57 protein-coding genes, 3 tRNA genes and 1 pseudogene (1 of these 61 running past the window's edge) are annotated in these 57671 nt (G+C 41.4%); 50 read left to right on the plus strand and 11 right to left on the minus strand.

Going from position 1 to position 57671, the window contains the following annotated elements; all coding sequences use genetic code 11:
* From istB to DEAC_RS16810, 3 genes are all read left to right on the plus strand, one after another.
* The coding region (gene istB / locus DEAC_RS16800) for an IS21-like element helper ATPase IstB (RefSeq protein WP_047811244.1) at window positions 1–682 on the plus strand (682 nt) is incomplete at its 5' end.
* Between the two features lie 129 nt (window positions 683–811).
* Window positions 812–1726 (plus strand): TIGR01777 family oxidoreductase, encoded by a 915-nt coding sequence (locus DEAC_RS16805; RefSeq protein WP_047811353.1) that lies wholly within the window; start codon window positions 812–814, stop codon window positions 1724–1726.
* A 164-nt stretch (window positions 1727–1890) separates the two neighbouring features.
* On the plus strand, window positions 1891–2115 hold the full coding sequence (locus DEAC_RS16810; RefSeq protein WP_345788180.1) for a hypothetical protein: 225 nt from the start codon (window positions 1891–1893) through the stop codon (window positions 2113–2115).
* A gap of 22 nt (window positions 2116–2137) precedes the next feature.
* Here the strand turns inward: DEAC_RS16810 and DEAC_RS23345 are convergent.
* Window positions 2138–2277 (minus strand): annotated as a pseudogene (locus tag DEAC_RS23345) (transposase); the annotation flags it as partial.
* Window positions 2278–2895: 618 nt separating this feature from the next.
* Between DEAC_RS23345 and DEAC_RS16825 the strand changes: the two are divergent.
* The 13 genes from DEAC_RS16825 to gltX all read left to right on the plus strand — a co-directional run bounded on the left by DEAC_RS16825 (window position 2896) and on the right by gltX (window position 15430).
* The gene (locus DEAC_RS16825; protein ID WP_047811246.1) at window positions 2896–3483 is read left to right on the plus strand and encodes a hypothetical protein; all 588 of its coding nucleotides are present in this window, start codon (window positions 2896–2898) and stop codon (window positions 3481–3483) included.
* Between the two features lie 688 nt (window positions 3484–4171).
* The gene (locus tag DEAC_RS16835) at window positions 4172–4705 is read left to right on the plus strand and encodes a hypothetical protein (protein ID WP_053006479.1); all 534 of its coding nucleotides are present in this window, start codon (window positions 4172–4174) and stop codon (window positions 4703–4705) included.
* 210 nt (window positions 4706–4915) lie between these two features.
* Complete coding sequence (locus DEAC_RS16840) at window positions 4916–5389, plus strand: hypothetical protein (RefSeq protein ID WP_047811356.1); 474 nt, start codon at window positions 4916–4918, stop codon at window positions 5387–5389.
* Window positions 5386–5715, plus strand: coding sequence for a hypothetical protein (locus DEAC_RS16845; RefSeq protein ID WP_047811248.1), 330 nt, complete (start codon window positions 5386–5388; stop codon window positions 5713–5715). Before DEAC_RS16840 ends, DEAC_RS16845 begins: the two co-directional genes overlap by 4 nt.
* Window positions 5716–5914: 199 nt before the next feature.
* On the plus strand, window positions 5915–6733 hold the full coding sequence (locus tag DEAC_RS16850; RefSeq protein ID WP_047811357.1) for a VanW family protein: 819 nt from the start codon (window positions 5915–5917) through the stop codon (window positions 6731–6733).
* Between the two features lie 289 nt (window positions 6734–7022).
* Entirely contained in the window at window positions 7023–7757 is a 735-nt protein-coding gene (locus DEAC_RS16860) for an ABC transporter ATP-binding protein (protein ID WP_047811358.1), read from the plus strand.
* A complete protein-coding gene (locus DEAC_RS16865) occupies window positions 7750–8601 on the plus strand; it encodes an ABC transporter permease (protein ID WP_047811250.1) in 852 nt (283 codons plus the stop codon). The genes DEAC_RS16860 and DEAC_RS16865 overlap by 8 nt, the downstream gene beginning before the upstream one ends.
* Window positions 8602–8636: 35 nt before the next feature.
* Window positions 8637–9638, plus strand: a complete 1002-nt coding sequence (locus tag DEAC_RS16870; protein ID WP_047811251.1) for an ABC transporter substrate-binding protein — start codon at window positions 8637–8639, stop codon at window positions 9636–9638.
* 420 nt (window positions 9639–10058) lie between these two features.
* Complete coding sequence (locus DEAC_RS16875) at window positions 10059–11651, plus strand: methyl-accepting chemotaxis protein (protein WP_242847184.1); 1593 nt, start codon at window positions 10059–10061, stop codon at window positions 11649–11651.
* A 458-nt stretch (window positions 11652–12109) separates the two neighbouring features.
* Complete coding sequence (locus tag DEAC_RS16880) at window positions 12110–12694, plus strand: helix-turn-helix domain-containing protein (protein WP_047811253.1); 585 nt, start codon at window positions 12110–12112, stop codon at window positions 12692–12694.
* A gap of 13 nt (window positions 12695–12707) precedes the next feature.
* Window positions 12708–13379: a flavodoxin family protein gene (locus DEAC_RS16885; protein WP_047811254.1), complete on the plus strand. Its 672-nt coding sequence runs from the start codon at window positions 12708–12710 to the stop codon at window positions 13377–13379.
* Window positions 13380–13597: 218 nt separating this feature from the next.
* Window positions 13598–13891 (plus strand): hypothetical protein, encoded by a 294-nt coding sequence (locus tag DEAC_RS16890; RefSeq protein WP_242847185.1) that lies wholly within the window; start codon window positions 13598–13600, stop codon window positions 13889–13891.
* 66 nt (window positions 13892–13957) lie between these two features.
* Window positions 13958–15430, plus strand: coding sequence for a glutamate--tRNA ligase (gene gltX, locus DEAC_RS16895; protein WP_047811255.1), 1473 nt, complete (start codon window positions 13958–13960; stop codon window positions 15428–15430).
* 43 nt (window positions 15431–15473) lie between these two features.
* On the opposite strand, the gene DEAC_RS16900 is transcribed toward gltX, so the two are convergent.
* Entirely contained in the window at window positions 15474–16580 is a 1107-nt protein-coding gene (locus DEAC_RS16900) for an aminotransferase class V-fold PLP-dependent enzyme (RefSeq protein WP_047811256.1), read from the minus strand.
* A 76-nt stretch (window positions 16581–16656) separates the two neighbouring features.
* Between DEAC_RS16900 and selD the strand changes: the two genes are divergently transcribed.
* The 6 genes from selD to DEAC_RS16930 all read left to right on the plus strand — a co-directional run bounded on the left by selD (window position 16657) and on the right by DEAC_RS16930 (window position 19058).
* Window positions 16657–17679, plus strand: coding sequence for a selenide, water dikinase SelD (selD, locus tag DEAC_RS16905; RefSeq protein WP_047811257.1), 1023 nt, complete (start codon window positions 16657–16659; stop codon window positions 17677–17679).
* A gap of 12 nt (window positions 17680–17691) precedes the next feature.
* Window positions 17692–18285, plus strand: coding sequence for a sulfurtransferase-like selenium metabolism protein YedF (gene yedF, locus DEAC_RS16910; RefSeq protein WP_047811258.1), 594 nt, complete (start codon window positions 17692–17694; stop codon window positions 18283–18285).
* A 10-nt stretch (window positions 18286–18295) separates the two neighbouring features.
* The gene (locus DEAC_RS16915) at window positions 18296–18547 is read left to right on the plus strand and encodes a putative Se/S carrier protein (RefSeq protein WP_047811259.1); all 252 of its coding nucleotides are present in this window, start codon (window positions 18296–18298) and stop codon (window positions 18545–18547) included.
* Window positions 18548–18820: 273 nt separating this feature from the next.
* Window positions 18821–18894: transfer RNA gene (locus tag DEAC_RS16920), tRNA-Gln, on the plus strand.
* 6 nt (window positions 18895–18900) lie between these two features.
* Window positions 18901–18976, plus strand: a tRNA-Glu gene (locus tag DEAC_RS16925).
* A gap of 6 nt (window positions 18977–18982) precedes the next feature.
* Window positions 18983–19058 (plus strand) — tRNA-Lys (locus tag DEAC_RS16930).
* Between the two features lie 234 nt (window positions 19059–19292).
* On the opposite strand, the gene DEAC_RS16935 is transcribed toward DEAC_RS16930, so the two are convergent.
* Window positions 19293–19607 carry a putative Se/S carrier protein gene (locus DEAC_RS16935; protein ID WP_345788181.1) on the minus strand — a complete coding sequence of 105 codons (315 nt, stop codon included), beginning with the start codon at window positions 19605–19607 and terminating at the stop codon, window positions 19293–19295.
* A 356-nt stretch (window positions 19608–19963) separates the two neighbouring features.
* Between DEAC_RS16935 and fdhF the strand changes: the two genes are divergently transcribed.
* Together fdhF and DEAC_RS16945 are read left to right on the plus strand one after the other, a co-directional pair.
* Window positions 19964–22645, plus strand: a complete 2682-nt coding sequence (gene fdhF, locus DEAC_RS16940) for a formate dehydrogenase subunit alpha (protein WP_047811261.1) — start codon at window positions 19964–19966, stop codon at window positions 22643–22645.
* Between the two features lie 47 nt (window positions 22646–22692).
* Window positions 22693–23034, plus strand: coding sequence for a HesB/IscA family protein (locus DEAC_RS16945; protein WP_047811262.1), 342 nt, complete (start codon window positions 22693–22695; stop codon window positions 23032–23034).
* A gap of 61 nt (window positions 23035–23095) precedes the next feature.
* On the opposite strand, the gene DEAC_RS16950 is transcribed toward DEAC_RS16945, so the two are convergent.
* Window positions 23096–25465 carry a phospholipase C gene (locus DEAC_RS16950; protein ID WP_083996246.1) on the minus strand — a complete coding sequence of 790 codons (2370 nt, stop codon included), beginning with the start codon at window positions 25463–25465 and terminating at the stop codon, window positions 23096–23098.
* A gap of 484 nt (window positions 25466–25949) precedes the next feature.
* Entirely contained in the window at window positions 25950–26507 is a 558-nt protein-coding gene (locus DEAC_RS16955; RefSeq protein ID WP_047811263.1) for a flavodoxin family protein, read from the minus strand.
* Between the two features lie 259 nt (window positions 26508–26766).
* On the opposite strand from DEAC_RS16955, the gene DEAC_RS16960 reads away from it, so the two are divergent.
* From DEAC_RS16960 to DEAC_RS17030, 15 genes are all read left to right on the plus strand, one after another.
* A complete protein-coding gene (locus tag DEAC_RS16960; RefSeq protein ID WP_047811264.1) occupies window positions 26767–27606 on the plus strand; it encodes a sulfite exporter TauE/SafE family protein in 840 nt (279 codons plus the stop codon).
* Between the two features lie 5 nt (window positions 27607–27611).
* Window positions 27612–27983 carry a DUF1634 domain-containing protein gene (locus DEAC_RS16965; protein WP_047811265.1) on the plus strand — a complete coding sequence of 124 codons (372 nt, stop codon included), beginning with the start codon at window positions 27612–27614 and terminating at the stop codon, window positions 27981–27983.
* A 36-nt stretch (window positions 27984–28019) separates the two neighbouring features.
* The gene (locus DEAC_RS16970) at window positions 28020–29591 is read left to right on the plus strand and encodes a spore germination protein (RefSeq protein WP_200903157.1); all 1572 of its coding nucleotides are present in this window, start codon (window positions 28020–28022) and stop codon (window positions 29589–29591) included.
* A 531-nt stretch (window positions 29592–30122) separates the two neighbouring features.
* Window positions 30123–30629 (plus strand): hypothetical protein, encoded by a 507-nt coding sequence (locus DEAC_RS16975; protein WP_161796466.1) that lies wholly within the window; start codon window positions 30123–30125, stop codon window positions 30627–30629.
* Window positions 30630–30655: 26 nt separating this feature from the next.
* Window positions 30656–32161, plus strand: a complete 1506-nt coding sequence (locus DEAC_RS16980; RefSeq protein WP_047811267.1) for a flotillin family protein — start codon at window positions 30656–30658, stop codon at window positions 32159–32161.
* Window positions 32162–32208: 47 nt separating this feature from the next.
* Window positions 32209–32895, plus strand: coding sequence for a PspA/IM30 family protein (locus DEAC_RS16985; RefSeq protein WP_047811268.1), 687 nt, complete (start codon window positions 32209–32211; stop codon window positions 32893–32895).
* 230 nt (window positions 32896–33125) lie between these two features.
* Window positions 33126–33770, plus strand: a complete 645-nt coding sequence (locus DEAC_RS16990; protein ID WP_047811269.1) for an HAD family hydrolase — start codon at window positions 33126–33128, stop codon at window positions 33768–33770.
* 336 nt (window positions 33771–34106) lie between these two features.
* Entirely contained in the window at window positions 34107–34799 is a 693-nt protein-coding gene (locus DEAC_RS16995) for a GTP-binding protein (protein WP_047811270.1), read from the plus strand.
* A complete protein-coding gene (locus DEAC_RS17000; protein ID WP_047811271.1) occupies window positions 34796–35827 on the plus strand; it encodes an ATP-binding cassette domain-containing protein in 1032 nt (343 codons plus the stop codon). Before DEAC_RS16995 ends, DEAC_RS17000 begins: the two co-directional genes overlap by 4 nt.
* A 51-nt stretch (window positions 35828–35878) precedes the next feature.
* Window positions 35879–36658: a DUF364 domain-containing protein gene (locus tag DEAC_RS17005; protein WP_047811272.1), complete on the plus strand. Its 780-nt coding sequence runs from the start codon at window positions 35879–35881 to the stop codon at window positions 36656–36658.
* Window positions 36648–37346: a class I SAM-dependent methyltransferase gene (locus tag DEAC_RS17010; protein WP_047811273.1), complete on the plus strand. Its 699-nt coding sequence runs from the start codon at window positions 36648–36650 to the stop codon at window positions 37344–37346. The genes DEAC_RS17005 and DEAC_RS17010 overlap by 11 nt, the downstream gene beginning before the upstream one ends.
* Window positions 37347–37349: 3 nt before the next feature.
* A complete protein-coding gene (locus DEAC_RS17015; RefSeq protein ID WP_047811274.1) occupies window positions 37350–37874 on the plus strand; it encodes a nucleoside-triphosphatase in 525 nt (174 codons plus the stop codon).
* Between the two features lie 73 nt (window positions 37875–37947).
* Window positions 37948–39051, plus strand: a complete 1104-nt coding sequence (locus DEAC_RS17020; RefSeq protein WP_047811275.1) for an ABC transporter substrate-binding protein — start codon at window positions 37948–37950, stop codon at window positions 39049–39051.
* Window positions 39052–40110: a FecCD family ABC transporter permease gene (locus DEAC_RS17025; protein WP_047811276.1), complete on the plus strand. Its 1059-nt coding sequence runs from the start codon at window positions 39052–39054 to the stop codon at window positions 40108–40110. It abuts the gene before it with no gap.
* Complete coding sequence (locus tag DEAC_RS17030; protein ID WP_047811277.1) at window positions 40107–40880, plus strand: ABC transporter ATP-binding protein; 774 nt, start codon at window positions 40107–40109, stop codon at window positions 40878–40880. The genes DEAC_RS17025 and DEAC_RS17030 overlap by 4 nt, the downstream gene beginning before the upstream one ends.
* Here the strand turns inward: DEAC_RS17030 and DEAC_RS17035 are convergent.
* The 4 genes from DEAC_RS17035 to DEAC_RS17050 form a co-directional block, all read right to left on the minus strand.
* A complete protein-coding gene (locus tag DEAC_RS17035; RefSeq protein WP_200903158.1) occupies window positions 40851–41138 on the minus strand; it encodes a gamma-glutamyltransferase in 288 nt (95 codons plus the stop codon). The genes DEAC_RS17030 and DEAC_RS17035 overlap by 30 nt on opposite strands.
* Before the next feature lie 200 nt (window positions 41139–41338).
* A complete protein-coding gene (locus DEAC_RS17040) occupies window positions 41339–41725 on the minus strand; it encodes a hypothetical protein (RefSeq protein ID WP_047811279.1) in 387 nt (128 codons plus the stop codon).
* 44 nt (window positions 41726–41769) lie between these two features.
* Window positions 41770–42636: a hypothetical protein gene (locus DEAC_RS17045; protein ID WP_047811280.1), complete on the minus strand. Its 867-nt coding sequence runs from the start codon at window positions 42634–42636 to the stop codon at window positions 41770–41772.
* Window positions 42636–42956 (minus strand): PadR family transcriptional regulator, encoded by a 321-nt coding sequence (locus tag DEAC_RS17050; protein WP_047811281.1) that lies wholly within the window; start codon window positions 42954–42956, stop codon window positions 42636–42638. Before DEAC_RS17050 ends, DEAC_RS17045 begins: the two co-directional genes overlap by 1 nt.
* A gap of 537 nt (window positions 42957–43493) precedes the next feature.
* Here DEAC_RS17050 and DEAC_RS17055 point away from each other — a divergent pair.
* The 6 genes from DEAC_RS17055 to ppsA all read left to right on the plus strand — a co-directional run bounded on the left by DEAC_RS17055 (window position 43494) and on the right by ppsA (window position 51886).
* On the plus strand, window positions 43494–44246 hold the full coding sequence (locus DEAC_RS17055) for a hypothetical protein (protein ID WP_242847186.1): 753 nt from the start codon (window positions 43494–43496) through the stop codon (window positions 44244–44246).
* A 339-nt stretch (window positions 44247–44585) separates the two neighbouring features.
* A complete protein-coding gene (locus tag DEAC_RS17060) occupies window positions 44586–46511 on the plus strand; it encodes an OPT family oligopeptide transporter (RefSeq protein ID WP_047811283.1) in 1926 nt (641 codons plus the stop codon).
* Window positions 46512–46521: 10 nt separating this feature from the next.
* The gene (locus DEAC_RS17065; protein ID WP_047811362.1) at window positions 46522–46887 is read left to right on the plus strand and encodes a PqqD family protein; all 366 of its coding nucleotides are present in this window, start codon (window positions 46522–46524) and stop codon (window positions 46885–46887) included.
* A gap of 2 nt (window positions 46888–46889) precedes the next feature.
* A complete protein-coding gene (gene pepV / locus DEAC_RS17070; RefSeq protein ID WP_047811284.1) occupies window positions 46890–48281 on the plus strand; it encodes a dipeptidase PepV in 1392 nt (463 codons plus the stop codon).
* Between the two features lie 216 nt (window positions 48282–48497).
* Window positions 48498–49121: a TetR/AcrR family transcriptional regulator gene (locus DEAC_RS17075; protein WP_047811285.1), complete on the plus strand. Its 624-nt coding sequence runs from the start codon at window positions 48498–48500 to the stop codon at window positions 49119–49121.
* Between the two features lie 68 nt (window positions 49122–49189).
* Window positions 49190–51886: a phosphoenolpyruvate synthase gene (gene ppsA / locus DEAC_RS17080; protein ID WP_047811286.1), complete on the plus strand. Its 2697-nt coding sequence runs from the start codon at window positions 49190–49192 to the stop codon at window positions 51884–51886.
* Between the two features lie 180 nt (window positions 51887–52066).
* On the opposite strand, the gene DEAC_RS17085 is transcribed toward ppsA, so the two are convergent.
* Complete coding sequence (locus DEAC_RS17085) at window positions 52067–52477, minus strand: molybdenum cofactor biosynthesis protein MoaE (RefSeq protein ID WP_047811287.1); 411 nt, start codon at window positions 52475–52477, stop codon at window positions 52067–52069.
* 176 nt (window positions 52478–52653) lie between these two features.
* Here DEAC_RS17085 and DEAC_RS17095 point away from each other — a divergent pair, with 176 nt between their 5' ends.
* Window positions 52654–53199 carry a peroxiredoxin gene (locus DEAC_RS17095; protein ID WP_083996264.1) on the plus strand — a complete coding sequence of 182 codons (546 nt, stop codon included), beginning with the start codon at window positions 52654–52656 and terminating at the stop codon, window positions 53197–53199.
* A 147-nt stretch (window positions 53200–53346) separates the two neighbouring features.
* On the opposite strand, the gene DEAC_RS17100 is transcribed toward DEAC_RS17095, so the two are convergent.
* A complete protein-coding gene (locus DEAC_RS17100; protein WP_047811290.1) occupies window positions 53347–53544 on the minus strand; it encodes a YjfB family protein in 198 nt (65 codons plus the stop codon).
* A gap of 656 nt (window positions 53545–54200) precedes the next feature.
* On the opposite strand from DEAC_RS17100, the gene DEAC_RS17105 reads away from it, so the two are divergent.
* The 4 genes from DEAC_RS17105 to DEAC_RS17120 form a co-directional block, all read left to right on the plus strand.
* Window positions 54201–54893, plus strand: a complete 693-nt coding sequence (locus DEAC_RS17105) for a class I SAM-dependent methyltransferase (protein WP_047811291.1) — start codon at window positions 54201–54203, stop codon at window positions 54891–54893.
* Between the two features lie 90 nt (window positions 54894–54983).
* Entirely contained in the window at window positions 54984–55787 is an 804-nt protein-coding gene (locus DEAC_RS17110; RefSeq protein ID WP_047811292.1) for a hypothetical protein, read from the plus strand.
* Window positions 55788–55799: 12 nt separating this feature from the next.
* Window positions 55800–56918: an ATP-binding protein gene (locus DEAC_RS17115; protein WP_047811293.1), complete on the plus strand. Its 1119-nt coding sequence runs from the start codon at window positions 55800–55802 to the stop codon at window positions 56916–56918.
* A gap of 5 nt (window positions 56919–56923) precedes the next feature.
* Window positions 56924–57671 carry the 5' portion of a vWA domain-containing protein gene (locus DEAC_RS17120; protein ID WP_047811294.1) on the plus strand. It continues 671 nt past the right edge of the window, so 748 of the gene's 1419 nt are visible here — the first part of the coding sequence; the start codon lies at window positions 56924–56926; its stop codon lies beyond the right edge, outside the window.

The raw sequence follows: 57671 nt of genomic DNA on the forward strand, positions 1-57671 counted from the left end.
TGTTGATTTAGAAAACCTTTATGCTAAAAAGAATAATCTCACACCTCTCGAAAGCGTTGAGGTTTTCCTTTCGGAGCAACAACGTCTTCGGACGGAAAAGCAAAATCTAATTCGCAGAAGAAGAGCAAATCTACCGGCCGAAAAAACCCTGGAAACCTTCGACTTCGGATTCCAACGCAGCGTATCCAAGGAACAGATGCTAAGGTTGTCCGATATGACTTGGGTTGAGCAAGCGTTTAACATTTGTTTCCTGGGACCACCTGGTATTGGGAAAACGCATCTGGCCTTGTCCTTAGCGGTACAGGCTTTAAACCTAGGTTATGCCGTAGCTTTTACGACCTTGGATGAACTCATAATTACACTAAAAACCTCGCAAATCTCGACCGCCAGTAAGAGACGAATAAAAATACTCAACTCGGCATCACTGGTTATTATTGATGAAGTTGGCTTCATGCCACTTTCTACAATAGAAGCCAATTTGTTCTTCGGTTTCGTGTCTTCAATGTCCGAGAAAACATCACTCATCATTACCTCAAACAAAGGATTCGATGAATGGGCTGACTTTTTAGGGGATGCCACCATTACAACTGCGATTTTAGACCGACTTATACACCACTGCGAGATTTTAAACATGACGGGAAACAGCTACAGACTCCAACATAGGAAGACTATTACACAGTAACAAAATGTTGTATGGTTTGTGGCGAAAAGTTGCTGGTTTTACTTGACTGCTTACATTTGTGGAGAGTTAGAGTAAAATACTATCCTTTTTATGGAAAGACCGAATAGAGGTGAGGCCGAAATGGGAAAAATGAAGGTTTTAATCTTTGGAGGAACGGGTTTTGTTGGAAGAAACCTAACTGTGGAATTACATGCGAATGGGTACCAGGTCTACGTAGTAACAAGGAATCCTTCCGAATCCACAAATACCTTAGAACATGGGGTTAAGGTCATTAAATGGGACAATCATTCCCCTCTAACTTCTATGAATCAGTTACCTGAAATTGACGTAGTAATTAACTTAGCGGGCGAGTCAATTGGCAATCGCCGATGGTCTAAGTCAATTAAGCAGGAAATACTAGAGAGTAGGATTAGAACTACTGAAGCCATTGTAACAGCCATAAATAATCGTGCCATTCAACCAAAACTTTTAATCAATGCTTCAGCCATTGGTTATTATGGAGACCGTCAGGATGAAGAGATAACTGAGTCTGAAAAAGCAGGCGAAGACTTTCTAGCTCACGTTTGCCGAGTTTGGGAAAACGAGGCCAACAAGGTTCAAAGTGATTTAACTAGAGTAGTAACTCTACGGATAGGTGTAGTCATTGGAAAAGAGGGTGCTCTTAGCAGAATGGCAATGCCTTTTAAGTTTTTCTTGGGTGGTTCGTTGGGAGAAGGAAATCAATGGATTTCTTGGATACACATTCAGGATTTAACAAGTATGATAAGGTTTATTATCGAACATCAAGAGCTAACAGGTCCTGTAAACGCAACAACGCCATACCCTATGCGAATGAAAGAGTTCTGCGAGACTTTAGGTGAGGTTTTAAAGAGACCGTCTTGGTTGCCGATGCCTGAGTTTTTATTGAGAATAGTATTAGGACAAATGGCGGATATGTTATTACACGGACAACGGGTTATTCCGAAGAAACTTCTTAACACTGGCTTTGAATTCAAGTTTCCGAAGTTAAGGTCTGCACTAGAGAATGCTATGGGGAATAAATGAACATGTCACATCATTCGTCGGGGTCATCGTGTACTGAGGATTTATCATTGGTCAGGCCATAAGAGTTCAAGCTTGAAGAACCTTTAACCTATATCTGAGCATTTTTGCGAAGGTAATACAGGGTTTTAAGTTTATCGCTGTAATTTCGGATGGAGGGAGTGTCAATGATGGGTGGGAATCCAATAACATTTGATTATACTCTCGTTTTGCATTTGCTTTTGAGTCTTGGGTTATTTGCATTCGTTGTTGCGTTTGTTGTTTATTTTATGGTTAGTACTTTGCGGTTTTTCAAACGTAAAACCCAAAATGATAAAGAACTGCTAGTTAAGCTGGACGAACTAATCAAGTTGCAAACGCATCAATCTGAAAAACCTTCTGCTAAGTTGTAAGGGGTGTGATAGGTGGACTGACTTGCTTGACCCACTTGTCAAAGGCAGAGGCGCCTAAATCATATTCCCGGATTATTTCTGCCCCGGGTTTACCATTAAGATAAGCTGAACCCTTTGATTTTTAAATTCGTCAGTAAATACTCTGCGTTCTCGCTTGGTCATAGCAATCTCCTCAACTTTCATTAGTGTTTTAAAGTGCTCATCTATGGACGGGGTGAACAATGGCAATCGACAGGCTTACTGGTTTCGGAGCCTTTGGATTTATTAAATTCTATTTTAAATCCAGACTTTTCCGACGCACATGTAATTGGAAAGGGATACTCCATATGAATCTTGGCCTATTGGGTTTATTTTGAACAGGAGATTGAAGTGTGGAAAGAATACCCAGAGGACTGATTGTAGACCATGTTGAACTTGTCGCGGGCAACCCAGAATAGTTTGAGTAGCGAAGTTCTTATACGAAGGAGGGGGCATTTTGATAAAATCAATAATCATTGGTCTAGGGATATTTATATTGGGCTTCCCCATAGTGAGTCTTAGTTCAAGCCTATTTAATAGTGGCAATGCGGAATACTCATATTTTTATGCAATGATTTTTTCAATACTGTATCTTTCTTCAATTGTAGGGTTTTCCACATCGGTGATACTTAGTGAGTTAAGAGCCCTAAAACCTTTCGATAAATATTAGGCTGGTTTCCCTAATTTCGGTTATTCTTTTACCCACAAATACAAATGTCCTCCCTCTTATTTTGCAAATATTTGACCATTTGGGGGTTCAATATGGGTGCGATGACTTCTTTTGTTAAAGATAAAAGCTGGATTATAAGAATAATCGTCACATGCCTCATTTTATTTATTAGTTGGTTTGGCCAATGGGGATTTACAAGCATCAAAGCGGCTGATGCTATTGAAATTCAAAAACTAATTTTAGATTCCGTCAAAATGGGGCAAACAGCAATTATCCTTCCAGAACCTTACCGTTTAAATCCTAAAATCCGTATTCCAGACGAAGTTATTAGAAAAACGAACGAGGATATTGAAGGAAAGCTTTCTAGGTTCTACATCCCCAATTCGCAAATATTAAAGAAAATGGTTGGCCAATCAGAATCTTTATTAGATGCTCAGGAAACAGGTAACTATAGATTTTTAGACGGCGGGATTTCTAAATATAGAAATATCAAGATAAGTGGACATGGCAACATTGCTACTGTCAGTGCTGATATTTGGGTTTGGGACAAAGTATTAATTAACAACGTCATTGCCCACCCCGAAATTGGATTGCATTATCAGTTTTCTGTGGTTCGAATAGGGGAAACGTGGGCAATTAGTGACGATAGCTCAGATGTCATACCTGGCGAAGGGGCATAGATTCATTTACCGAATTGAATTTGATGGAAAATAGAATTGCTGAAGTGTAGGTAGGGGAGGTTCATCCAAGAACTATCATACTTGAGCAAACATGTCACATCATTCTTATGTTGCGACGAATTCGTAGGATATTGTGTATTAAGAGGAAGGGAATCTATGAAGAAACTAATGGTTGTCATTGCTATAATTGTCCTGGCCCTAGCTGTTGTTCTTCTTCGTGGTATTGGAACTTATCCAAAAGAAGCGAAAGCCCCTTAGTCCAACATCGTGTTGATTGTCAAGGGAACGCTTCGCCGAGCGGGAGACGCTCTCCCTTGACAATCAAGCCTCGATTGACTGCGTTAACATTCATCGCGGTCATCGGAAGCATCACGCGAAAGTTCTTATCCGTTTCCATACTCTCAACGTTAAATTTTACTGTTGGGCTAGCATTAATATATTTTGCTTTTAGGATGTTTTTCAAGAAGACATGATAAGATTTTACTTCTAAAGGAGTGGGGAGAAATTGGTTCCATTACCTCTGATGGTCTTCATCTCAGTCTTGCAGGATGGTCAGTTAGTCTCATAGTAATGGTTATATTGTCGTAGATATATTCGCAATTCTTGCTTATACTCAGACGAATTAGGTTGAAAAAAATAGAAGTACTCCCCAGTGTTTGCTTATCGATTTTTATTGGGGGAATTGAAGTTGAAAAAAATATATATTTTTTTCATGTGTATAATGTTATTATCAATTACTGGTTGCTCATATAAAAAAGAAATAGTTAATCTGAATTATACTTTTAAAGGAGAAAATGAATTTTGGTCTGCTGAATTTCAAGTAAAAGGGACAGGAATATCTAGACAAAATTTATTTGGTCAAATTAATTTTGATAGTAATTTGACCAAAACATTAATAGTAACTTATAAAAAAGATATATCTCAATTATCTTCAGTTAAATATCTTGAAATATCATATTATGAAGAAGATAATCCTCTATTGAAAGGTAAAATGCTCGTAGAAGATTATAATAATGGTTCTCATGCACGGAAAACATATACTTTAAGCTCACATACTACAGGCTCGGCAGTTGAGACCGGAAATTCTATGATAATAGTAACAATAAATATTGATAACAAAATACAAACGTTTAAATTGAAAAATGAACAATATGGTAAGGGAAATAGTGTTAAGGCCGACAGAATAGTAGACCCATCCATTGCAGTACTACTCAGTAGTTAAATTCGTCCGCTCTAATCAGTGTTGGACGGACACTTATAGAACCAGGCGGAATTGTCGCTCACTAGATAAATTTCAACCTGTTTAGGAGGCTTTTTCAATTTTAACAATAGTATGTTATTTCGCCATGATTCGCAGTTAATATGGGATATAGTTGTTATGTCTAAAGTTGCTCTCGACAAAGATCTCTTGCTCCTGAAGGAGATGCTGCTAATGAAAGAGGATTCCATGGTGAATACAAGGCATCTAAGAAGATTAAGATTTATTGAAGCCGTTATATTAAATATTCCCTTTATCTTAGTGTTGTTTCTTTATTGTGTAATGCCAATCAATTTGGGGTTTTCGCAACGAATCACTACTAGTTTGGTTCTGGCTTTGGTTTTGTGGTCCATTAAATTTGGCAAATCGTTAAATAATCTTTACTATTGCAGCATATTGCCATTTATGAAACCTCTATGGGAATACGAACAACAGAAATTGATTTCTGACAAAGGGATTAAACGAAGAAGGAAACAAAAATACGGTAATGCTTTAATAATTATTGGATTGATAATTATAATAATTTTCCCACTTCCAATGCCCCGACAGTTCAATTGGTACTCATTCAGTGGTAGCTTAATTGGTTATAATATCGGAATGATGTTGAGAGTATTTACAGAAGAGTTTGATACTGTGAGCATGCCTTGAAAAAGAAGCTCATTGTTGTGGTCACTACCATGATTGCTGGCTGCAGTATTTTCATAGGGTATGTTATATCCCACGCTCATACCACACCACAGATGGCAATTAGAACATATTTGTTTCTGTCAGAACACCCAATTAGTGCCTTGACCACAGGAATTGTTGAGAATCGGTTTCAGACTGAATTAGATAGAAATAGTCTGGAACTGCAAAACGCGAAAATTTATTCGTTGACGAGACCGCCTCTCGATGTATCAGGAAACCATTTAATTAACGTTAAAGTAATCAAAAAAGGTGCGAGTTATTATGCACAATCTTACGGCGAAGCCTAATTTCCTTTTACTTGAGTGACAGTTTATCAGCAGAGATGATTCATATTGCGAGAAATTAACTGAATATTAACACATATAAGTAAGCTATTATCCTGCTTTCTGCTTTGTAGAACAAAATTTCAGTTATTCAAAAATATGAGCCATAATTTGGATAAGACTTGAAATCAAATAGAATAGTTTTGGAGTGTTTATTGTGAGCATTAATTACAAACGGATAGAACGTCCTCGTCAGCGTTCAAGTATTCGGCTGTTTTGGGGCAAGTTGGTTTTTACCTTTCGACGTTATGTACATTGGTATTTGAGCAGAACCACTAAATTTGCGTATAAATGCTCACCCTCCCCGCTTCAATACATTATTGCAAAACATCAAACGCCCCTTTATCGTCAGCTTCGGGATGTAGACATGTGGCTACAGGAGAATAAAGTTGTCAATCTTAAATTGGCAACCACCAAACTACACGGTTTAATTCTTAAGCCTGGCGAGACTTTTTCGTTGTGGCGACTTGTGGGTAAACCAACCAAGCGAAAAGGTTATAAAGAAGGAATGGTACTTTCGAACGGTACATTTCAAGCTGGGATCGGAGGAGGACTTTGCCAGTTATCTAACCTAATATATTGGATGACTTTGCATACTTCGCTAACAGTGACAGAGCGATGGCGACACACACACGATGTATTTCCCGATGTCAACCGTACCCAGCCTTTTGCAAGCGGTGCAACCATTGTTTACAATTATGTTGACTTGCAGGTCAGAAACAATACTTTAGATGATTACCAATTGCTTGTGTGGCTGGATAAGACACATTTGCATGGAGAATGGCGTAGTAAGCGAACTTGTGAGAAAAGGTACGAAGTTTATGAAAGCCACCACCAAATTAATCAAGAGTGGTGGGGAGGGTATACCAGGAATAATATAATACGCCGTAAGGTTTATGACGGTAAAGAGAACCTAATAAACGATGAGTTTATAACAGAGAACCGTGCCATCATGATGTATGAGCCGATGCTCCAAGAATGAATGATACCGTCTTCCGGTATGCTGCTGATTATAATTGTTTGTTAATGTCCTTATGGCTAATGGATATACTTATAGAGGAACTAAATCTAATTAAGAAAGCTCTCATTCTTTATCTTTATATTATTTATCGATGCAATGATGCCTTCATTCTGTTATTTATTCAAAAACAGGTGAAGGCTTATCTTTATTTTGGAATCACTCACAGCTTTCTATCTTTCCCAATACACTATTAAAGAATCTAAGATTGGGGGGAGTGACATTGAATGCCGTTGAGGTACATAACATCAGTATGAAATATCAATCCCTGAACGGGGAAATTGCGGCTCTTACAAACATCGGATTTTCTGTTCAGGATGGGGAATTTGTGAGCATTGTCGGCCCCAGCGGGTGTGGAAAATCAACACTCTTATCGATTATATCCGGCTTGCTCTCTCCGAGCTCAGGGACAGTGTGGCTGAGTGGAGAAAAGGTCACGGGGACCTCAAAAAAAATCGGTTATATGCTGCAAAAGGATCATCTTTTCAATTGGCGAACCATATGGCAAAATGTCATGCTTGGCTTGGAAATTCGCAAGGCTGTGACCCAGGAGGCCAAAGAGCGAGCTCGGATTCTTCTTAAAACCTACGGGCTCTATGAATTTAAAAATAGATACCCCGATCAGCTTTCCGGCGGGATGAGACAGCGGGCGGCGCTGATCAGAACTCTCGTAACAGATCCGCAGATTCTGCTATTAGATGAAGCTTTTTCAGCCCTAGATTACCAAACTCGTCTTGCCGTCAATGATGATATCTATTCTATTATCAAAAAGGAAAATAGAACCGCTATTCTGGTTACCCATGATATTTCGGAAAGTATCAGCATGGCCGATCGGATTATAGTTCTCTCAAAAAGACCTGGAATGGTTAAGAACATCCATGAGATTAAGTTAAGCTGCAGTAACCGAACTCCATTAACTTGCCGGGAAGCCCCTGAATTTCGGCATTATTTTCAGGAGATATGGAAGGAGCTGGATGTTCATGTTTGAAGATGAAGAGGAAAACATACCTGCCATTTCCCAAGCCCTGAACATTTCTTTGGAACGTCAGGAATACTTACGTAAGGAGAGGTTAGGTAAAATCTCTGTTCGCATGACTCAGATTCTCCTTCTAGTTTTAGGTCTTGTCCTGTGGGAAATCATGGCGGATGCTAAAATTATTGATCCTTTTATCACTAGCCAACCTTCAAGGATTGTAAAAACAATTGTCCAGTTATATAAGGAGGGGGTGCTTTTTTATCATATCGGAATTACCTGTCTGGAAACTATAGTTGGTTTTACTTTAGGCACACTCCTGGGAACATTTCTAGCTGTTATTCTATGGTGGTCAAAATTCATATCCAAAGTAGCTGAACCGTATCTGGTTATCCTCAACAGTTTACCTAAGATTGCTCTTGGTCCGGTGTTCCTCGTCTGGATTGGAGCGGGCCCGGCATCCATTATTGTCATGACTCTGGCGATTTCCCTTATTGTTACAATTTTAGAGGTTCTAAACGGTTTTTGGGGGATTGATCAGGAAAAGATCAAACTGGTTCAAACCTTTGGCGGGAACAAATTTCAAGTTCTGACAAAAGTAGTGCTCCCCGCTTCCTTCCCCACCATAATTAATGCTTTAAAGATTAATGTCGGGTTGTCATGGGTCGGGGTGATAGTGGGAGAGTTCCTGGTTTCCAAAGCTGGATTAGGTTACCTTATCATTTACGGCGGACAGGTTTTTAAGTTAGACCTGGTAATGACCAGTGTAATAATTCTGGGAGTAGCTGCAGCTATCATGTATCAGGGGGTGGTTTATCTTGAAAGACTGCTTGTAAAAAATAATGATCTCAACTATTAGTACATAAGTTTCTTTATAAAAAGGGAGGAGCCAATATGAAACGATTAATTATAGTTTTTAGTGTATTGCTTTTAGGACTTTCTACTGTGATCTCCGGCTGTGGCACTCAAACCGGGCTTACAAAGGTCAAACTGTCTGAGGTGACTCATTCTGTTTTCTATGCTCCCCAATATGTTGCTATAACTCAGGGCTTTTTTAAGGAAGAAGGGTTGGATGTCGAACTGTCAAACGGTCAGGGAGCGGATAAGGTTATGACAGGGGTTCTATCTGGGGAAGAGGACATCGGTTTTGCCGGACCTGAGGCCAGCGTGTATGTCTATAACGAAGGCAAAGAAGATAATAGTATTGTATTTGCTCAACTTACCAATGGAGATGGGACGTTCCTGATGGGCAGACAGCCCGATCCCGGTTTCAAATGGAGTGATCTGAAAGGGAAAACCATTATCGGCGGACGCAAGGGCGGAATGCCGGCCATTGTTCTTCAGTACGTTTTGGGTAAAACCGGTCTTACCCCGGGTCAAAATGTTACAATTGATACAACGATACAATTTGCGGCAACGGCTGGGGCCTTTCTGGGAGGCAAAGGAGATTATGTAATTATTTTCGAGCCCACAGCATCTGCAATGGAGAAAGAAGGCAAAGCCTATATTGTAGCTTCTTTAGGTAAGGAGAGCGGCGAAGTTCCGTATACAGCCTATTTTTCCAGGAAGAGTTATATTGAGAAAAACCCGAATACTATCCAAAAATTCACAAACGCCATTTATAAGGGGCAAGTCTGGGTTGAAAAACATTCTCCTGAAGAGATCGCCAAGGCTATCAAGCCCCAATTCCCGGATGAGAATGAGGAGATTTTGACCAGTTCTATTAAACGATATAAAGAACAGAACACGTATAAGACAAATCCTGTTCTTCAGGAAAAGGATTTTTACCTCCTTCAGCAGATCATCAAGGATGCGGGAGAGCTTAAGCAGATTGCTCCTTATGAAAAAGTGGTCAATACAAAATTTGCCGAGACAGCAATCAAGAATATCAAATGAGTTCTTTCCAGCAGGTATAAATTAATTTCTTGAAACTATAATTATCATTATGATTCGGATTTATTTCAGAACGAATATTTGAATATAAATGGTTCAGCCTTAATTGGCTGAGCCATTTATAAGATATCTGTTATTTTCGAGAGGTTGATACGCTTTTCCTTGTCACCCTGCAACATACGCATAGCTAAGATTAAGCAGAAACAACCGTTATAATTGATCGTTATCTGAATTAGTGATAGGGGCTAGCTATTAAATCCCTGCTTCATATTGAAATAAATGCAAGTTCGTGTTAGACTGATAACATAATTAGTAATATTTTGTCGATTTACTAATATTTTCTGGTTTGTGAATTATTTAATTAATTCCGATTCTACAAAAAGGTGGTAGATGAATATAGCTAGAGACGTAAAAGTTAGTCTAATGCAAAAAAAACAAGGCTTAGCGACTATTGAACACATTGCTAAGGAAATTGAAGGTATTTTAAACCAATATGACGATTGGAAAAGTGCTGTCAAGCCGCTAAGAGAAGCGATCGATCGAAACCTTGGCGACAACGAATTTCTTAGTCTATTTGATTTAGATGGATTGGCTCTGGTTCACTCAAATCGTTTGAGAGAGGGTATTTACTTTAACAACGAGACGGAACTTCGGGGAGCGCGATGTACAGAACCGATTACTCAGATTTATCATCGCAACACTGGCGAAGTCCTGTTTGAAGTTGCCAGTCCAATCTTTGTTAAAGGCAAACATGCCTATGCTGTTCGCTTGGACATGCCTCTCAATAAGGGGCAACTCACGAAACAAGTGTATAGCGGCATGATTCCCACACTTTTTCTTGCAATTGCCTGGATAATTTACAGCTCCTTTTCACCAGCAGCCATTATTTCTTCTCTAATTGCTTTAGGGATTCACGCTTTTTACAGCTTTTGGTTTAAAAACAAACTGGCAACTGCTCTTCAAGAAACATTCAAGGTAACAAAATCCATTGCCAAAGGAAATTTGAAATCCAGAGCTGAAGCTCATTCGGATGATGAATTAGGAAACTTATCATACGAGGTAAACAAAGTTTCCATCGGAATGACATCTATAATTACAGATCTCGCTTCTATTACCGAGAAAGCTCAGGCAATGAGTCACACTCAAGCAACTCACGTTAACGCGTTAGTTGAAAATCAAGAAACGTTTGCTGCCACATTAGAAGAGTTTAGCGCAGGAGCTGCTGAACAAATTCAGAGTATAAAGAAGTCTCAAGATGAAGTCGATGAAATTGAAGCTGCCGCCCAAAGTATCTTGGAAAGCACTCAGAAGGTTCTATCTCTAACGACGTCTGCCAAAGCTACAAGCCAACAAGGAACCTTAGCTGTTAAAGAAGCTGTTCAGGAGATGGAAGCCATTTATCAAGTCACTGAGCAAGCTAATGAATCGATCTTGAGTTTAGCGGATCAGGCGCAAAAGATTGGGGATATTATCTCAGTAATTAATGGGATCACGGATCAGACAAATCTATTAGCTCTTAATGCTGCCATCGAAGCAGCCAGAGCTGGGGAACATGGTCGAGGTTTTGCCGTTGTCGCTGAGGAAGTCAGAAAACTCGCGGATAGTTCGGCACAGTCTTCGCAACAGATCATGCAGCTTATTTCCAATGTTCAGAAAATGGTCAACACAACGGTGACGAATATTAATCAAGGAATGGAGGTCGTGAATCACGGCAAAACTGTGATTGAACAAGCAGGAGATGCGATCAACTCACTTGATGAAGTGATTAACTCCACCTCTATAAAGGTGGAAGAAAATCTTTCAAATGCCGATCATTTATTAAATCGAAGTCAACTGTTAGCAGAAGCCCAGAGATTAGCTACTTCAATCGCCTCTCAATTTGCTGAGGGAGCAACTCAATCAGCGACTTCAGCTGAGCAGCAGATGATTTCAACGCAAGAACTAGTTGCAATTGCTGCAGAATTGGCCAAAACCTCTGAACATTTATATCAAGTAATTCAAAGGTTTGAAATTTAAAGTCTAGTAGACGCTTCCTTCATATTATAAATTTACCGTTTAGGTTTCGAAATGTCCACCCTAACAAGACGATGCTATTGCCATCAAGGATGCAGAGAGAGAAGACAGACATCAAATTTGTAATTCCTCTCCCTATATGATCGAGTTTAAAGATTATGGACTCTCGTTTTATTCACTAGTTGGGCAAAATGAACTGTAGACAAATGGCCCATTAGCATTATATGGATACAATACAGTTGATTCTATACATTTAAGTTCAAACTAACGTAAAGAGACGACGGCTGACCATTATCCTTAAAGATAAGTTGGTTAGACCGTCTTTTTTGTTACAGGATTGCAATTAATGGTATGTGTCCTTTAATTTTTAAAGATAAATTATGATTTGTACCGAACTCTACGGAGCGTTGATTTAAAAAATCATAGTTATTGATTACAATTGATACATGGAGGTAGTCGTTATGCAAAACGTTAAGGTCGGCAGCATCATTCGAACACTGCGAATAGAAAAAGGAATGAGCCAAAAGCAGCTCGCAGACAAAATGAATATCAGTGACAAAACAATTTCTAAATGGGAACGCGGCCTTGGTTGCCCGGATATTTCACTGCTTGCAGAGCTGTCCGACCTGCTTGAGGTTGACATTGGAACGTTATTAAGTGGTGATTTGGTTGCGAATAATTTCGTTGGAGGCAATATGAAAAAATCAAAGTATTATATCTGCACTGTGTGTAACAATATTTCGCTCTGTACAGGTAATGCTGAGATATCTTGCTGTGGCAGGAAATTGGAAGAACAAATCATGCAAAAGGCTGATGAAAGTAACAAGCTTTCTATCGAGGTAATTGAAGATAACTGGTTTATTACAAGTAATCACCCAATGAAAAAAGAGCATTACATTTCGTTTGTTGCCTTTGCAACAGGTGACCGTGTGCAAATTATCAAACAATATCCTGAATGGGATATGCAGCTGCGAGTTCCCAAACAGGAGCACGGAATGCTTATTTGGTATTGTATACAGCATGGATTATTTTATCAGTTGGTCTAAAGGAGATTTGAGCATGAAAGTAATTGTTTTTAACGGCAGCCCTGCAGCGGCAGGAAGTAATACAAATGTAATTGCCGAAGCTTTTTTAAACGGCGCAAGACGGGCAGGTGCTGAAACCGAAACTATATTTTTGATAAAGAAAAATATAGGGCATTGCCAAGGTTGTTTTTCGTGCTGGTTTAAAACTCCAGGAAAATGTGTTTTGCAAGATGATATGCAGGGACTGCTTGACTTATATAACTCTGCCGATCTTGTATGCTTTGCTACACCTATCTACACATGGAATATGACAGCTGCCCTTAAGAATTTTGTTGACCGCTTAGCGCCTTTAAAATGCCCTGTAATTGTAAGTAACCATGATAATTTTGATTTAGCTGACTCTGTCGCTAAAAATCAGCGGTTTATGGTCATCTCAAACTGCGGTTTTCCGGGCAACAATAATTTTGAAACAATGAAGGTTGTATTTGCATCTTGTAATCCTGTTTTAGAGATTTATAGAAACTGCGGCAAGCTGCTGAAAAGTAAGGATGAGAAAATTAGAAGTGTTGTAGACGATTATTTGAATTATGTCGAACAAGCAGGCTATGAAATGGTGAAGTACAATAACGTCACGTCAGATACAAAAGCAGGACTTCAAAAAGAGCTGATGTCTATACCGGAATATGTGAAATATCTTGGAATGTAATATTGAATATTGAGTTAACAAAAAACGCCAGATTATGATCATCTGGCGTTTTTTGTTTTTTTGAATAGGTGTATTTTTTCTAATAGTTGTAGGTGCCCTTGAAAATTAGATTTGGAATTATATAATTAAATCATAATGCGGTAATATAATTCTTAAATTATATATAAGTTATATTTGTCGCTTCAAACTTTAACTAAACCTTCAGGGGGGGAGCCAAATTGAATTACCAATTGTTAAAGAGTGCTGCCCAAGAGGTTAGAGATGAGTATCTGAGAGGAGAACTAGGAGAAGAAAAATGTGAGATATTAGACAAATATCAATTGAAAAGCAACGCTAACCTTTACTGGGAACGGCGTCATGAGCACCATCCTGTTCAACAATATTTCAGTCATAAGTTTGCCAAAAAAGCCTCTCCATTGGGAATGATCTTTCACATTTATAAGCTTTGCTATGCTAAAGTAAAGTATTTTGACAAAAACTGGAATGAGTTTGCTCCATGTAGTGTGATGTAATTAGACATTACATTTTGCAATACCAATGGCTTTTTTTGAGCTAAATAATGCTTAGGAGAGTAGTATATGGAAAAGATCAGAGTCAGATTTGCTCCGAGCCCTACAGGTTATTTGCACATCGGGGGAGCAAGAACAGCATTATTCAACTGGTTGTTTGCTAAAAAGCATAACGGTCAATTGATACTTCGTATTGAGGACACAGACACAGAACGACTCAAGGAAGACTCTGTAAGTCAAATTTTAAGTAGTCTCAGATGGTTAGGGATTGACTGGGATGAGGGGCCAGAAAAGGGTGGCGATTTTGGCCCTTACTTTCAATCCCAACGGCAAGAGTATTACACTAAAGCAGCCCAAAGGTTAATCCAAGAAAATAAAGCCTACCATTGTTTTTGCAGCGCAGAAGAATTAGAAGAAGAACGACAAAAGCAACGAAAAGAGGGGATGCCTTTTCGTTATCAGGGAAAGTGTCGAAACTTATCCCCTGAAGAAGTTCAAGATAGATTGAAGCAGGGGATTCCTTCTGTAATAAGGATGAAAGTTCCGAACTCAGGTCAAGTTGTTGTTGAAGATCTTATTAGAGGAACTGTAAGTTTCAATGCTAAACAATTCGATGACTTTATTATTGCTAAGTCGGATGGAACACCTGCCTATAATTTTGCCTGTGTTGTTGATGATCATGCCATGCAAATTAGCCATGTGATCCGAGCGGAGGAACATTTATCCAACACCCCAAAGCAGTGTTTAATCTATCAGGCATTAGGTTACGAGATACCATTATTCGCTCACCTATCGATGATTTTAGCTCCTGACCGCAGCAAATTGAGCAAAAGACATGGTGCAACCGCTGTTGGTGAATTTCAAGAAATGGGTTGTTTACCGGAAGCTTTAGTCAATTATCTGACACTGCTTGGATGGTCTCCGGTAGAGCTGGAAAGTGAACTAATTTCTCCTGCTCAAACTATTTCTGCTTTTTCTCTAGAAAAGGTTTCTAAAAACGCTGCCGTATATGACGTTCAGAAACTAATTTGGCTTAATGGGCAATATATGACCACCTGTGATTTGGATAGGCTAACTCTACAAGCCATACCATTTTTTATTCGGGCTGGTCTAATCAATAACATAGATGCTGAAGATAATCGAGACTATATTCGTGACGTTGTCAACACGGTTAGAGAAAGAGTAAGGACTATAGGAGAATTGACCGAAGGAAGTCGTTACTATTTTCAAGACGTTGTTTCCTATGATGAGAAAGGCCGCGAAAAGTATTTTGTAAAACAAGAAGGCGTTGCGGCTTTGCTCACTAAGGGCAGAAATTGTTTGAATACCGTAGAACAATTTGATGTAGAAAACGTTGAAAGTGCTTATCGGCAATTAATGAGCGAACTTGAGATTAAAGGTGGTATTATTATTCATCCCACTAGATTAGCATTAACGGGGCAAACCGTCAGCCCAGGCATATTTGATGTTATGGCTTTATTGGGGAAAAAGAAATGCTTAGAACGTTTAGATAAGGCTATTGAATATATTCGCAAAATCTAGATATGCGCATTTGCCCGTGAAAATACAATATATATTTATTTCATTATCGACTAGCTATGGTGCGAACGGCATCGATAGCGGACTCTGTCTCTTCTTGCGTGTTGAAATGCGAGAAAGAAAACCGAACGGAGCCGGGTAGTTTAAGTCCATCATGCATCAATGGCGCACAATGTGCCCCCGCTCGCACTGCAATGCCGTATTTCTCAAAAAGCAGACCGGCGACTTGAGCGGCATCATACCCTTCGATATTGAGAGAGACTATGGGTGTGCGGAGAGGCGCAGCCAAATCGCCGTAGAGTGTAACGCCTGGAGTATCTGCCAGTGAATGAGCAAAGAGGCGGGCCAGCCGATCCGCCTGGCTATGTATTGTGGATAGCCCGGTGGCCTGTATATATTGAACGCCAGCCAATAGTCCTGCGATCCCATGTGCATTTTGCGTACCAGCTTCCAGCGCATCGGGCAATTCCCGAGGATGTTTGAAGTCGAAAGAATGATGGCCGCTTCCTCCAACATACAGAGATTCGGGCATGTAATTGGGTCCTAAGCAAAGCCCGCCGGTACCTTGCGGTCCGAAGAGGGATTTATGACCTGTAAAGCAAAGCGCTGATATGTTTTTCATATCAATAGGCAAAAGTCCAGCGCTTTGTGAAGCGTCTACAATAAAGTGCACGCCTCGTGCTGCACATAATTCCCCAACAGACTGTATATCGAATACGTTGCCTGTGACATTGGAAGCATGTGTAAGTACTACGGCTTCGGTGTCTGGCCGGATGGCAGAGGAAATAGCTTCCGTCGAAATGCATCCTAGGTTGTCACAAGGAACAATGGTATAATTGTCCTGCCTGTATATGGGCCGCAGTACTGAATTGTGCTCTGCAGCGGTTGTAACGATATGTCCCTTGATGCCGGAAATGGCGATGTTTAAGGCGACAGTGGCATTGGGGGTGAATACAACGCGCATTGGATCGTCAGGAAGCCCAAAGAGTGAAGCCAAGGCTATCCGTGCTTCCATCAACATACGCAGGGCGTCAAGCGCTGGCCTATGTGCCCCGCGTGAAGCGTTGCCAAACGTATCCATGGCATGCAAAACGGCCTCCTTGACGCAATCAGGTTTTTTTAGAGTTGTAGCAGCGTTGTCCAGATAAATCATTTTTTTCTCCAATCTGTAAGCAGTGATTATTTTATCTTAGTATAATGCAAATACCTATGATAAGGAAGGGATTTCCATGATGAGTTTATTGTCAAACTGTACGTCCGGCGGCTGCGGTGCCAAGATTGGCCCGGGCGAATTATCCAAGGTCTTGTCCGGTATGCCTGTATTTGGCGATCCTAGGCTCTTGGTCGGTTTTGATGCCTCAGATGATGCCGCTGTTTATCAAATTGATCAAGACACTGCTATTGTTTCTACTGTGGATTTTTTCTCGCCGATGGTTGATGATGCCCGCTCGTTTGGCCGAATCGCAGCTGCTAATGCTTTAAGTGACGTATATTCCATGGGGGGTACACCACTTTTCGCCCTGAATCTCGTTTGTTATCCTGAGAGAATGGAATTAGACGCTTTGGGTGAAATATTATTAGGCGGCGCGGAAAAGATCCAAGAGGCGGGAGCAGTACTTTGCGGAGGTCATTCTATCTATGATAAAGAGCCGAAATATGGATTGGCGGTCACTGGACGTCTCGATCCGCAACGAATCTGGCGTAATAATACACCAGCTCCGGGGGATCAGTTGATCCTTACAAAACCACTCGGTATTGGTATCGTCATGGCTGCGCTGCGTGGAGAAATGGCAGATGAACAAGCTGTTCAGGCAGCGATTTCTTCCATGCAGCGGCTCAACAAATATGCTGCGGAGAAAATGCACAGTTTTCCGATCAGTGCCTGCACTGATATCACTGGTTTCGGACTGTTAGCCCATGCAAGAGAAATGGCGGGGGAAGGTACATCGCTGGTATTATATAGTTCGGAGCTGCCGTATATCCCTCAAGCTTATAAGTATGCCGGAGATTATCTGATAACTGCGGCTGCACAGCGCAATCGGAATCACATGCAGGGTTTTGTAGATCTTGGCGATACACCCTTTGCCTTGCAGGAATTGATGTTTGATCCGCAAACCTCTGGAGGACTGTTTCTCAGTGCCCCGAAATCCTGTGCCCAAGAGTTGTTAAGTGCCATTCAGGAAGTGGAACCACTGGCTAGAATCGTAGGAGAAGTGCTCCTGCCGCAAAATTCACCGATTTTAGTACGTTAAGGAGGAATAGTCATGAATAACATTGATTGCATTGGACAGGTCTGCCCTATCCCGGTCATTCGGGCCAAAAAAGCGCTGGAGGGCTTGGGGGAAGCCGGCGGCGTAGTAGCCGTTTTAGTAGATAACGACATTGCCCGTCAAAATCTTCAAAAGATGGCAACGGGTTTGGGTTATCAAAGCGAGTATGAGCAGAAAGAAGACGGTAATATCGAAGTTACTATCGTTGCAGGAGAAGGCTGCACTGTGGAAAGCTGCGCGACAGACGGAGATTCAGGGCTCGTCGTTGCCATTGGCAGGAATACCATGGGGGAAGGCAGCCAGGAGCTGGGCCAAATACTGATCAAAGGTTTTATCTTTGCTCTCAGGGAGCTTGTGCCGCCGCCCACACATGTTCTGTTTTTCAATTCGGGGTCATACCTTACCAGCAGTGATTCAAACTGCTTAGAGGACTTGCGCGCTCTGGAAGCAGCGGGAACGGTTATCCTGACCTGCGGAACTTGCACTAATTATTTCGAGATCACGGAGAAGTTAGGGGTCGGCGAGATCACCAACATGTACGGCATCGTCACAGCTATGGCTGGGGCGAAGCGGCTTATTAATCTTTAGGAGGGTATCTGTGTCTTATATTCTAACGTTTGCCAACACACATGCGGCTATTTTTGCTGAAAAGGCGTTTTTACAGGCTGGGTACTCGGTAGGGGTAATGCCATTGCCATCCGGCATCAAAGCTGGATGCGGCATTGCGCTTCGGGTAGATGATTATATTGCGTCAAGCGAATTTTTGAAAAAGAATAACATAATTGTAGCAGCTGTCTATCAAACATCGGCAAATGCACATGAGACTGTGTACAGCGAGGTAGTGCTGTAGATATGTTTTAGGCGAGACAAGTGAACTCGTTCAACTAAAGCCGAACAACGGGGCTTCGGTGACGAAAGTGTTCTGTGGACAGTTTCGCCGAAAGCGCTTAGCCAATAACAAATGCTATCGGGCTGAAGAATGGGCCCGGACATTAAAAAATTTCAAAAAGGACTAGACATATTAGTTGTAAATGGATTATAATAAAGTCCGTGACATAATCCAATTCAAATGATTATGCATAACGTAATGATGATGTCTGTTGGATTTAAAGGCATCTAGTATTCCGGGATTGTGTAGTGGTAGCACGTGTGACTCTGAATCACATAGCCTAGGTTCGAATCCTAGTCCCGGAGCCAAATTACGGCCCCATAGTCAAGAGGCCTAAGACGCTGCCCTCTCAAGGCGGAAACACGGGTTCGAATCCCGTTGGGGCTACCAATTTACGCGCCACTAGCTCAGCTGGTAGAGCATCCGACTCTTAATCGGCAGGTCCGCGGTTCGATCCCGCGGTGGCGCACCAGAGGAATGTATTATCCCGCAAGTAATTGCGGGATTTTTTGCGTCACAAATATTACAAAGTATTTAAACTTCGCCGGATACAATCGATGACTTTGAAAACTTCCTTTTCTATGTCGAAATGGCTAAAGCCGAAACGTACGGTTCCGTGTGGAAAAGTATCCAAAACCCTATGTGTTTTCCCTTCAAATACTTTATTGACGTCAGAGCAGCAGATACTTCGCGATCAGACCAGCTGTTAGTGACTTTTGGCGTACTTTAAAATATACTGATTGCTTTTAATATTGTATAGTTGTTTAATATCCTGGATTAACAACATACTCAAATCTCCTTTATAGTAAAACTCCACTCCTACTGCGCAACTTGTGCTAATATTTCTGGGTACTGGCTTAACTTCTGCCACTATGTTATTGTTACGCAAAAACCTATTAAATCTTATTGCCCCAGAAGTGGTGAAAAATATTGCAAAATATAGTTCGCTTGATTCCATTTTGAGAAGTCTCCTTCTAGCAAAGTCTTTAAGTGCGTTATAAATATTGAAACGTGAACTCATTAGGAAATGATTATTACACTATATAAATATGTAGATCTTTTCGGACTGGAACCATATTAAAAATAATATTACTGTTCTAATTTCAAAAATGATAAACAACAAACTGAATTATACAGGCAGAAACTATTGGACAGAGTAAGAGGTATGGAAATGGAAAATAAAAAAACAACAACAGGAAGAATTATTATAGCAGTTGGGAAAAACTCTGATTAGCGTTGTTGGAATTTTCATAATAAATATTCGAGAAAGACTAGCTTATAAAGTTTTGAAAGGCTATAATAAGTTCTATAAGTTAAATCAAATGACAATACATAATGATTATGTTATGATTGATTATGAATGAGGAGTGAGACATTTTGGAGTGGTTTACTTTAACCATTGATGGACGAGAAGTCAGTGTCCCAAAAGGAACGACTGTGCTTGAAGCCTGTCGGATGCATGATATCTCAATTCCGACCTTGTGTCATGACCCGGAACTCACCTCTGCTGGTGCTTGTCGTTTGTGTATCGTCCAAATTGAAGGGATGCGTAATCTTCCCCCATCTTGTGTGACTCAGGTTGCCCAAGGCATGGCCGTTCAAACTCAAAATTCCAAAGTTCGGGCAGCCCGCAAAACAATTCTGGAACTGTTAGTAGCGAATCATCCGTTAGATTGTATGACATGCCAGAGGATGGGAAACTGCTCCTTAGCCCAATATGCTTATGAATATGGTGTCACCGGAACGCTTTATCAAGGCGAGCGTCGTAATCTTTCTGTGGACGAAGGGAATCCCTTCATTTTAAGAGACCCCAATAAATGCATCTTGTGCGGTAAATGCATTCGGGCGTGTGATGAGATCCAAGGACGGAGCGTTTTGGATTTCTCTTTCCGTGGTTTTGATACCCAAGTTGGTCCGGCGTTTAATCTTCCCTATCACGAATCCGATTGCGTCTTCTGTGGTTCCTGCGTCTCTGTCTGTCCGGTCGGAGCGTTAACCGAAAAGAAGATGGCCGGCAAGGGGCGTCCCTGGGATGTTACGAAAGTTCAAACCACTTGCCCATTTTGTGGGACAGGCTGCAACTTCGATCTTAATGTGAAAGACGGTAAAGTCATTGGTGTAACCTCAAACCCCAATGCCCCGGTTAATGGTAAAGCCTTATGTGTCAAAGGGCGGTTCGGGATGGATATGATTTACAGCCAAAACCGTTTAACAACACCTTTAATACGAAAAGAGGGGGTATTAGTTCCTGCAGAATGGGATGAGGCCTTAGATTTAGTAGCGAAAAAGTTTCGGGAAATTAAAGACAATTATGGAGCGAACGCCCTTGCTGCTTTAAGTTCAGCTCATTGCACGAACGAAGAAAATTACCTCATGCAAAAGTTCATGCGTGCGGTTATCGGGACTAACAATATCGATCACTGCGCCAGAGTCTGTCACGCCCCTACCGTAGCTGGTCTGGCGGTTTCGTTTGGTTCAGGAGCCTCAACGAATTCCTTTAACGAAATTCCGGATGCCAAAGTCATGTTTGTTATTGGGGCAAACCCTACAGAAGCTCATCCTGTCGTTGGAACAAAGATGAAACAAGCCTTAGCTAAAGGGGCAAAGCTTATTGTCGCCGATCCTCGTAAAATAGAACTGGCAGAGGGTTCGGATCTATGGCTTAGACTTCGCCCTGGGACGGATGTTGCTCTCATTAATGGTATCATGAACATTATTCTAGCTAATGGTTGGGAAGATCGTTCGTTCATTGAAAAACGTACGGAGGGGTTTGAAAAATTCCGCGAGAACCTTGAAAATTACCCGCCGGAAATAGTGAGTCAGCTCACTGGAGTTCCCGTGGAACAGCTTATAGAGGCTGCCAGAATCTATGCGACTGCTGAACGGGCCATGATTTTCTACACTTTAGGGATTACCGAACACACAACGGGCACGGATAACGTGATGAGTTTGGCAAACCTTGCTATGCTAACGGGCAATGTGGGGAAGACGTATTCTGGCGTTAATCCCTTGCGCGGGCAAAATAATGTTCAAGGTTCTTGCGACATGGGTGCATTGCCTGGCGACTATCCAGGGTACCAGAAGGTTGTGAATCCAGAGGTGCAAAAGAAATTTGAAGAAGCATGGGGCGTAGCGCTAAGCCCAAATGTTGGACTCATGCTTCCTGATATGTTTCCGGCAGCCATTAACAAGGATTTACATGCTATGTATATTATGGGCGAAGATCCGGTGGTTACCGATGCCGATGCCAATCATGTACGCAGGGGACTAGAATCCCTCGATTTCCTCGTAGTACAAGACATCTTTATGTCGGAGACCGCTAAAATGGCGGATGTTGTTCTGCCAGGAGCTAGTTTTGCAGAAAAGACCGGAACATTTACTAATGCCGAACGACGAATTCAAATGGTTAATCAAGCTATTCAGCCTATTAGTAATGCTAAAACTGATGGAGAAATCCTTTGTGAACTCGCCAACCGCATGGGATATCCGTTTTCCTATAATTCTTCAGCAGAAATTATGCGGGAAGTGGCAAGGCTTACGCCTTTGTATGGAGGGGTTACACATGAGCGTCTTGGGACGCAAGGCCTGCAGTGGCCGGTACCAACCCTTGAACATCCCGGGAGCAAGGTCTTACACCAAGAAACATTCTCGCGCGGTAAAGGAATCTTTATGGCAATTTCCTATCAGGAGGCTAACGAATTGCCTGATGAACAGTACCCGTTCCTACTCAGCACAGGCCGTAAACTTTCTCATTATAATGTTTTCACACAGAACTCAGAAGCACTCGACAGCTATTCTCCGGAAGAATTAGCAGAGATTAATCCGTTGGATGCTGAAAGGCTGGGTGTTGAAGATGGGGAACGAGTAAAAGTGACTTCCCGACGAGGGGAACTAGAAACAAAGATTCAAATAACGGATCGTGTTCCATCTGGTATAGTCTTTATGACGTTTCATTATATGGAGACGCCTACTAATGTCTTAACCAATGGAGCTTCTGATAAAGTTTCCAAAACCTACGAATATAAGACCTGTGGCGTAAATCTTACAAAGATTGGTTAAATCAAAAGTGTAAAATTTGAATATAGTTTAAAAAGGAGTGACGCTAGATGGTTAAAATAACTGAACTTGCGGCCCAAAAAGTTAAAGAAATTCTAAAAGCTCAAAACCAAGAAAATTCATCTCTCCGTCTTTATCTTGCGGGGATGGGTTGCAGCGGTCCTAATTTCGGCATGGCTCTGGATGATTCGAAAACAGATGAGGATATTCTGGACGAAGAATACGGTGTTTCAATACTCATAGAGAAGAAACTCTCTAATTATCTAGAAGGAGCCGTCATAGACTATATGGAGACGGAAACCGGCGGAGGCTTTGAAATACGTCCGGCAAAACCTTTTAATGGCGGAGGATGTGACAGCGGTTGCTGCGGAGGATGCGGCGGCAGTTGTTAATACTGAAATTGCGCTACCAGCTCAGCTGGTAGCGCAATGTTTTTTAGATGAGGAAAGATAATTAGCTCAATATGTTAATTTCGTTCATGTACGATGCTGCAGATGTTTGGGCCGAATTGGATATTGTGATTACATCATAGTCGTAAGCATCCCAATCTGTTGGAGCAGTGCCAACGGTGTAGGTAAGAACCGCTTTGCCGCTGGAGTCGAGGGTTACAGCAACAGGCGTAGTGCTGATATTCTTTCCACTCGCAGCAAGCGTTCCTTTTTTATCAATAACACCAGGTGCAAATGTTACATAAGCTGTGCCGCTGGCTTTGACAGGGTTGCCTGAAGCATCAGTAGCTGTGATAATCAGGTTGTAAGTTTTTCCAGACTGAGCGTTCTTAATGGTCTGATTAACAAGTGTTTTGAATTCTGGAGAAGTAATTGTTTCAGGTGTGCTAATTGACAAGGAGTTAGTTCCAGCGTTATCGTCACTTTTAATCGTAATATTCATTGCCGCGGGGCTGCTTTTAACTTTACCAGCGGTTGTGGCGGTGTTGGAATTGGTATTCAAACCACCAAGTTGGTCTGGTGCCTCGCTTGATTGGAACAAGATTTGGTCTGATTTATACTGGACAATCTTCGCATTAAGAGCTTTTGCCAAGTTATCAATTGGCAGATAAATGAAGCCAGTCCCATTTACGATTGGGGAGCCTAATTTCACAGGCTTTGTGTCAACCGTTACAGTGTCTCCATTGGACGGGATATTGACCAGATGGTTTCCATACATGAACCATACATTATTGCCACTTTGGTGCGGCTGAACATCCAGGCTCTGTTCAAGATCCCCAAGAGTCATGTAGAGCAGTCCGTTTTGTTTAAATGGTGCAATTTGTGCTGCCGGCTCGCCCGAATTTGGATTAAGGAACACAGGGGGGTTAGAATAGCCTTGGCTAAAGTCAAACATATCATTTAGAGAACCTGCTTCAGCATCAAATGACCCGCCGCCAATGCGCCCGAGGTTCCAGTTATCCTCAACGAAACGGAGCACAGAGGATTGGTCGACAGTTGTATTAATGACGGCGTTGTGCTTAGCATAGGGTGAAATTACAACCATCGGAAATCTTGGCCCATATCCTAAACGATCTTTTTCGCCATTTAAGGGAGCTTTAGTCCCTGCGTTATTTCCTTCTAACGCATCTACAGCCGGATCGTTCGATTGATTCACAATGGGAGGCATAACGTGATCATACCAGCCATCGGAGTCATCATAGCAGACAAAAATGGCGGTACTTTTCCAGCTTGGTAAAGATTCTAATTTATTGACGGTCTGAACAAGGAAGGTTTGTTCGTCAAGGGGATCCGAGTATTCGGGGTGTCCGTCTTGATAAGCAGGCGCCTTCAGGAAAGAGTAGTTTGGCAGGTTTCCGGCATCTGCTGCTGCCCAGAAATCAGTCATATCATATTGATGATTGGCCTGATCATCTTGACCGATCGTGGTCGCAAAGGATGGCTTCTGGTGTTTGGTATTCGAAGTTGCTCCATAATATTGAAATGGTTCGTGGTGGGGGATATAGTCCGTCACTTCGTCTCCGTGAATGTTCTTATGCTGGGCTGCGGGGTTGTCGTATCCGCCAAAGAAACATCCCCAGGTGAGCCCTTTGGCATTCAATAAATCACCGACGTTTTTACCAGCCATGGAAATGGTTTTACCCTTGGAAGCATAATCGTAATACGGGTCTGAATCACCAATAACTGTGCCATTGCTGGTAACTGACTTCGGATAGTCTTTGGGTTGCAATTCCTTTCCGCCATTTGCCTGGTTGTTGCTATACACCGTGGCTCCCCCCGTCTCACCCGAAACAACATTGAGAGCTCCCGGGGTGGAAGGACCTAAGTCTGAGCCAAAGTAGCTGTCGTTCAAGGCAAAGTGCTGGGCATAATTCCAAAATGCGGTTACAGTATTTCCGCCAAAATAATCCATAACCGTTGGATCACCGTGCCCGTCATTTTCCACAAACTTGTCCATTAATCCGCCGTCAAATGACTTTTGTTCCGAAGTATAACCGTGATCCATATCTTTGGTCCAGGCCTGAGATCGGTCTAAACGTTGAGGATTCGCGCTGTTGGGGTTATTGGTCAATAAAGCAGCAGTCAGTCCATTAACAGTGGGAGTGCCTGGTGTTGCATAGAATGGAGGCTCGCCGTTTGGATTTTGTGCAACTGGGTATGTACCGAAATAATGGTCAAAGGACTCATTTTCATTGAAAATAACGACGACGTGTTGGATCGGAGTATTTGCTTTTGCACCACTGATTACTTGTGTATTGTTCGGTGTCGAGGTTACATCTGCTAGTGCGGGCGGCACAGTGCCTGCTGTTACTAGTGTGCCGATTAGGGCGGTACTTGCGAGAACAGTAAAGGCTCTTTTAATTATAACTTTCATTAAATTGCGATCCCTCCTAAAATTAATGGTATTTTTTAATCAAAATATATCCTACTACATATTTGTAAAGGGACTCGGAAAATAATGTTAAAATTCATTAACACAATGTAATAAATTTGTAAAATACTCATTACAGATATTCAAGCTAGGCTGCTTTAATTTCCTAGACGATTGGGGAAGAGTGTCGCGTTATTAACAAAATCAAAGAGAGGAAAACCATTAAGTTGGTTTTCCTCTCTTTGATTTTTGAGGTTCTTATATTTATCATATGATTGGAAATAATCGAAACTTTAACGGTACCGAGTTTATCCAGTTTTTAAGACCCTCACTTCATGTGAGTGGGGGTGGGGCCTTCGTAAACTTCAGGTGGGGTAGAGCCCTCCTTCGCCGCTAAGTATTCCTATTGGGAAAGGCGGCTCGTCAATAATGTCCATTGGACATTATTGTATCTGAAGCCCTGATGTTCAGCTTTAGCTGAACGAGTTCACTCAATGTAAATTGCTTTTCCTGCTTCATAAGCCTTTACTAAAAGTTCTTTATTATTAGCTGCAGTACTGGGGTCGTTGCCGCCTGTAAGTAAAATAGTATTAACTACATTTAAGCCAAACATTTTAAGCATGGATTCATTGGTTTGAAAGGATGTTTGAAAAGCTTGTGCGTTTGGATTTCCTTGAGAATATACCATAATCAAGTTTTTAACAGCGTACCTGGGCTTGTGGTTTTCATCAAACAAGCCGCAGAGTCTATCCCATAACAATTTCATTTGTGCTGAGACATGCCAAAGATATACGGGTGACCCGAAAACCACAACATCGGCATCGATAATATAGTTAAACATGTTCTGAAAATCGTCTTGCATGACACAGTGTCCAGTTTTGCGACAAGCAAGACAGCCTTGACAGGGTTTAATGTTCATATCATATAGGTTAAAAATATTTGTTTCGGCACCAGCATCCTGTGCTCCCCTAATAACCTCTTTAACAAGAGTGACCGTATTGCCATTTTTTCTTGGACTCCCCATAAAAGCAACCACTTTTTTCATGCTCTAATTCCTCCATAATATAAAATTTAAGGTCATTATAGCACAAAAATAATCCGGTCTGTAATTGTTCTGTGTCGGGATTTCAGGCAACAAATGGTTTAATTTGACTGTTTTTGTATTAATCCACGTAACGAGCGATTCCACTGGAATTGCGACACTTAAGTATATCATATCTGGTTAGACAGTATGAAAGAGGCTATATGGCTAATACTATCAAAGTTTGGTATTAAGTGGAACTCATTTTACATAAACAAAGGGAGTGAGTTTATTGTCTACGGGTTTGAGTGTCGTGGTTTTCGCTTTCTCCTTGTTTGCTGGCTTTTTAGGATCATTACTTGGTTTAGGAGGCGGAATCATTATTATTCCTGCCTTAACGTTGGCCTTGGGCGTCCGGATTCATGAAGCCATCGGAGCCAGTATTGTTTCGGTCATTGCTACCTCAAGTGGTGCTGCGATTGCCTACGTCAGGGATAAAATAACCAATATCCGCATTGGTATGTTCCTGGAGACAGCGACAACGTTGGGAGCTATTACCGGAGCGTTTATTGCAGGTCTGATTAGTACCAGACTTTTATCCATTATTTTTGGTCTGTTATTACTCTATTCTGCATTCACTATGTTCAAAAAGCGATACTCTGATTTGCCAACGAACGTCAAGACTCATCCCTTAGCTGAACGTCTTCATCTCAATAGCGAATATTATGATAATGCTCTTCATCAAAATGTTAAGTATCAGGTAACTGGAATTTATCCCGGATATGCTGTAATGTACGGAGCCGGAGTCATCTCTGGACTGTTAGGAATTGGCAGCGGTGTTTTTAAAGTATTAGGAATGGACGTTTTTATGAAACTTCCAATGAAAGTATCTACAGCAACCAGCAATTTTATGATTGGGGTAACCGCGGCAGCCAGCGCAGGTGTTTATTTTTCCCGCGGAGATATTGATCCTCTAGTTGCGGGACCCGTCGCTCTGGGGGTTTTACTAGGCGCCAGGATAGGAACAAAAGTAATGGAACGCTTAAAAAGTAAAACCTTGCGCTTCATCTTCATCCCAGTCTTAATTTATATTGCTCTGGAAATGCTCTGGAAAGCTAGGTGATAATTATGAGTAAGAAAAATGCGGCTAAAGATTTATTTGATGCTGAGTTATTCATTAGCTCCAGTCTGCGTACAGGGGTTTATTTGTCAGCAATGGTAGTAGTAATTGGTTTATTATTGTATTTTGCAATTGGTCAATCCGGCTATCAAAGCGGTGAATTTCCCACAACCATCGGTATGGTACTTGCAGGGATCTTACGTTTTAAACCTGCATCGATAATTAGCCTTGGGCTGTTACTTTTAATCGCCACCCCTGTTTTTCGTGTTGCAGCCTCGGTTTTGATGTTTGTTTTAGAAAAAGATTACGTATACACAATCATTACGTTGTTTGTATTATGTATTCTTATTATTAGCTTTTTTTTAGGAAAAGCTTTATAGATTGCTAGATGACCATTGTTGGATTAGTAAAGCATCATGCTTTGGAATGGTAGTTATTTGAAAGGAGTAAATCACTCAATGGCAATGACAGAACCTAAAAATGAACCTCTTCCCCCGATTTCCACCAAACTAGAAGATAATATAAACTACTTGAATGAGTTGTTGGGAGTAGGGCAAGGTCCGGGACATAGCTGGGATATTATGGCGAAATCATTTAACTTCTCTAAGCTTAATATGATGTCATATGTTTTAAATGGGTATTTTCTAACGATGAATGTTGTGCTTATTCTTGATGATCTGGAGAAGCGTATTCAAACGTTTGTGACAGAAAACGAATCTTACACGCTTCACGATCTCATGAATTATCTGAATACCAATGTTGCCTTCGTCCAGGTGCAGCCTGTAACGAAGATGGAAGATGTTGTAAGGTTTATTCTTTCAGGTCCCATGGTTACTTTCGTCGATGGATATGATGCTGCACTGCTCATTGATACACGTATTTATCCGATGCGCAGTATCCAGGAGCCGGAAATTGAACGTGTTGTCCGGGGTCCCAGGGACGGGTTTACGGAAACCATGTTAATGAATACGGCGCTAATCCGGCGTCGGCTGCGGGAGCCAAGTTTACGGGCAGAACTGATGCAGGTCGGGCTTCGCTCAAAAACGGATGTCAGCTTAATGTATTTAGAGGATGTGGCCAATCCAGATACGGTAAAGACCATACGTGAACGCTTAGAATCTATTCAAACCGATATTGTGGCGATGGCTGAACAGTCCGTTACTGAGCTGATTGGCAATGTTAAATGGAATCCTTATCCGATTGTGCGTTATACCGAAAGGCCGGATGTGGCGGCGACCGCTCTTGTCGAAGGGCATGTAGTGATTGTTGTAGATACCAGTCCGGAGGTGATTATTGCACCCATTACCTTCTTTCAATTGCTGCAACACCCTGAGGAATATCATCAATACCCAAGCGTTGGCACATACAGACGTTGGACAATGCTGATTGCCGCTTTTATTACCATCTTCCTTCCAGGGTTGTTCCTTCTGGTTAATTTTCATTCTGAATTGGTGCCCAAGCAACTAGCTTTTTTCAAGGCCGATAGGACCGATCCACTGCCACTTTGGCTTGAATTAATTGTGGCTGAGGTGGCGATAGATATTCTTAGACTTGCGGTTATGACTTCTCCCTTAACCTTAGCATCTATGGTTAGTATCATGGCGGCAATCATCTTTGGCCAATTTGTGTCACAAATACACCTGTTGCAACCTGAAGTCTTAGTGTATATGGCGTTTGTGATGGTTGCCCAATTTTCTCTAACCTCGTATGATCTGGCATCAGCTAATCAGCTATCCCGTTTGTTTATTCTCGTATGTACCCAGCTTGGGTTTGCCTTCCATTTGCGGGCTGTGGGATTCGGCGTTGCTGTATTTATATGGTTAGTATATGTGATGACCCGCAAGTCGTTTGGTATCCCATATTTTTGGCCTTTGATGCCGTTTAAATGGAAAAATGGTATGGATAATGTGCTTTTACGTAAACCATTTACAACGATACATGGTCGACCGGGCGTACTTCGCCCTAAAATACAAAAGCGTGACGGTTGACAATAGAGACACTATGGAAATCAAAAGAATCCAATCGGAAATAACGCAGTTGTTGATGTGAAAAGCAATATGGGCCGTTGCCAAATGCATAAACGATCCTTATTAAACAAAATCCTGCATAAATAGTGGTTTAAATCCTCTACATATGCAGGATTTTTATTTATAAAAACGGATGGATATTCATTATGCAACGGCACCTTTTAAGCTTTTAAATAAAGGAATTTTCGGCGAAAATATTTTGTACTGCTTTAAGCAGGAAATAGTGAAAAATAGTGGAATTAGGAAAAAAAGAATGATCAAGGATAGCCGCAAATAATGCACCTTAATTATTTAACATGGTTTAATTTATTTTAGATGATTAACTGCATATTCTGTATTAATGTTGTTTTTACTAAATAACCTTAGGAAGTGATTGTAATTATGGTATTTGGTTCTAGTGTAAATTTTCTAGAGGGTATTTACATAATTTGTTTAGCTGTGGGTTTTATCCTCAGCGTCTTAAGCTTAGGTTTTGGAGGACACGGCGGGCATATGGGTCATGTTGGTCATGTTGGTCATGCCCCGCACACTACTGTCCATGCGACAAATAATAGCAGCATTGCTAATGAAAGTACGTCAGTTTATACCGTGCCAATTTTAAATATCCAGGCTATATTTGCTTTTTTGCTTGGTTTTGGGGCAGGCGGTCTTATAGGTTTTCAAGTCTTTAATATAGTTTTACTCACTCTTCCTCCTGCTTTAGTTGGGGGTATAGCATTTTGGTGGGTAGTTCGAGCAGTAATAACAGTAATGCTAAGGAATCAGACTGCTTTTTTAGACACAAAGGATACCGATGCAGTGGGGGTAACTGGTTTGGTTATATCTAATATTTCCCAAAATTCAATGGGTGAGGTTTTGTATCCTTTACAGGGTACGGATAGAATTATCCGGGCAAAGGCATTAAATGGAGGTCAAATTAATAAAGGCGTAAGTGTGGTAATAGTAAAAGTAGAAAGGGGAGTGGCTTACGTATCTTCTGCCGACTCATTTGGCAAGTAAAAAAGATTTAGAAAGGGGTAAATAAGATGATATTTTCGAGTATAATAATCGTTATTGCCGTGGCGGTTGTGGGTTTGTTAGCTATCTTAAGTATTCTTGCCCGTATGTTTCAGAAAGCAGGTCCAGATGAAGCATTAATTGTCTATGGTATGGGTGGTTCTAATGTTATTACGGGAGGCGGTCGTGTCGTCTGGCCACTTGTGCAAACCTGCAAGCGCATATCTTTAGCCTTGATGTCCTTTGACATTGCTCCGGCCAATGATTTATACACGACTCAGGGAGTGGCGGTAACTATTGAAGCGGTGTCTCAAATTAAGATTATTGACACCTCAGATGCTATTAAGACAGCGGCAGTTCAGTTTTTGTCCAAAAGTGATGAAGCTCAGGAGATTATGATTAAACAGGTCATGGAGGGTCACCTTCGCAGTATAATCGGCCAGTTAACCGTCGAACAGATTGTTAAGGAACCGGATATGGTTCAAACAAAGATGCTTGAGACCTGTCAGGGCGAGTTATCAAAGATGGGACTGGAAGTTCGCTCATTTACAATTAAGAGTGTCAAAGATCGAAATCAGTACATTGAAAACATGGGTAAACCAGAGATTGCTCGTGTACTTAAGGAGGCCGAGATAGCTAAGGCTACAGCTTTTAAAGAAAGTGAAATCCAGAAAGCAGCAGCCGAGAGGGACGCTGCCATTGCCAGAGCTGAGGCACAGCAAAAGACTGTAGAAGCTCAGACTCAATCTGAAACGCAACAAGCGGAGAATATGAAAAATCTGAATTTGAAGAAGGCTCAATATGATGCTGAAGTGCAAAAGGCACAGGCTGATAAGGAAAACGCTTACAAGCTGCGCGATGCTGAACTGCAACAGGAATTGACCAAGAAGCAGTGGACTGTTAAACAGATTGAACGTCAGGGCGAATCTGCCGTCGCTGAAGCCGAAATTGGTCGTAAACAAAAAGAATTGGAAGCTGATGTGATTAAACCTGCGGAAGCCGAAGCTCAGGCTGTGAAAATTAAGCAACAAGCTCAGGCCGAGGCGAATGCTCAGGTTACTGTGATTGAGAATAAAGCTAAAGCTGAAGCCACCGCTCTTAACATCAAGATGGAAAGCGAAGCAAAGGCTGAAGCCACCAAATCTGTTGGTACTGCCGAAGCAGATATTATTCGTTCCAAGGGTCTTGCCGAAGCTGAGGCTATTCAGGCAAAAGCCGAAGCCTTTGCTAATTACTCACAAGCGGCCATCTTAGATAAATTATTAGCCGGCTTGCCTGACCTTGCTAAAGCTGTCACGGCACCTCTTGAAAACATCGATAAGATTACGGTTGTATCTACCGGTGGGGACAATTCTGGGATGCAGAAAGTCACCCGCGATGTCACGAATATGATTGCTCAAGTTCCTGATCTCGTGGAAACTTTAACCGGCATAGATATCAAAGATGTTATTTCCAATCTGGGCGATATGAAGAAAAACATTGGTACTGCTTCAGTAAATGCTTATGATGAAGATAAAGTTGATGGAAATGTTTAAGCCATAACTATATGGGTTAGTTACTATATGAAAGGAGATTGGCGTCTATGGGGTTGTTTAGTAAGGTAAAAGATCTGCTACAAGCCAATACTATGGATCTTATATCAAAGGCTGAAGATCCGGAAAAAATGTTAAATCTTTACGTAGAACGAGCAACGGAGGAAGTTCGCAATTTTCAAATTCAAGTCAACCGTGCTTTAGCGGATAAAATTCTACTTGAGGAACGCATTGAAGGCTTGAATAAGGAAATTAAAGTACGCGGCGAACAGGCTGAACTTGCTGTACAGCAGGGAAAGGATGATTTGGCTAGGAATGCCTTAACGTATAAAAAACAAGCTGAGATCAGCAAGAGTGATTATGAGTCTCAACTTCTAGAGCAGACCAAATCAGTAAAAGATCTTCGGGATAATCTCCGTGTACTTTCGGAGAAACTGGAAAAGGCTAAGCTGGAACGTAATGATTTGGTTATGCGTCAACGGCGGGCGGAAACAATGAAAAAGGCGAATGAGGCTGTATCCGGACTTTCCTCCCATGACCCGTTAGGAGATTTTGAGCGAATGAAAGATCGGGTTGAACGTATGGAGGCAGAAGCCAAGGCATCTGGAACAATGGTGCACACCAGTACAATTGAAAGGCAATTTGCAGAGCTAGAAGCGAGTAAGGTCAATTCTCAAATTGAGGATGAGTTAGTAAAACTTAAACAAGAAAATAAAATCGAATTAAATAAGAATTAGGGTAACTCCATTAAATATGCTACAGTAAAGAGAGGCTTAGAGTAAAAAGTCTGTTTCCTGGATTTTAGGAGACAGTTTTTTTTTTTGCATTTTTCAGCTATAGAATATATCTTATTCATGATATCATGGATCAAGATGTTTGGGTTAGATTAGAGTTGACTTCTTCTGATCTGACGTATCGGTAGAAGTTATGATTTAAGATTATATTTAAAGGGGATGGGTAATAAAAAATGAGTATCGATAGTATTATTTTTGATTTAGATGGCACTCTCTGGAATTCAATAGCAGGAATTTGTGAAGCATGGAAAACAGTATTAGCAAACTATCCAAACATTACAACGGTAATAACTCCTGAAGATATGGAGAGATGCATGGGGCTTCCAATGGATGAAATACGCAAAAGGTTATTTCCGGATCTAGATGAGAAGTTTCAAATCAAATTATTAGAAGAATTCTGTGAAACCGAACAAGTTTTTTTAGGTGAACATGGGGGGATTTTATTCCCTAAACTAGAAGAAACACTTAAAGAGTTATCAAAAAAGTACAAGTTATTCATAGTTAGTAATTGTCAGGATGGCTACATACAATGCTTCTTTAAGGCACATAACTTAAGTGAGTATTTCGATGATTTTGAGTGTTGGGGGGCAACAGGATTATCAAAAGGAGAAAATAATAAACTTATAATGAAAAGAAATAAGCTGAAAAAGCCAATTTATGTAGGTGATACTAATGGTGATGCCGAGTCAGCAAAAGTAGCAGGAATTCCTTTTGTATATGCAAGTTACGGTTTTGGGAATGTTGAAGAATATGATTATGCTATTGATAGCTTTGAAGAATTATTAACTTTATCCAATCATAAGACTATCACTTCGTAAGTGGGAGTGGATCTCCCCCACCGAAGTCTCGTTGTTCAGCTCTAGCTGAACAAGTTCACTCTGATTTTGCAATATAGAAGTTGGTTCTACTTAACCCACATGCCGGTTGAGGCGGAGAGTCGCCATGACCGGTATTTTTGTTTTGGATTAAAAAGATGTAAGCTTCCTAGTGACCAAATATAAATGAATATAACTGTAAATAAACTAATAAAAACTAACAAAAACATATATAAATGAACTGGACAAAGACTTAAATAACGTATAAATTTAATACATAGCAAACTAACACTACAAGATCAAACATAACTCATCCAGAGAAATGGGGAGAAGGTTGTTATGAAGCTGATAACAGTTGCCGGTCCGCCATCTTCAGGCAAAACATCTGTCATACTTAAGCTGATCGAATGTATGAACTGTGATAAAGGCAGCATCGGTGTTGTGAAATTTGACTGCCTGACTTCTTTTGATAATCTCAGCTATGAAGAGGCCGGAATTCCCGTGCAAACCGGATTTTCCGGGAAAATATGCCCAGACCATTATTTTGTGAGCAATATTGAGGACGCAGTACAATGGGGAGTTCACTCCGGTTTTGAGATGCTCATCACGGAGAGCGCCGGCCTTTGTAACCGCTGTTCCCCCTATATCCGGGGAATTTTGGCAGTTTGCGTGATAGACAATCTGTCTGGAGTCAATACTCCCCGCAAAATAGGACCCATGCTCAAATTTGCGGATATTGTGGTTGTGACTAAAGGGGATATTGTTTCTCAGGCTGAACGGGAAGTATTTGCTTTTAATATAAGGCAAGTGAATTCAGCGGCCAAGGTGATAGTTGTCAATGGGATAACCGGGCAAGGAGCCTTCATTCTGGCGAAATATTTGCGGCAGGCCGTGGAGATCCAGAGCCTGACAGATACAAAACTGCGCTTTACAACACCTGCTGCCGTTTGCTCTTACTGTACCGGGGAAACTAAAATAGGAGCGCCTTATCAGATGGGAATGATGAAGAAAATGGAGTTTAAGAACCTATGACATTCAATGATTTTATGATGATCTTGGACAGCAAACCACTGGATGAGGTTTTGAAGGAATATCCCATTGGCTGGGATTTCTTGGCCAATTTTCGCCTAAACAATTTAGCAAAAGAACTCCCTTTCTCCCAGGCCCTGCTGAAGGTGGACGACGAAGCTCTTGCCGAATTCGGTTTAGATCGGTTCGAAGCTTTAAAGACCTTTGGAGTGTTTCTTGAGCAATTCACCCCCAAGGAGAATCTTCTGGAAGAGGTTAAGTCGATTACGATTAGTGGTGGTTGGGATAAATCCAGGACGCCGGAAAATATCAGCCTGACCATTTCCGCCGGGGAAATCATCAGCATTGTCGGGCCGACAGGCTCAGGGAAAAGCCGCCTTCTCAATGACATTGAGTGCTTGGCTCAGGGAGACACTCTCACTGGCAGGAGAATCCTGGTCAATGGGGCCGAGCTGGACGAACTTCAGCGCTTCGAGATGGAAGGGAAATTGGTTGCCCAGCTTTCCCAGAATATGAATTTTGTCATGGACCTGACGGTTCGTGAATTTCTGGAGATGCATGCCAGATGCCGGCTTACTCCCAATATTGGCGAAGTGGTGGCCATCTGTTTTCAACGTGCCAATCAGCTGGCCGGGGAGAAATTCTCTGAAGACACGCTAGTAACTCAGCTCAGTGGTGGGCAGTCTCGGGCTCTGATGATCGCAGACACCGCATATATGAGCGACTCTCCTATCATCTTGATTGATGAAATCGAAAATGCCGGGATCAACCGGCGTCAGGCTATTGGGCTGCTGGCTAAAAGAGAAAAGATTATATTTGTTTCCACTCATGATCCTCTTTTGGCACTGAGTGCCCATAAGCGGATCATTATTAAAAACGGAGGGATTGCCAAAGTCATCGGCATTTCCGAGGAAGAAAAGAAAAGTCTGGGGATGATTGAAAATCTCGATAATACTATGCAAAGGTTGCGTACTGCCTTGCGGGCCGGGGAATTAATTCATATGAAGGATTTGAACGGGCCGAGTTTTTAACTTTTCAATATCAGTAATAAGGTTTACAGATACTATCAAGGGAGGACTAAAATGTGGGAATTATATGATGCTTTAATAGAAGGGATACCCGAAGATTATTTGATTGACGAGCTGGTATGCGGTTACCACTATTCCTATGTCCGCAGCGGAGAGGGTTCTGGGGTGGCTGCGGGGCGGTTTTATGATCAGCGGATGCCCATGTTCAGTAAAAACCTCTTGGGTGCACCTCTGCGCGAAGTGGCAGCTTGTGTAAAATCATGGAACTTAATAGAGGCGGCCCTAGGTGCCGCGGCCCTGAACGCTTACTACAACAATCCTCAAGTGGCCAGAGACAATGGGGTGGAGTTCTCCGATGCCCAGCGCGTGGAAGACCGGCGCTATGATCCATTTATCATGTCCCAAAATGTTGTGAAAGGGAAAAGGGTTGTGGTAGTCGGACATTTTCCTTACCTGGAGAATCTGCTGGAACCAGTCTGTGACTTTTCTATTATTGAATGGGACCCCTTAGAAGGAGACTACCCTATGCCGGCCTGTGAGTATCTGCTTCCTGAAGCAGATTACGCCTACCTTACCTGTACAGCCCTAGTGGATAAAACCCTGCCCCGGCTTTTAGCATTGACCGAAAACGCTGTCCGAGTCAGCTTAGTGGGACCTGCTACCCCTTTGGCCCCAGTGCTTTTTGATTACGGGGTTGATGAATTGTCCGGATTTCTCATTAAAGACAATCAGCGGGCGTTCCGGGTTGCCGCCGGAGCAGAACAGGTCAAGATCTTCGCCACAGGGCAAAAAGTCGCGTTTAAGGCAGAAAGACGGCGGAATCATGAATTTTGAATGGAATCCCCAAACCATCCGCTGGTATGAAGAGGCCAACAATTATTCCGGGTTTTTCGGAAATTTGGCGGGGCTGATTGCTCCCAGGCTGCAAGGCTATTCCAGCCTCTGCGATATCGGCTGTGGGTTAGGCCTGCTTGATCTGGAGCTCAGCCAGAGCATCAACAGGATCACTTGTATCGATATTAACCGTAATGCCTTGGCAGCCTTACAGAAAAATATGGAGACCAGAAACATTACCAACATTACCCCCCGGCTCCTGGATTGCCGGAATCTTGAGGGAGAGTGGGATGTCATCTGCGTTTGTTTTTTTGGCAGCAAAGAAATTGAAGAATTCCTCTCTCACTGCCGAAAGCTGATTGCCGTAGTGGGGAAACAGCAACAGACAGAGCTGTACCCAGAGAAATACCGGGAATTTCGCAAGAATACCGCTGAAAATCTGGAGTTGGTTCTCAAGGAGCAAGGGAGGGATTACCTTCTTACGGAAGCTGCCTTTGAGTTCGGTCAGCCCTTTCGTTCTCGGGCCGATGCTGATAGTTTTATTCGAACCCATTGCCCGGCCATCATTTCGGAGGAGTTACACAGCTTTCTAAGCGAGTCTCTCCGAGTGACCGGGGATCCTCAGTTCCCCTTAATCATCCCTCGCTTGAAATCCTTTGGGGTATTCGAGATTAAAGGCGGGTTGTAAGCAATGCATATCTTTCTAACCGGCGATATCCAAATAGGCAAAAGTACAGTCATTAACAAAACTCTGAATTTATTAAAGATAACTCCTCAGGGCTTTCGGACTTACTTTGGACCTGACCGGGCTATGGAGGACAGGCTGCTTTATCTGAATTCCGCGGCGTTGCCCCAGGTCTGCTGTGAAGAAAAGGCTATTGTACGTTTTGGGGCAGGGCGGCCGCCGGAGGTTTTGAGCGAAAGGTTCGATGGCTATGGAGCCCAGCTGATTCGTTCGGTCAGGGCTGATTCGGATTCAGCCCTGATTTTAATGGACGAATGTGGCAGCCTGGAGAGCGGGGCTCTGGTATTTCAGCAGGAGATTTTAGCTGCCCTCGCAGGCACCAAGCCTATACTCGGGGTCATCAAACTGGCCAGCACCGGCTGGACGGACCAAATCAGAGAGCACGCCAAGGTGACCCTGCTTACGGTAACCCGTGAAAACAGAGACCGACTGCCGCAGCTACTGGCTGATTTACTCAGCGATGTTCTTTAATTTTTAGATCGGGATTATGTAAAATAAATATAAACAAACATAAACAAAAAAATATAGATTGAGGAGAGTCGAAATGAAAAGTAAACGGTTTAAATTTATCGCCTGGGCTATATGTGCTGTTATTCTGACCTTTTCTATCGCAGGTTGTTCAACTACTTCCGCCACACAGCCGGCCTCGCAGTCACCTTCAGCCGCAGCGTCGGATAAGCGGGAAATAACCGACATGCTGGGCAATAAAGTTAAGATCCCGGCTAAGGTCAACAAAGTATTCTGCACAAGCCCGATCGGGACCTACATTGTCTATACCTTAGCCCCGAATAAGCTGCTGGGCTGGAACTCCAAGATGTCGGAGGACGAGCTTAAATACATAAGCCCTAAATACAAAAACCTTCAAGTTCTGGGCGGAAATATGGGCGGTCAAAACACGTTCAATACGGAAGCAATCACCGCCCTTTCTCCCGACATCATTTTGGACTTTGCTTACAATGGTCAAACCAGCGACATGGTAACTGAGCTGGGCAAGCAAACCGGAATCCCTGTTGTAATAATGGACGGTGCCTTGAAATCGACCGCTGCTTCTTACCGCTTGCTGGGGAAAATACTTGGCGTGGAAGATAGAGGAAACATGTTGGCCGATTATGTTCAGAAATCTCTCGATCGAACTGCCGCTATGGTCGCCAAAGTCCCTGCCGACGAAAAGGTCAAAATTTATTATGCTGAAAGCGCGGATGGCCTCAAAACGGATGGCAACGATTCAATGCATACTGAGGTTATTAATTTCGTAAACGCAACCAATGTTGTCACTATGGATACATCATCGTCAGGCAAAGGTGCTTCCGTTTCCATGGAGCAGGTCTTGAAATGGAACCCCGATGTTATTCTGGCCAACTCTCGGATGGGCGGGAGTAACTTCCTTAAAACTATCTATAGCGACAAAACCTGGGCCGGCGTTAAAGCTGTTCAGAACAAGAGAATTTACGTACCCGCTTCATTGCCTTTCGGTTGGTTTGACCGTCCTCCCTGCATTGCGAGAGTTATGGGCGTAGAATGGCTGGCAGCTAAATTGTATCCGGAGTATGTCAAAGTGGATTTGAAGAGTGATGTTAAAAATTTCTACAAGACCTTCTACGGTGTAGAGATCACAGATGCTCAAGCAGAATCGCTAATTAATAGTTAAATGGGCAGTATGAAAAAATTAGAGAGTAAAATAAAAACTTCTCGACAGCGCCCGTTAATTTCGGTGATGGCGGCTTTGGCCCTTTTACCCCTTGCCGCCTTTTTAGTATCCCTTAGCTTTGGAAGATACGGTATTCCGCTGCCGCAGCTTATGCAGATTCTTTTCGGTAAATTGTGCGGACTGACTCCGACCTGGCCGGATACGTTGGAGAAGGTTTTATTCAACGTTCGGATTCCCCGCATCCTGTGTGCCATGATGGTAGGGGCGGCTTTGGCAGGCTCCGGCGCTGCTTATCAGGGAGTTTTTAAGAACCCTATGGTTTCCCCGGATATCCTGGGAGCATCGGCCGGAGCGGGCTTCGGAGCAGCTTTCGCCATCCTGAATAATTACAATGTTATAGGCATTGAACTAACCGCTTTTCTCTTCGGAATAGCGGCCGTCGCTTTAACTTATTTTCTAGGGCAGGCTATAGGACGAAATATGAATACCGTACTTATTCTTGTGCTTACGGGTATGGTTGTGCAAAGTCTTTTCAGCGCTTTTACTTCAGTAATAAAGTATGAGGCTGACCCGAACAATAAACTGCCCGAAATCACGTTCTGGCTAATGGGCGGACTTACATCGTCGACGCAGAAACAGGTTTGGATGATGGCTTTCCCTTTTCTTGCCGGATTAGTGATACTTTTTCTATTGCGCTGGAAAATAAACATTCTCTCTTTCGGTGATGAGGAAGCCAAGGCCCTGGGAATAGATACTCTGAAAATCCGGGTTATTTTAATAATGGCCTCAACTCTACTTACTTCAGCATCAATAGCCATCTCAGGTATGATAGGCTGGGTGGGCTTGATCATCCCTCACCTAGCGCGTCTTATCGTCGGGCCGAACTATAAGGTTTTACTGCCCGCTTCCGTCTTGATGGGAGCGGCATTTCTTCTGCTTGTTGACGATGTGGCCCGGACGGTGCTCGTAACTGAAATACCCTTGAGCATCTTAACGGCGATTATCGGTGCCCCGTTTTTTATCTATTTATTGCTTAAAGGAAGGAGCTCTTGGGAATGAAGCTGGAGGTATGTTCCGCTGTTTGCGGATACGGCAAGAGAGATGTGATAAAGGGAATTTCTTTCAGCGTTTCATCCAAGGAAATTTTTTGCCTGCTCGGCCCTAATGGGGTGGGCAAGACCACATTGTTTAAGACAGTGCTCGGTTTTTTGAAGCTGCGGGGAGGCTCAATTAAAGTGGACGGAGAAGATATCAGCCAATGGTCAAGGAAAAAATATGCTCAGGTCATAGGTTATGTCCCCCAAACCCATACTCCTCCCTTTCCTTTCGCTGTTTCAGATGTAGTTATTATGGGACGGACGGCTCACCTGGGTTCTTTCTCAACTCCTGCCCTGACGGATAGAACCATTGTTAGGAATGTAATGGAAGAGTTGGGTATAATGCATCTTAAAGACAGGATATATACAGAGATAAGCGGAGGTGAGCGGCAGATGGTCTTAATAGCCAGGGCACTTGCCCAGCAGCCCCAGTTTCTTGTTATGGACGAACCAACTTCTAATCTTGATTTTGGCAACCAAATGCTGGTGCTTCGTCAGATAAGAAAGCTGAGCTCTAGGGGAATAGGAGTCATAATGACGTCTCATTTTCCAGATCACGCCTTTTTATGCTCCTCAAAGGTAGCCCTGCTCCGTAAAGAAGGTTTTGAGATAGGCAGGCCCGACGAAATAGTGACGGAAGAAAATCTTCAGGAAGTATATGGCGTAAGTGTAAAAATAACCAGCATACCGGTGCCCGGCGGTTTAGTCAAGGCCTGCGTTCCGCTGATTTAAGGAACCCAAAGCCCATTTAATATCGTGCCCCCTCCGAGCAAGGTCTTGAGCAATATGCTCAGGCAATTGATGCTCAATTTCTACTGTTTTTCCTTCAATCCACTGCCAGCGCGGAGCATCTAAAGCCGCTTGGGGGTTTAAAGCAAAATCCAGGCAATTCATGATAACCTGCACATGGCCTTGCGGTTGCATAAAGGCTCCCATCACTCCGAAAGGTCCTACTGCCTCTGATATTCTATTGCTAAGAGAGGAGGTCATTAAGTGGATTCGTTAAAAACGAGAATGACGCATTAACTTATATTGAGGAGAATCTTACCAATGATATCGAAAATCAATCGATCGGAAATCCGCCTCTTTGCCGAAATCAGCTGGTGACCGCTCTTGTATCGTGTTACTACAAATGCCGTCCACTCTGTGTAGTGAACGGCATTTGTAGTATAATTGGGAGTCTATTTCACTTATTGGGCCTTTACTACCATGAACATCCGTCGAATTCTCCATCCCAAGTACCCTAATGCTGTCCCACAAAGCAATCCGAACAAGGACGGTAAAATGATTAGAGGGATGAGAATTAGAACCTGAGTTACCGAATGAATATTTTGGTTATCAAACCATAAATATGCGTAAGACACGAAAAAACCGAAGACAGCTCCCATCCTATATGAATCGTTTTTGCTCGTCCCAAGCCAGGCGGTTACCAAAAGGACTAAGACACCCCATGGTACTGCATTTACCAATGCTTTTCCTTGGGCAATGCTGAGTCGACTAAAAATAAACCCGGTAACTAAGGCAAGAAGTATCGTAAACCAATATCGAGTCGGTGGTTTAGTATAAGTGTGTTTCATTATATACCCCCTAACGTAAACTTCAGGTGGGACAGAGCCCGAGTTCACTCTTGTATAAACTGTTCAAATTGTACGACTGTACCACGTTTAAATCCAATTACAGCAAAGATTGTACCAAGTGACATTATAATAATGCCTGTAATGAACATCGTGCTGCTCACATCTTGTGTGATAAATAATTGGGGTGCGTTAGCAGTAATCCTGGTGATTAAGATGGTTGATAGAACTAGTGATGCTAACATGCCAAACAAGATTATTATTTCGGGGATATATACGAATTTCAGTTCGGATAATTGAAATTCAGTTCTTGCTATTACAAATGAAACTGCGACGATTCCCACAACTAAAAGGAGAGCCGAAAGTAAAAGGTATCCAATCAAAATGTTATAAATATGAGCTTGCGGGTGCCAAATTGCAAGGATTACCGTTATAATTGCGAATAAGAGCAGGCATGAAACAGCTACCCTAAATGAGCTTAACACATTTTGTTTTCTATCCCTGTATGCTCTTCTAACCGAAATATAGAAAATAGGTAAACCGCCTATCAGAAATGCTAAAAAAGAGATAAATCCAACAATAAAAATTGCGTTATGCATGACTCCAAATTCAGGATGAATTGTATTTATCATTTGAAAATCCGGAATTGGGTCGTTAAGACGTTGAAGTAAACTCCATCCGATTCCATATAACATAAAAGAACAAAAAATCATCACAATTCCTGACCGCACACGATCTAACATAAATGAAATCTCCTCCGTAAAACCATTGTAATGAAAATTAGCATCTAAAGCCCCTAATAGTAAGTCAAAGACTGTAGATGGTGTAATTTTGTGATCTTCTAGAACTGTCAGCATTTCATCTTCGTAACGTTCACGCCAAACACGGGGATAGAGTTTTAATAACCATCGCATCAAAATCCCTCCAGTGTTGCTAATCGTTTTTTTCCAACCATGGAAACTTGTTCTAAGGTTGCAACTTGCTCCCTAAGAGCTATTATCCCTTCACTAGTGAGGCGATAAGGGCGACGCCTTTCCTCAGTAACCAGAGCTTCAATCCATCCCTGTTTCTCTAGCCGCGAAATCGCACCATAGAGTGTACCGGGCTCTAGCTGAGTACCACAAAATAACTTAATATCTTCCATCATAGCGTATCCATGTTTCGGTCCATTTGCTAGACTTGAAAGGATAAGAAACGACGCATCCGAAAAACGTCCTAATTCATTACTTCTCATAAACAATTCCCCCTCTTTATTAAGCAAAACTTACTAAGCCATACTTACTAAGTACAACTGAATAATAGCGTATTCTTTAACTACTGTCAATATTTATCAGATCGTAAGACATCCACTTTTACAAATGGGGCTGGTTCTCATACCTGGGTAGAGTCCATCTTTCAGCGCGATAGCATTTGTTATTGGCTAAGCGCTTTCAGCGTTAGCTGAACAATTCTTTGTATTGTTCATAATAATATGAAGGTAATCGATTGAAGCATAGAGAATCTCTAAAAATTGGTATGTCATCGAGTATGTATCAACTTCATACAGATATTCTGAGGAATGGAGGACTGAAAGATGGAGAAATACCCTTTACCCGAGGATGATAAGTTTAAGACGTGGCAGAAACGACTTAAAGCAACATGGTTCATAGGGCTCGTTCTAATCATTTTTACCAGCCTTGGAATTAGTCTTGTATGGAATAGAGCAGGAAGTGCGGTTTATAAAGATATCCTCTCAGTAACAGATGTTAAACACACCGTCATGCAATCCGGTTTGTCATTAACTTCAAATTTAATGGTGAACCCAGCTGATTACAAAATGGGTCAAGTTGAACCCCAAATTTATGAAATCAAGAATTTTGATGGAATGCTATTTATCTATAAGTTTACTTCTATTGGGGAGAGGGATACAATCTATGATCAATGGCAAGACACTAATGAGAAAAAAAGTAATGGTTCAAACTTAAATATGTTTTCGCCAAAATGGCAATATAATCTAGCTTACGCCGCCAAAAATACAATCATAGTTGTTTGTTTGAGTCAGTTTCCCGGCGAAGAGTATGCGCAGAAAATTTCACCGAGACTAAGGAACTTAGGTAAGGCAATTTTTTATAATTTAAATGAAGGACAACAAATAGTGTATCAAGGAGAAGGAAATAATTGGCGAGGAAAAGTCATCGTAAATTATTACAATCACTTTTGGACAGATGATAAAGGGGTTCTCCGAGATGATTGCTGGAATCATAGGCAACCCGTAATGGAGTTTAAAGGGGACCCTGGTAATATTCAGGGAGATTTTAGTTATGAATTTAAGTCTGCCATTGATGAATTTGGGGGAACAGATTCTAAGGGGTTTGATGCAAGCCGATTCACTGGAAATGATAGTGCTGCGAACTATGGTTGTGTAATACTTGGTTTTGGAGGGATAGGTGGGAGCGGGGCGATGCCTCCAAAAGATAATGTTTATACGCTTACAGTTAAATGGAATAACAAGCAGGAGACTTTCGATTTAAAGGCTTCCGAGTAAGACAATATATGTTATCCAATCGTAAGACTCCCACTTTAAGCGGGAGTGGTTCCCATACCTTGCTTGTTTAGCTTTAGCGTGAACGAGTTCACTTACCTTGTTGATTGACTATTTTGTTGAACTTGATTCAAAGCTTTTGAGAACACCATTAAGATAATGTACATACTGATCCTTTACGCAAAGAAACCCCCATCACGAATGATGAGGGTTTCTTTGGCAGTCTCATAAAAGACTAGTATAAAAACGGTGTCGCATAATTATTTTGATATTTGAGCGCAAAAAGCAGAATACTATAAAATGATGTCGAAATATTAAAATTTAGGCTAGGAGGTAAAGTGAATGGAAAAGAGAGGTTTGGATCATTCGGCTTACGGTGGAGTCAATGGAGAAGATTACATCCCATACATACCTGCCAGCGAAGCCATGCCTGAGATCACAGTAGTTTCGTTAGTCATGGGGGTTTTATTTGCCGCACTATTTGCTGCCGCCAATACATATCTCGGACTTAAGGTAGGCATGACAATTGCCGCTGGGATTCCATCGGCGGTCCTGGCTACAGGAATACTTAAAGGACTTTTCAAACACAACAATGTCTTAGAAGCTAACATGATTCAATCCATTGCCGCTATGGGTGAAGCTTTGGCAGGCGGGATAATTTTTACTTTACCGGCTATTATTATTTGGGGGTTAGAGTTAAAATTATCAACGATCATAGTCGCTACATTGCTCGGGGGATTGATAGGTATTTTCTTCGTCGTTCCCTTGCGTAAATATCTGACGGTTGAAGAACACGGGAAACTTATTTTTCCTGAAAGTATGGCAGCTGCCGAAATCCTGGCTACCGGCAGTTCCGGCGGCACTGGATTTAAGACGGTACTTACAGGTTTGTTGTATGGCGGCGGTTATAAACTGTTATCCGGTGGTTTTGCACTCTGGATGGAGGAACCGGAATGGACAATCAAACCCTTGCAGAGTACTGTCTTTGGTGTCGATACATTGGCATCGCTTGCCGGAGTCGGTTTTATCATCGGTATCGAAGCTGCTCTATACATGTTTGCTGGTGCACTGGTGGCCTGGTTCGGGTTAATCCCTTTAATTAAATACGTAGGTGCAGGGCTTACTACACCATTGTTCCCTTCCACGACCTTAATCTCGAAAATGAGTGCTTCAGCGATCTGGAGCAGTTATATCAGATATGTGGGGGCAGGAGCTGTGGCAGCAGGTGGATTTATCAGTTTAGGCAGATCATTGCCCACGATTGGCCGCTCATTCAAATCAGCGATGGGGGGACTGGGTAAAGGAACTGTCAGTGATAAACGTACAGATATAGATGCGCCGATAATTTGGGTTATTGGGGCGGCAGTCTTTGTATTCCTTCTTGCTTGGTTATTGCCTATGATTTCTATCGGACCGATTGGGTCTCTTCTGGTTGTTATTTTTGCTTTCTTCTTTGCCGTGGTTTCTGCGCGGATGTGCGGAATCGTCGGTGCTTCCAATAATCCGGTTTCCGGAATGACCATCGCTTCCTTGCTTTTTATCACGGCTGTGTTAAAAGCTACAGGGTTAACTGGTCAGCAGGGGATGGTCGCTGCTATCCTGGCAGGTTCTATTGTCTGTATAGCCATTGCAGTATCCGGTGATGCGGCCCAAGCCCTAAAGACTACCCATATCATTGGGGGGACGCCGAAACGAGTGGAATTCAGCATGTATGCCGGTGTAGCATTCGCCTCTGTTTTTTCCGGTTTGGTTTTGCTCATGCTAAATCATACCTACGGGATTGGTTCCGATGCTGTTGCTGCACCTCAGGCGACCTTGATGTCCATGGTTGTTAAAGGTGTTATGACAGGTCAAATACCCTGGATTCTTGTTATTATCGGTGTTACGTTCGGTGTGATGTGTGCCTTAATGAGATTGCCGGTTTTACCAGTGGCACTTGGTCTCTATTTGCCGATTCATCTCAGTGCTGGTATCTTAGTAGGAGGTTTGATCAGAGTTTTTGTTGATCGGAAGTTCCGTAATAATAGTGATCAATTAAAGGAAAAGGTGGAAAAAGGAATCCTGCTGGCCTCCGGGCTTGTTGCCGGGGATGCGATTATGGGCATCGTGATTGCGGTATTTGCTACGTTGAGTATTAATATCGGCTTTGGAGCTAATATTTTACCGGGAATTACCGGAAGCCCCTATACGGCAATGCTTCTTTATATTCTGTTAGCTGTCTGGATGTACCGGGTTACTGTCAAGAAAGATACGAAACAGAATGGGTGAGACTATATCTATGATTAAGAAGAAAAAAAGAGAAGATAATTATCTATGTTACATCCCATGGAAACAACACCAGGAATGGGAATCAAGAAATGGAAAAGTGTTTCTCTTCTTTGAACATGATAAACTGATTGAGAAGTTTGCCCGCTGGTTAGTGAAAAAGCCGTATGTTAGTGATGTTGAATTGGATGAAATAGGCTCACGGGTTTGGTCCTATATTGATGGCAAGTGTACGGTGTTCGAGATCGGACAAAAACTGCAAAAACTCTTTGGGACTGAGTTTGATCCCAAGTATCAAAGACTAATTTCCTATTTGAACTATCTTAACAAAAAAGGCTGGATCTTCTTTAGAAGAGGTTCGCAGCTACAGGGGGATTAAAGATGGAACTAAACCAACAAATAGAACAAGATAAAAATGATCTGGTCCAATCTGTTCAGGAACTTGTTCGAATCAGAAGTATCCAAGGTGAGGCACAGGAAGGTAAGCCCTTCGGTGCTGACGTAGACGAAGCCCTTAATAAGGCGCTGGCAATGGCTGAGAAAATGGGATTCAGAACCGTCAATTTGGATGGCTATATCGGTTATGCCGAGTACGGAGAAGGTGAAGATTATGTAGGTATCCTCGGGCATCTTGATGTGGTGCCTGAAGGCGATGGCTGGCTTTATCCTCCTTATGCCGCGGAGATTCATGACGGGAAAATTTATGGTCGAGGAACTATGGATGATAAAGCGCCAATTATTGCTGCTCTTTATGGCCTTAAAGCTATCAAGGATCTCCAGCTTCCGCTGAAGCATAAGGTTCGAGTAATATTTGGCACGAATGAAGAAAGCGGTTGTCAGGAAATGGAGTATTATCTCGCCAGGGAAAAAGCACCGGTCTCCGGTTTTACCCCTGATGCTGAATATCCAATTATCTATGCCGAAAAAGGGATTACTTTTTTTGACTTGGTGAGAAAGCTGGAGGCAAACCACGAGGGTGACGTTGTAATCAAGACTATTAAAGGCGGACAACGAGCGAATATGGTGCCTGATTACTGTGAGGCACAGATTGTGACGAAGGATTCAGCAAAACTTATTAAAACCATTGAAGAATTTGCAGGCAGTACTGGTTATGCTGTTTTTGCAGAACCACAAGATAGGGGAGTAGTTATTAAGTCGAAGGGTGTTTCAGCTCATGGCAGCCTGCCACATCTTGGTAAGAACGCCATCATGCAAATGATGCAATTGTTAGAGCAATTGCGACTTGGTGACAATGACACAACCAGATTTATTGCCTTCTTAAATAAGTATGTTGGGATGGAGACGGACGGAAAATCATTTGGGGTTGACCTTGAGGACAAGGAGTCCGGGAAGCTGTCTTTCAATGTTGGGATTATTTCTTTAGAGGATAACGAAGTACGTTTGGGGTTGAATTTACGTTATCCGGTGACCTTTTGCTTAGAGGATATGATGGATTTAATCTATAAACGCCTTGAGGGGACAGGAATCCAGGTTGAACTTAATCTGCATCAACAGCCTTTGTATTTTTCAGTTGATCATCCCTTAATTAAATCTTTGCAAAAAGTTTATACGGAACAGACCGGCATGGAGGCCACGTTATTAGCCATTGGCGGCGGTACTTATGCTAAAGAAATGCCTAATATTGTCGCCTTTGGGCCAATAATGCCTGGTGAGGAGGATCTCGACCATCAAGCTAATGAATATATTAAGATAGAACATTTAGTGCTTAATGCCAAGATCTACGCTCACGCAATTTATGAGTTAGCTAAGTAACGAAAGCTATAAAGTAAGAACTATATTTACAAAACAAATAAATCCCGGTTTAACTTAAGGAAAAGTTGACCGGGATTTGCTATGCTTATTTACCCGAATTTCTAAAATTGCGAGGGAATTTATTTTAAAGCTCATAGGGAATGTTCTTGACCGAATCGGTTTAGAGAGGTATACTTGCGTCAACCGATTCGGTCGAAAAACTTCGGAGGTGAGATTTTGGAGAAATTTTTAAGTTTATCTCAAGAGAAACGAAATGTCATCATTGATGCAGCTCTTAGAATGTTTGGCGCTAATGGCTATAAAAAAGCCTCTGTTAGTGATATTGCTGCTGCAGCTGGTATTTCCAAGGCTATGGTATTTCATTACTTTGGCACCAAAAAAGCTTTATATCTCTATCTGATCAATTTGTGCGGCTCTATCATGATGAATGAAGTTAATGAAAAGTTTGATAACAGCATTACTGATTTTTTTGACAGAATTAAAATGTCATCACAAATTGAAGTTTCCGTTATGAAAAAGCACGCTGCGATACCCTCTTTTTTAGCGAGTATGTACTTTGAAAATGATGAAGAAGTAAAAGACGATATAAAAGCTATTTTAGATGGCGGAGACGATTTCAGAAATAAAATAGCCTTTGCAGGTGTGGATACTTCTAAGTTTAAAGACGAGATTGATCTTAAACTTGTAATGAAAATGCTTTCCTGGATAGCTGATGGGTATACAAAACAACTATCCAATCAATCAGAGTTTGATTTTGATACTATGTTGAATGAATTAAATGAATGCTTAGATATGCTTAAAAACAACTTCTATAAAGAGGAATTCGTGCGAATTGAGTAAGTTAAAATTGTCTGGTGGTCAGTTTTCGGATAGTTATTTCTAAAAGTAGTAAATGGGAGGGAATAGCTATGAATTCATGTTTATTAGGCTTTGAGGATATTGATAAAACACAGATTGCGATAGTTGGAGGCAAAGGGGCAAATCTGGGAGAACTGTCTAGAATTGAAGGAGTTCGGGTTCCAGAGGGTTTTTGTCTTACAACGGAAGCCTATAGAAGAATCGTGGAGGATAATACGGAGTTTATCAGCCTGGTTGAAGAATTATCTCTTCTTAAAGCGGAGGATTGGGGAAAGGTAAGCGAAATCAGTGGGAAAATCCGCAATTTAATCGAAGGAATAATAATTCCCCAGGATATAGACGAAGAGATTATGGATTACCTTAAAAGGTTGGGGGAAAAGAATGCTTATGCCGTTCGGTCAAGTGCGACTGCCGAAGATTTACCGCTGGCTTCTTTTGCGGGACAGCAGGATACCTATTTAAATATCATAGGAAAAGATGCTATTCTTCGCCACGTCAGTAAGTGCTGGGCCTCACTTTTTACGGACAGAGCGGTGATTTACCGCCTGCAAAACCACTTTGACCATTGCAAGGTCTATCTTTCTGTCGTTATTCAAAAGATGGTTTTTCCACAGGCTTCAGGGGTCATGTTTACGGCAGATCCTGTAACCGCTAATCGAAAAATCACCTCCATTGACGCCAGTTTCGGTCTAGGTGAAGCACTAGTGTCAGGACTTGTGAATGCTGATATTTATAAAGTCAAAGAAGGCGTGATTATTGATAAGAAGATTTCAAGCAAGAAATTAGCCATCTATGGGTTAAAACAGGGGGGAACTGAAAAGAAAGAAATTGATATTGCCCGACAGAATACGCCAACCCTGACAGAAGGGCAGATATTACAGCTGGAACAAATGGGCAGGAAAATCGAAAAGCATTTTGGCCGTCCGCAGGATATCGAGTGGTGCATTAGTTGGGGGCATTCCTCAGACCCAGGAGCCAATCCCTCGAATGAGGTGTGCCCCCTTTCCTCTGAAGATAAGATCTATATTGTCCAAAGCCGCCCGATAACAACATTGTATCCTGTACCGGAAGTAAATACTGATAAGAACCATGTCTTCTTTTCTTTCGGTCACCGACAGATGATGACTGAGGCCATGTCTCCCTTAAGCATAACGTTCTTTCAGGTATTATTTAAACAGATGACTGGCTCACCAATGTATGAAGCCGGCGGAAGAATATATGTCGATGTCTCTAACGAAATGAGATCACCGCTTATGAGAAAGTCTTTTGTTAAAGGGCTATCGGCCATCGATGTGCTTATGCAAAAAGCCTTTTACAATTTAATTAAACGAGAAGATTTCATGAAACATCTTGCTAAAAGTAAGAAGCCAATGGTTGGAGGCAAAGTGATTGCTAGCTGGCTTCTTAAGACGATAGAATGCTATAGAAAAAATGATCCTGCTATAGTTGAAGGTTTTATGGTCCGTAATAGGGCAGCCTTAATGGACTTGGAACGGCAGGCTCAGATGATTTCCGGAAAGGAACTTTTTGATTTCGTTGATCAGAGCATGGTTCAATTAAAGGATATAATCTTTGACACTTATGGAGTTGTTTTTGCCGGAGCCTATGCAACGAACTGGCTAAATAAGCATATGGAGAAATGGTTAGGAGAAAAGAATGCCGCAGATACTCTTGCCCAATCTGTAGCCAATAATGTTACCTCAGAAATGGGACTTGAACTTTTGGATGTCTCCGATGTCGTTAGAAAGTACCCGGAGGTCATGAGCTATTTGGAAAACCCGAGTGATGAAACCTTATTAGAGGATCTAGCGAATTTAGAGGGAGGGCCTGAGGTTTGTGAGGCCATAAGAGGGTATCTGGAAAAATATGGCATGCGCTGCTCTGCGGAAATAGATATTAGCAGAACTCGCTGGAATGAGAAACCTTCTATATTGGCTTCTCTGATCCTTGGCAATATTAAAGTTTATCCGCCGAATGAGCATATTGCCAAATTCGAGCAAGGCTTGAAGGAAGCTAAGCAGAAAGAGCAGGATCTTATTGGCAGGCTTCAGCAGCTGCCAGGTGGCAGCTGGAAAGCTAAAAGGACCAAGAAAGCAATCAGCGTTCTTCGCAATTATGCCGGATATCGTGAGTTCAATAAATATGTCCTAGTTTGGTATGAATGGATTGTGAAGCAAGTTCTTATGAAAGAGGCGGAAGCTTTAGTTCGGCGGGGGCGTCTGGAAGAAATTGAGGATATATATTATCTTAGATTTGAGGAACTGAAACAAGTCATAGAAACGAACGAAATCGATTATCAAATGATCAAGAATAGAAAAGAAGACTATGAGATTTACAAGAAGCTTACCCCTCCACGTGTCATTACCTCTGACGGAGAAGTTATTTCCGGTGAATATGATACAAGTAATATCCCAGAAGGTGCTTTGGCTGGGGTGCCTGTTTCAGCGGGAATTATTGAGGGAAGGGCAAGAGTAATACTCAGAATAGAGGATGCCCAAATCGAGGAAGGGGATATTCTAGTTACTACTTTCACCGATCCCAGCTGGACGCCGGTATTTGTATCAATCAAAGGATTGGTTACGGAGGTTGGAGGGATGATGACTCATGGAGCAGTCGTTGCCAGGGAGTATGGTCTTCCGGCAGTGGTAAGTGTCGAAAATGCAACTACGCTGATAAAGGACGGACAGAAGATCCGAGTAAATGGTAGTGAAGGATATGTGGAAATACTTTCGGAGAAAGAACACTAGAGTGGTATTCCTTGCAATTTTAGAGAGCTATAGCAGAGGGAAATAATTTCTTGGCAAATGGCCAAAGGCGTTCTCGCTTCAGTTTAGTGGAGTGAGAACGCCTTTATTTAATGGCAGAGCTCATTGAGCCATTGCGCCATTTGTATACTATAAGGAAAAATGACTTGCAATTAAAGCGAATTAATCTTTTTGTTCTATTTCGGTAACACATTCGCATTTAATCTTTTCAACGAGGGATTGCAGGGCGTCAACGACATGTGGTCTGATGTCACCGCCAATCAGCACATACATTATGTCGTCGCCAAGTTCTAGCTGCCCTTCGTTAAGCCAAACCCTGACATGGAAGATGCCGTCCATCTTATAGGTTTCGGAAATCGCTGCATCAACCTTTGCTGCATCATAACTAAAGATCATTCCCGTCACCACTGAACCATCGTCAATTCCATGGCGTACCTTGGCTTTGGGAGTTTGGCGCACAACCCCATTATGAACTAAAAACATTCCTTCCTGTGAAGACGCTCGATCAGCTTTTGCCTCTTTTAGCCATTCATCAATTGATGGCGAGAGCTTTTTAATTTTTCCTTTAATCATAATTTAAAAACCTCTAATTTTTCAGAAGATTAATACCAATACATGCTATCAAAAATAGAGCAAAGTTTCAATCTATAGGATTCAAAACTTTCAGATCTAATGTCAAAGTCATACCTTTTTGCGTAATGTAATTTTAGTAAAATGATTAGGGAGGCACTATAATGATTAAACCGACAATGCTTGCCCCCGATTTCTCAGCCGATGCCTATTTCCTAGGTAACAGAACTACAGTTACATTAAGCAGTTATAGAAACGATTGGGTTGTTTTGTTCTTTTATGCCAGCGATTTTACCTTTGTTTGACCAACAGAGTTGGGAGCCGTGGCTGCCCATCACCACTTCTTTGAGCAATTAGGAGTTAAGGTGCTCGCAATTAGTACTGATAGTGTATTTTCTCATAAAGTATTTGCTGAAGTTTCTCCATCTGCCAGAACTATACAGTATCCATTACTCTCCGATAGAACCCACCGCATCTCTCTTGAGTATGGAGTTCTGAGAGAAGAATTAGGATTTACATTTAGAGCAACATTTATTATAGCTCCTGGTGGGGAAGTTAAATATTCCTGTCTGTATCCCCCTGAAGTTGGGCGTAATGTTTTAGAAATAATCCGAGTAATTCAGGGACTTCAGTATGAAGAAGCAACTGGATTAGGTGTTCAGGCCGGCTGGCGTCCAGGACAACAAGGGCTTCGAAAGGATTTTAATTTGGTGGGTAAAATATAACATTATCCATCCAGCAGCTTTAAACTGGCCTTGTTTTACTTTTCAAATGCTTAAAAAACAAAGGAGAGCAATATCATTCTACTTTAAGAAAGTAGTTTGCAAAGCTCCCTTTGTTTTTGCCAGTTCTATTTTGGCCTTGACAATTTCTTATGCTTGAATGTCAATCTTAGCCCCCAAATTTGGTTGAACGGACAATTCCATAGATTTAGTTGCCTCACTTAACATAGAAACAAGGGAATTACCATTAGTAGCTGCAACACCCATAGCCATTTTCATGACTGATACCCCTACTTGTTGCTGCAAATTGCTTTGACTCAACATTGATGACATTGCTGCAATATCCAATGTATCTCCTCCTTTGTTTTAGATATCGACAGAAATTTAATATAACTTTAGAAGTGCAGCAACAATTCACACATGCAATTAGAACTAAATTGTTGGATATTTTTATGAATGAGGGTTTTTTCAAAAAAGGGTTCTGTTTTCTACGTTTATATTGAATTATAATGAAGTGAATACCAAAATTTAGAAAGAGGGGAATATCATGGTAAGAGGAGAAAAGGTGATTGCCTTAGCTGTAACGTTCTAGATCAAGCCCAGGCAGCTAATTATTTGCAGGTTACAGAAGATCGCTTGTTAGAGGTAGTTGATGCTATCCCACATGTTCGGATAGGCGGACAAAATATATTTAGCAAGAAAGCTCTGTCAGAATGGGTTGAGAAATCAAACTTTAAATAGAATAGCAATAGAATCAGGCACTTTAATTCCTGGTCTTATCTCATCAATTATCCTTCCATTTCTTCTTTGGTTTTCAAATAATCAAAGATATGTTACTTTAAGAGAGAAGGGAAAGGAAACAATTAATTGTAAAAGTGATAAGGAGGAATTTACAATTAAAAAGTAGAAATTTACATAGTGAAATGAAACCGGAGAAGGAGACTAGGGCAAAGCAATACGAAGAGTATTAATCTATTTGTATAAATAAATAAGGGTGATTGTAAATGAACGAAGCACTATTTGACCATGTCGCGGCCCATTATGATTCCTGGTATGATACTGAGCTAGGATCACTCTCTGACCAAACTGAACGTAATCTGGCCCAGTCGATGTTTAAGGCGCCTGGCCCGAAGGTTCTGGAGATTGGCTGTGGCACTGGACAATATACGAGTTGGCTTGTGCAAGAGGGTTATGAGGTTACTGCTGTCGATATTTCCGGTGAAATGATGGCTTTGGCCCAAAAGAAAATAGCGCTGCTTGAGGGAAGCACTTCAAAAGCTGATTGTGTTCACTGGTGGCATGCTGATATTACAAAAATTCTTGATCAACTTGAAACCTACGATGGGATTTTCTCTATGACTGCTTTTGAATTCGTACCTGAACCGGAAAACGTCTTAAAAAAACTTTTTAGTCAATTAAACCCCGGGGGCTGTTTAATGATCGGAGTTATCGCCGGTATGAGTGCCTGGAGTGAATACTATGCTGAGGCTGCTCGTAAAAAACCAACGTCTGTCTTCAAGCGTGCAGCTCTTTATACCCAAGAGGAAATACGTTCCTGGCAGATCGGTGTATCCGCCGAAATCGGAGAATGTCTATTCTTCCCGCCGAATGTTCAAACTAAATCTGAGGCCCTTTCTCTTGAGGCCAAAAGGGAAGGAAATCCTGGATTTGTGGTGGCAAAGTGGGTAAAACGCTAAGAAATGCAGAACAGTCCAGTAAGCACTGGGCTGTTTGTTATTTTGAAAAAATGTACTAATAAGAAAATAAAGACAGAAGGAAATAACATTATGGAAGAAGCAAAGCTCTTTGAGTTGCTGCAGAATAATCCTAACGCTATAGCCTATATCAATAATCCTACAGATGAGATGAAGCTTTTGGCTGTTAAAAGGAATGGACTTACTTTAGAATACATAGACAATCCCACTAGAGAGATGCAAGAATTGGCAATAGTTAGTAATCCGCGGGCGATTCAATTTATAAATAACCCTACAGAAGATATGATGATTAAAGCTATCGATGCTGGCTGGGTTAACTTAGAGTATATTAAAAACCCAACCGATAAACTTATAAAATCAGCGTTAAATCAAGCTGGATGGGCTATTAAATATGTCCATAATCCAAGTGAGGAATTGCAGCTATTAGCTGTTAGGAAAAATTACGATGCCATAAAGTTTATTAAAGAACCTTATGAAAGTGTACAAGAGGCAGCTGTTAAAATAAGTTATGATGCCTTACGATATATTAATTCACCGACACACAAAGTAGAGCGTATAGCAATTAAGGATAATGAAAAAGCTATTACATTTGTAAATGATTTGGATAAAAATAAACTGCTTGAGTTTTTAAAAGTAAATATCTTAGTGATTAAATATGTTGCCATAGAAATTGGTAGTGATGAAATAGAACAAGTGTTAAAAGAAGCATTAGCAAATGAAGATGTTGACGAGAAATATGTTAGGGATTATTTGAATTGCAGTACCTTAGATAAAAATAGCGCTATTTTGCCTATGGACAAGCTCATGTTTATTTATAAATATGGAAGCAAAAAGGCGAAAAAAATAACTGTAGATGAAAAATTGAAGCTGATATAGGTGGGAGACATAATGAATTTTTCAGACACGCTAAAAAGTGTTAACTTAGTATTATCTATTGGGGAAGTGCCTCTAATAGTTGGCGAAAGCGGAATAGGAAAAACAGCGTTAGCCAAGCAAATTGCGAAAGAAAATAATTGGAGTTTAATTGTTATTAATGGCAATCTTCTTAAAGAAGGTGAAATAGGTGGTCTTCCCACTGTTGAATCTTATACAGGTTTCAAAGATGATCATGAAAAGAAAACTACTGTATATGCTGTCCACCATAAGCTAAGGGAAATTGATGAAGAAATATCTCAAAGGAAAACTGTTCTTTTATTTATCGATGAGATAAATCGTTGTGAACATACTGTGCAGCAGGAACTTATGAATTTAATTTTAAATCGAGAAATTAATGGCTATGAGTTACCTGAAGGCGTAAAAATATTGGCTGCCATGAATCCTTCAAGTAAATATGGTTCGGATTTTGATTATCAAGTTGTGGATATGGATGCGGCTCAAGAAAATAGATTTGTCTGGTTGTATATGGAACCTGACTACAACCAATGGATCGATTGGGCATTAGAAGCTGGAATTGAGCAAAAGGTTATAGAGTTTATTTCAACCTTCCCTGATTATCTGCATAAGGTAAACGAAGATGATATACGGGCAACTCCGAGAAGTTATGAAAGAATTTCAGGTATTTTTAAAATTTACAAGGAGGGTAAAGATTCAATACCCAGATCTGTGTTTTTAAATGTCATAAGAGGGAATGTAGGGAGGTTAATTGCTGAAGAGTTTGTGACCTTCATTGAATCGGATTATAGTTCATTGATATCTTTTAAGGATGTTTTTTCAGGAGATTCTCTTTCTGAAATAATTAGCGAAAAAATTAAAAAGGAAAGTCATATAAGACTTTACCTGTCTGCTAAGAATATACTTAAAACCTTAGAATCTAATATAGAAAGTTATGATTTTGATTCAACTTATTATATTGGAAGACTTATTGAATTTTTAAAAGCTTATCCAGTTGATTTAATGATTGGAATTATGAAAGAAATTAAAAATAGCTATAAGGAAGTTTATAAATATGCCATAGATAATGAAGAGTTTGTTAATTTATATTTCGAATCTTATAATTTAATTAGGTGATAACTGTGGGAACTTATTTTGATAATCAAGTTAACGAGCTGCATGAAAAAGCTGAAGAAATCGTCGCTGTATATTTAAACGCTAAACGTTTAGATAATAAGGTTCAAATCGATATTCCGAAAGATTTTCGAGAGAAATTTTTTAGGCTTGTCGATAATGTCAATTTAAGTCTTATGGAAAACAAAGACAACTTTTATGGATATTTTTTACTGCAAATGTCTAGAGAGATAAGATTCGATATAAGTAGTTCTACTGCTCTCAATTTTAGGGGAGCAAACTATGTCATATCTTTTAATCCTTTACTATTTTTAAATCTTAATCTAAAACAAATGGAAAGTACTATTAAACATGAAATACTTCATATAATATCGCTTCATTTAATAAGGGCAAAGAAACTTAAAGCTGGTTATAGTAAATTGGCGATTAATATGGCAATGAATATAGTGGTAAATACATTTTTAGACAATTTGCCGCCATATGCTCTTACTTTAGAATGGGTAAATTTAAATTATTCCTTAGAACTCTTACCCTTTAAACCTTTTGAGTATTATGCGGAAAAGCTTCAAGCTGCGATAGACCTCTTAGAAGCAGATGAGGATGACGATGACGATGAGTCTGCGGATGAAAGCAATCAAGATGATAAAATCGAAACAGACTATAATCCGGAAAAGGCCCATGATGTATGGGAAGAATCCAGTGATATCGATGAAAGAATGCTTAAAGAATTTACTGAGAAGATCATTAATGATTCTC

Source organism: Desulfosporosinus acididurans (genome assembly GCF_001029285.1).
GTDB classification, from domain to species: Bacteria; Bacillota; Desulfitobacteriia; order Desulfitobacteriales; family Desulfitobacteriaceae; genus Desulfosporosinus; species Desulfosporosinus acididurans.

Bases quoted from the DNA above. Each gene is read 5' to 3' on its own strand.
- selD (WP_047811257.1), top strand. From the start codon at position 16,657: ATGATGAGTTTATTGTCAAACTGTACGTCCGGCGGCTGCGGTGCCAAG.
- ppsA (WP_047811286.1), top strand. From the start codon at position 49,190: ATGAATTCATGTTTATTAGGCTTTGAGGATATTGATAAAACACAGATT.
- DEAC_RS17045 (WP_047811280.1), bottom strand. From the start codon at position 42,636: ATGCGATGGTTATTAAAACTCTATCCCCGTGTTTGGCGTGAACGTTAC.
- DEAC_RS17035 (WP_200903158.1), bottom strand. From the start codon at position 41,138: ATGACCTCCTCTCTTAGCAATAGAATATCAGAGGCAGTAGGACCTTTC.
- pepV (WP_047811284.1), top strand. From the start codon at position 46,890: ATGGAACTAAACCAACAAATAGAACAAGATAAAAATGATCTGGTCCAA.
- DEAC_RS17010 (WP_047811273.1), top strand. From the start codon at position 36,648: ATGAATTTTGAATGGAATCCCCAAACCATCCGCTGGTATGAAGAGGCC.
- DEAC_RS16975 (WP_161796466.1), top strand. From the start codon at position 30,123: ATGGGTCATGTTGGTCATGTTGGTCATGCCCCGCACACTACTGTCCAT.
- DEAC_RS17020 (WP_047811275.1), top strand. From the start codon at position 37,948: ATGAAAAGTAAACGGTTTAAATTTATCGCCTGGGCTATATGTGCTGTT.
- DEAC_RS16900 (WP_047811256.1), bottom strand. From the start codon at position 16,580: ATGATTTATCTGGACAACGCTGCTACAACTCTAAAAAAACCTGATTGC.
- DEAC_RS17000 (WP_047811271.1), top strand. From the start codon at position 34,796: ATGACATTCAATGATTTTATGATGATCTTGGACAGCAAACCACTGGAT.
- DEAC_RS17030 (WP_047811277.1), top strand. From the start codon at position 40,107: ATGAAGCTGGAGGTATGTTCCGCTGTTTGCGGATACGGCAAGAGAGAT.
- DEAC_RS16965 (WP_047811265.1), top strand. From the start codon at position 27,612: ATGAGTAAGAAAAATGCGGCTAAAGATTTATTTGATGCTGAGTTATTC.
- gltX (WP_047811255.1), top strand. From the start codon at position 13,958: ATGGAAAAGATCAGAGTCAGATTTGCTCCGAGCCCTACAGGTTATTTG.
- DEAC_RS17015 (WP_047811274.1), top strand. From the start codon at position 37,350: ATGCATATCTTTCTAACCGGCGATATCCAAATAGGCAAAAGTACAGTC.
- yedF (WP_047811258.1), top strand. From the start codon at position 17,692: ATGAATAACATTGATTGCATTGGACAGGTCTGCCCTATCCCGGTCATT.
- DEAC_RS17085 (WP_047811287.1), bottom strand. From the start codon at position 52,477: ATGATTAAAGGAAAAATTAAAAAGCTCTCGCCATCAATTGATGAATGG.
- DEAC_RS16860 (WP_047811358.1), top strand. From the start codon at position 7,023: ATGAAATATCAATCCCTGAACGGGGAAATTGCGGCTCTTACAAACATC.
- DEAC_RS16980 (WP_047811267.1), top strand. From the start codon at position 30,656: ATGATATTTTCGAGTATAATAATCGTTATTGCCGTGGCGGTTGTGGGT.
- DEAC_RS17005 (WP_047811272.1), top strand. From the start codon at position 35,879: ATGTGGGAATTATATGATGCTTTAATAGAAGGGATACCCGAAGATTAT.
- DEAC_RS16825 (WP_047811246.1), top strand. From the start codon at position 2,896: ATGGGTGCGATGACTTCTTTTGTTAAAGATAAAAGCTGGATTATAAGA.
- DEAC_RS17040 (WP_047811279.1), bottom strand. From the start codon at position 41,725: ATGAAACACACTTATACTAAACCACCGACTCGATATTGGTTTACGATA.
- DEAC_RS17110 (WP_047811292.1), top strand. From the start codon at position 54,984: ATGGAAGAAGCAAAGCTCTTTGAGTTGCTGCAGAATAATCCTAACGCT.
- DEAC_RS16950 (WP_083996246.1), bottom strand. From the start codon at position 25,465: ATGAAAGTTATAATTAAAAGAGCCTTTACTGTTCTCGCAAGTACCGCC.
- DEAC_RS16880 (WP_047811253.1), top strand. From the start codon at position 12,110: ATGCAAAACGTTAAGGTCGGCAGCATCATTCGAACACTGCGAATAGAA.
- DEAC_RS16935 (WP_345788181.1), bottom strand. From the start codon at position 19,607: ATGAGTTCACGTTTCAATATTTATAACGCACTTAAAGACTTTGCTAGA.
- DEAC_RS16810 (WP_345788180.1), top strand. From the start codon at position 1,891: ATGATGGGTGGGAATCCAATAACATTTGATTATACTCTCGTTTTGCAT.
- DEAC_RS16985 (WP_047811268.1), top strand. From the start codon at position 32,209: ATGGGGTTGTTTAGTAAGGTAAAAGATCTGCTACAAGCCAATACTATG.
- DEAC_RS16805 (WP_047811353.1), top strand. From the start codon at position 812: ATGAAGGTTTTAATCTTTGGAGGAACGGGTTTTGTTGGAAGAAACCTA.
- DEAC_RS17115 (WP_047811293.1), top strand. From the start codon at position 55,800: ATGAATTTTTCAGACACGCTAAAAAGTGTTAACTTAGTATTATCTATT.
- DEAC_RS16945 (WP_047811262.1), top strand. From the start codon at position 22,693: ATGGTTAAAATAACTGAACTTGCGGCCCAAAAAGTTAAAGAAATTCTA.
- DEAC_RS17025 (WP_047811276.1), top strand. From the start codon at position 39,052: ATGGGCAGTATGAAAAAATTAGAGAGTAAAATAAAAACTTCTCGACAG.
- DEAC_RS16990 (WP_047811269.1), top strand. From the start codon at position 33,126: ATGAGTATCGATAGTATTATTTTTGATTTAGATGGCACTCTCTGGAAT.
- DEAC_RS16955 (WP_047811263.1), bottom strand. From the start codon at position 26,507: ATGAAAAAAGTGGTTGCTTTTATGGGGAGTCCAAGAAAAAATGGCAAT.
- DEAC_RS17050 (WP_047811281.1), bottom strand. From the start codon at position 42,956: ATGAGAAGTAATGAATTAGGACGTTTTTCGGATGCGTCGTTTCTTATC.
- DEAC_RS16870 (WP_047811251.1), top strand. From the start codon at position 8,637: ATGAAACGATTAATTATAGTTTTTAGTGTATTGCTTTTAGGACTTTCT.
- DEAC_RS16970 (WP_200903157.1), top strand. From the start codon at position 28,020: ATGCTTTGGAATGGTAGTTATTTGAAAGGAGTAAATCACTCAATGGCA.
- DEAC_RS16885 (WP_047811254.1), top strand. From the start codon at position 12,708: ATGAAAGTAATTGTTTTTAACGGCAGCCCTGCAGCGGCAGGAAGTAAT.
- DEAC_RS16995 (WP_047811270.1), top strand. From the start codon at position 34,107: ATGAAGCTGATAACAGTTGCCGGTCCGCCATCTTCAGGCAAAACATCT.
- DEAC_RS16875 (WP_242847184.1), top strand. From the start codon at position 10,059: ATGCAAAAAAAACAAGGCTTAGCGACTATTGAACACATTGCTAAGGAA.
- DEAC_RS17060 (WP_047811283.1), top strand. From the start codon at position 44,586: ATGGAAAAGAGAGGTTTGGATCATTCGGCTTACGGTGGAGTCAATGGA.
- DEAC_RS16840 (WP_047811356.1), top strand. From the start codon at position 4,916: ATGAAAGAGGATTCCATGGTGAATACAAGGCATCTAAGAAGATTAAGA.
- DEAC_RS17105 (WP_047811291.1), top strand. From the start codon at position 54,201: ATGAACGAAGCACTATTTGACCATGTCGCGGCCCATTATGATTCCTGG.
- DEAC_RS16865 (WP_047811250.1), top strand. From the start codon at position 7,750: ATGTTTGAAGATGAAGAGGAAAACATACCTGCCATTTCCCAAGCCCTG.
- DEAC_RS17065 (WP_047811362.1), top strand. From the start codon at position 46,522: ATGATTAAGAAGAAAAAAAGAGAAGATAATTATCTATGTTACATCCCA.